The following is a 56,430-nucleotide window of genomic DNA, read 5'->3' as shown; positions in this document are numbered from 1 at the left end:
TTTACCATTCCCAGAGCTGGATTAGATGTCTGACGTGGATTTATGAGTCATTGAATCAATGATCGTACTATGACCGAGTCACCTCGTGGCTGGGGCGTCACACCATCGACTGGCATTCCCACGATCGCCTTCGGTAATCAGAAGGGTGGGACCGGGAAGACAACGGCGACAATAAACAGTGCAGCGGCACTAGCCTCGCGAGATCACGATGTTCTTGCAATCGATATGGACCCACAGGCGGACATGACGAAAGGCCTGGGACTCGGCCCGGGCGACGACAACGACCCCTCAAGCCCGAAGAACGACCTTCCAAATACGCTCGCTACGGATGATGCAAATCTTCTCGACGTCCTCGTCGACAATCCGCGCACGGACGACACAACTCTTTCAGAAATCATGATCCACAGCGATGATTACGAACACCTGAATTTCGATCTCGTACCGAGCCACAAGGACATGGGGCTTGCCCGGGATTGGATGGACGACGCAGGCGCTCGTCTCTCGTTGAAACTTGCTCTCGAAGAGTTGGTCGACGACGGCTACGACTACGATTTTATTTTGATCGACTGCCCCCCTGATCTATCGGTCCTGACAGATGCAGCGTTCATCGCGGCGCAAAACGTCTTCCTGGCTGCGCAAACCCAAGCGACATCCCGGGATGCTCTAGACGATCTCTGGGATCAGCTGGAATCCATCGAGGACAACCAACAGATCGAGATTGCGATCGTAGGGCTGCTGGCAAACATGTATCGAGATGATGGCCAGTCACAGAAATTCCTGGAGGCATTTGACGAGTCATATGCGTCACTAGCGCCGATCTTCAAGCTTCCAATGCGGGTAGCGATACAGCGCGCGTGGGACAACGGCTGCGATATTTTCGAATGGGAGGACACCAACGACCAGCAAGTCGAGCGCGACCTCTTCCTAGAGGTTGCTGAAACAATGGAACGGGCGTTCGACAAAACGCAGGTGGAGGTGTAACTATGCCCCGAGGAATGGATGAGCGATTTGATGACCCGTCAGAGGAAGCAGAAGACGAGGAAGCCGCGAGCGACGACGAGACAACGGAGGCGACGTCGGAAACAGAGAGACAAGACCAGGAACCTGCAACCGCCACCGAAGAACAACCAGATCAGCAGAGGGGTGCTGGCTCGGCGGATGCTAAACTTTCTACTGAGGAGGCAACGAAAGCGGATGAAGGACCGTTGAACATTCGGGAGGACTGGGATTCAGCCACGATATACGTTGAACCAGAGCAAAGCGAGGACATCGAGGTCGCATTCACGCGACTAAAAAAACAGTTGAAGCGGGAGAACGTCACGCTGGAGAAGAACAAGCACTTCTATCGTGGGATCTTTGAAGTGGCGTTCGGCGAGCACCAAGAAGAGACGAAAGAGAAGATTCGAGAATTGGCAAAGGAAGACGTCGATCAATGAATCAGTGATTCTTGGATTTTAGGATCGCGCGGCGGAATCAACGTCTTCGGCGGCAGGAGCCTCACAGGCATGACCAATACGTAGCGAAACGTCAACAGATGATAAATAAGGAGGATTGATGCTCACAAGGACCTATGCTCAATTAGCGGTCCGGGTAGGTAATGCGAAGGGATCCATCGACCTCGTAGAGCCAGCCGGAATCGAGTAATCGTTCGATTGCGTAGTCCGCATCAGCTGGTTCGCTTGTGAACGCGTCGTGATCAAGCAACAGGTCGTGAGCTTGGTCACGAGAGAGTTCAGCTTCCTTACCTCCCGCCGTGAACACAAGGATCTCATAGGCATCCTTGATCCAATTTGGAAGTGATCGCGATTCGTTTGTCCACATACGTCACACTCAACTGTCCGATGTAGAGCAATTCGTGCCAAAAGTAGTTAAATATCCGGCAGAGGGGAGACATATGACAGTCACCAATATACGGTCAAAATATGCCATCGGAGGTGGAATAGGAGTCACCTGTGCCAAATCAGGAATACGCGTCGTTGAACTCGCGTTCACGGCGCATCAGCTCCTCGACGCCGTGTTCGAGGATACCGCTCCCCATCGCGGTCGGCCGATAGTACGTGTAAAAGCCCTGGCTGTCGGCAGTCCGTCGCTGGCGCTTATCGACGAGTCCGACATCGACCAGTTCGTCTAGGTGGTAGTGGAAATTATGCGACTCCACATCGACTGTATCCTTCAGGTCGCCGGCGCTCAGTTCGTCGTTGGCGACAAGCGTTCGCAGAATGCGAAAGCGCGTCGGGTGACCGATCGCCTGTTGCATTGCGAGGTACTCCTCGAGCGTCAATCCGCTCTCTTCGGGGAGCGGCGGCTCGGGCTGGCGAACCTCCTCCGTGGGGTGGCGATCGGTTTCAGACATCTGGGTGCCTCAGTTCGCTAGTTGTAGTGCCACGTACTTAGTCATTCCCTACTAGAAGATTCCTGAAAACACCGGTATTTATATACTGCCGTTCCGAGTCGACGACTCGAATGCGGCAACGGATTATCGATAATCTCCCCCGTGCGGCCGGTGACTCGGATGCGCTCACCCCAGTCCGGCGGGAACAGTTTCTCGTCTATCTGATGGGCCCATACCGGACGTTCGACGTCGACGCGCTGTTGCCGGCAGACGCCAATGTCGAAACCGATGCCCCGTCGTTTGCGACGTGGGATGAGACCAGCGGCGAGTACGCCGAAGACGAGGTCCTGCGGCTCCTCCAGGAGACACGGGACTGCCTCCGCGACCGCGGCTTCAATGCCTTCCTCGCAATCGACGTGGGAATCCCGCTCGAGGAGATGGATGCCGCCACACAGAGTATCGCCTTTGCGCAGGCGAGTAATGCAACGGTTTTCATCGCCCCACAGGTCGGCGATAACCTCGGCGTCGGGATCGAGATCGGGAGCGTCCTCGAGGATCTCCTGCCGACGGATGAGATGCAGGGGTCGGCAGCCGACGCGACGTCACCAGAGCGCGCACGGCGGGTCATGGTCGCGACCGAACCATCGGTTCGAAGTGCGATGCTCGGGGCAGTCCACGCACGCTGGGATGCCAGCGTCCGGACGTTCACCGATGCCGTGGACTGCTGTCAGCTCTGCGCACAGTTCTGCACCCACATTCAGAACGGGGAGCTGTACGGCTCGCTTGATCGTCTCGACTGATCGGACTCGCGGTCAGCCCGGGACGTTCGATGGAGGAGCTGTCGCCACTAGATTTGCTACGAGAATTACCCGACAGCGATACTCGTCATTCCTTACTGCACCTCGGAGCCAGTGCGAAAGCTCGTGAGTTCATCGATCCGATCTTCCAAGTCCTCGATCTCGTCACGGAGCACATCTGCTTCTTCGTTTTCAGTGGCCGCGAGCCTGTCCTTCAATCCCTGCAATCGCGTCTCTTTCACGTCCTCGTCGACGTCGGCTTTCCTGACGTACGCCCGCTCGTCGATATCGTAGACATCCTGTTCGTGGAGGTCAGTCACATCAAGTGCATCATCGACCTTGTCCGGGTCAACACCGAGCACACGATCCCGATCAATACCAGCGTCCTCCAACGCAGCGAGGACCTCTGTATCGTCCTTCAGTGACTTCGAGCGGCGAGAAGTTCGCTGGACGGAGCCGTACTGGGCATGAACTGGCTGGTCGTGATGGACGCGATCAAGGAGGCTGTCGGCGATATCTTTTCGAAGGTCGTTCGCGCCACGTTGCACGTCCGAGAGCAGCGTGTAAAGGTCGATGAGGGTCTCCGTATCCAGGGTGTCCATACTGGTCGGATCGTGGCGTTCTAATGCGTCGATCAATAGGAGCGCATCAGCATAGACGCTGACATCCGGCTCAGTTCGGTCGTCAGTCTCGGCAGGAGCCTCATCAATCACCTGGGTGGCAGCTGGAGTGTCCGTTTCAACGAGTATCCCGGCGTCCTCGTCAATCTCGAATTGCGGATGAAGCGTCAACACGGCTGCATAGGGGTCGGCATCCGGCGGAAGTCGGTCAAGCTCAAAGCCGCCGCTCGCATCCTGGACACGACGATAGAGCGTTTCAAACTGGTCGCGCTGGAGCGGTTGAGAATCATCCGAGTCCAGAATTTCGATGATGACGCGGTGTTCCTGTGTGTCGGTGATACGAAACTGCGTGTGTGAAAGCGGCGTGATGAGAGTGGCATCCGGAGAAAGCTCCTCGGCCGCTTCGAGGAGCGTGTGCCAGTTCCCGCTGAACGACATATCTATACTCTCACTGCTGAGAGCTTAAAATCCCCAGTTCGTCTGGATTGCAGTGTTGACAGAGCCGTCAACAGAGGATCGACAAACTGGCGTACCCTCCGAAAGCGATCCACGCCCCCCAAACAGCTCATCAATACTGTCGGTGCGCGTGACCGCATCAACAGCGAAGCGGACGAACGGCTACCGAAATCTTGCCGTCCGCGCATACTTGTACGAACGGGTGGTAGCATCGGCCATGACGGACGAGGATGAGCCGGTCCACCATTGCACGGTGGACGAGCCGGTGGATATTCAAGCAGCACTCGAGGCGGCCGCAATCGAGTATCTCGATGTCGACGACCAGCGGACGATCGTGATCTATCAGCACGCGATTCTGATGGTTATCGCCAGTGAGGGACAGGCAACGGAAACACGGGAATTTACAGTCGAACTCTGGGAAGAGCCGCCGGACGGCCTTCCGCGCGACCCGGATGATCTCGTCACAACGTTCCTCGATGAACTACTGGCAACCACCGATTTAGTTCGCACTGTATCCTGAATTCCGCCTACTGTGGAAGGCTACCAACGAGCGCGATTCCTAGCCTTTTCTATCGAGCGACATCGTAGAAGCGAGACGGAAGAGGCATCGATGGCACAGACACCGACTATTACCGAGGCAGCGATCCGCACCCTCGCTCGACCGCAGTCATACGATCGAGGTGAGGACTACTACGAGCAGGGGGCTGTCCGTGACATCACGCGTCGGGGCGACCGGTTGCGAGCGTCGGTCGACGGCAGTCAGTACGAGCCCTATCAGGTCCAGATCAATCTGGATGAGACTGGCGTCGTGGACACGGCGTGCTCCTGCCCGTACGATCAGGGTGGAATCTGTAAGCATCGTGTGGCCGTCCTCCTGACGTACAGCCGCAACCCCGACGAGGTTAGCCAGCGCCCACCGATCTCCGAACTGGTCGCCGACACAGATCCAGCGGAACTCCGAGACCTCCTCGTTGATCTCGTCGAACGCCAACCCGACCTCGAAGAATGGATCGAATCGCGACTCAAGACGGCCCAGTCGGACGCTACTGTTGACGACTCCGGTAACCAGAGCCCAGACATAAATCGGGACTCTATTCGACAGCAAGTTCAGTATGTCCTCCAGCCCCCGAAGGGGCGTGGAGGCCGAACGCAGGACCCGTATACAGCAGTCGAAACCGATGTCAAGAAGCTTGGCGACCTACTCGATCAAGCGTGGGCGGCCATCGAAGCAGATGACGGCGGGACGGCCCTGGATGTTCTCGAACCACTCACAGATGAGCTGATGAACGAAGCGTGGCTTGCACTCTCATACGACGATTCCCAGGCCATTTTCGAGTTTTTTGATGAGGTCGACACGGCGCTGGCCGAAGCGCTACTCACGGCTGATCTCTCCGACGCCGAACGCGATGACTGGGAGGCGAGACTGCAAACGTGGCAGCGTGAGATGGGGAGCTATACGGACCGACCACCGTACAGCGTCGCCCTCGACGTCGTCCAGCGAGAGATGAGAGCAAACAGTAGGTACGCAGCCCTCTGGGACGGTAACTCGCCGTGGTACGCCGAGGACGTCATCAAAGCCAGACTCAACGTCCTCGAACGACAGAACCGCGTCGACGAATATCTGGATCTGGCGGCCGCCACCGACCAGATCGACGCGTACGCTACGATGCTCGTCGAGGAGAGCCGTATCGACGAGGCGATCGAGTATGGCCAGCAGAACCTGCACGCGCCCGACAACGCACTCACGCTGGCCAGAGCACTCCGAGAACACGACCGACCACAGGCAGCCCTGGAGATAGCCCAGTACGGATTGTCCCTGGACGGCAACGGGAAGGCAGATCTGGCCGAGTGGCTCCACGACAGAGCCGCCAGCTTGGACGAACCGGAGGTGGCGCTAGAGGCGGCCGTCGCCGCGTTCGAAGCCGCACCCACACTCGCGGCCTACCAGGCGACAGAAGAACTCGCTGGTGACGACTGGCCGGCTGTTCGCGAGGAGATACTGGAATCGCTTGCGAACCGAGACACGACCAAGCGGAATGCGCAACGACATGTCGAGATCTTCCTGTACGCCGAGCGGTACGACGAGGCCATCGCCATCGCGGACCGGTTTTCGAACGACATGGTGGTCGAACCGGTCGCCGACGCCGTCTTCGAGGAGCGCCCGGAGTGGACGATCGACGCCTGTAAAGCACAGGTCGAACCGATCATCGAGGAGGGGAAATCACAGCAGTATCGACACGCCGTAGACTGGCTAGCGACAGCCGGAAATGCGGCCGACGCTGCGGGCGAGCTCAACGAGTGGCGGGCCTACGTACAGGATCTCCGGGATGCACACTCTCAAAAGTACAAGCTCCGACCGATGTTGGAAGAGTTACTCGAGGAGTTCGAAGATCGATAGCACAACGGAGATCATGACTGACACGGACACCACAGATCGATTCGTCATCGAAGTCAGCCAAGTGGGCACTGTCGACCACATCGTCGATCTCGAAGCAGACTCAGCGGACGGGTCGCCGTACGCCCCTCGACAGGACTTGCCGGGCGAAAAGCTGTGTGACCGGAGTACACGCTCACCCGCAAGCGAGTACATCACACTTCGGGACTACGCCGACTGGAGAGGTTTCGACAAGACGGCTTTCGAAGGTGATGCGCCGGACGAGGTATGTTCGTATTGCTGGACAGCGGTAGTCGAACATGCTAAGCGAGGAGAACAGCACGAACGCGATGACGTCGACGACCGTATCGGGACAGTCGGGTACCGTCTCCGATGGAAGCAGAAGGGGCGTGCCCGCGAAGAGTGGTACGACATCGTCGTCCGGCCCGAAACAACCATAACGGAACTCGACAGGCTCGTCTGTCGGTTCACCACGCTCGATGACCTCCATCTTCGCATGTACGGTCTCGAAGACGAATACATGGATTCGACACTCAACGTCATCCCGGATCAGCAGTTTACCGAGGTTAGAGACCCCTCATACACGAACGCAAGCGAGGTAACGATTGCTGACGTCGCCGAACGTGCGACACTCTGGGACGGCGACAAACTCAGCATGGTCTACGATTTTGGAACCCCCTCGCGCTATTACTGCATCGTCAAGGAGGTGTACGATCCAGGGGAGATCGAGAAACTCCTCGAAGAACGTGACCCGATCGCAGCGACCGAGACAGCCGCGATCATCAACGAGAAACGACCCTAACAATAGCCACGAGCGGACAGTTGCCCCGCTCTTTTTCACCGCACTCCTCGAACGCGCAGTCAATGACCGACTGCCCGTACTGTGAGCGATCCTTCGCGGACGAATCCGAGATCCGCAAGCATCTCTATGAAGACCACGAGTCCGACGAACTCGGTCGGATCGACACCAAACGGGTTGAGCAGTACATCGACGACCACGACCTCGAGGAAAGCGACGACGATGCCACCCGTGCGCAGCAAGACACGGACGAAGCGGCACGCATGACCGCGGCGACCAACCGCCAGTCGGATGAGCGGTGGGAGTTACATGACGTACAAGCGCTATCGACGAGGGAGATCACGGACAAGCTTGCCGAGTACGGTATCGACACGACCGAAGCGTCGTTCTGTGACCGTGCGGCCGCGGTTGACTCGGCGATGGCACTCGCCGACCAGTGGGAGGACGACCACGACGTCGACACGTCGGGATACGATCAGGATTTTATCTGGATGGCAGCTGAAGTGCTCTGGAGCCGATGGGCACCCGATCTCCCCTATCGGGAACGGATTTACGACCTAGTACAGGACGGTCGAGAACTCCGTGAGCAGGGGGACGACACCGAAGCCTGCGAACAGTGGCTGAGTGCCTGGGAGATCATCGTCGCCGTCACGCCGGACGACATCACGACAATCGAGACGGCTGACGATCACCTCCCGAATGTGCTCTCCCTGGAAGCATTCCTGCGATCACTCGACAACGACCTTGCCACCCTGGCAGCGGACGACCCCATCTATCACGAGCAACGCCTCGAGTTCTGTCGGGAGGTCTGTACCCAATTTCCGGATGCACCCGACGAGCTACTCCTTGACTTCCGCCACTTCGTCGCTGACTCGCTGACAGCGCTGGAACGAGTAACTGAGAGCAGGAGCGAGTTCGAGACGCTCATTCGAGACTACCCCGAGGACCCGTGGGCGTACAAGAAACTCGCGGATAGCTACTGGCGGGAGGGAGCTGACGAGCCCACAGCCGAGGAGCTGGAACGCGCCGTAAAATTGTACGAGCAGGCGCTGAATGCCGAAGGCCCCCTCGAACAGCCAGCAACCGTCTCTGACCGGATCGACGACCTCGAACGCCGGTTAGCTGATGTGGACACGTCCGAGGGATAAGAGAAATAGTAGTCTCTATCGGCTGGTTTTCGCCGAGAGCGAACCGCACTCGTCAGCAGACAATCCCAACTATCATCTTAACCAACATCAAACAGCGTTGTCTCGCATTCGTTGGTTAATCTTGTCGGGCAACTCAGATCCGTTCTGCGGGCGGATTGAGCGCTTTCTGAATCGGTCGGCGAGTTGTTTCGGCCACCCCGAGCGTCTTGAGGTCTGGATAAGTACGGGTAAGCATGACACGGGCCGAGAAAGACGAAGAACGGGAAGAACGCATCAAGATGCGGATCATCGTCGATACCTACAGCCCTGAAGAGCAAGCATGGGGATGGTCCGCCTATCTGGGGGATACGATGGACTTCCCGTTCGAAGCGCGCTGTGTCACCGAGCAGGAGGAGTCACCTCTAGAGGAAGGCGAAACGATACGCGTGGTCGGAATGTCCCCGACAGATCCGACTCTCAGCCAGATGTTCGTGACGATAGAGTGGATGGGCAGGGAGCTTGGCGTGCCACTGGAGCAACTGGAGCCTGTCGAAGCCAGTGATGACACGGAACAAGCGATCGCAGACTGGCAGTACTGGCTCAACCGCTAACAACGCAAAGTCCCCGATAGAACCATCCTCATCCGCAGACGTGTACAGCGTCGCGCCGCAACGAAACTCCAAGAACCCACATATTGAATCCTCCTGGGAACATTCATCTCAATACTGAATGCGAATCGAATTCGACGACGGGACTCTCTTGCTCCAAAATGCCCCCGAGGACGTGCCCTTTGCGGAGTGGGACGACCGCGTCGACGAGTACCGATCCCAAGCGTATCGATATCGATCTCTCCTCGAATGGGCTGGCACGTGGACAGACGGAGACGAGCAGGCAACGTTACAAGACGGCTTCGCTCACGCCCTTGAAGACGCCGCCCGAACCTATCCTGATCTCGACCTCACGCCGGCGCTCCACATCGAACCGCGTGACTACCAGCAGGCCGCCCTCGACGCCTGGATCGACCACGACCGCCGAGGCAGTGTCGTCCTCCCCACGGGCAGCGGGAAAACGTTCCTCGGTCTCCAGGCCATTGCCGACGCCGGCGTGAGCACGCTCGTCGTGACTCCGACGATTGACCTGATGAACCAGTGGCACGCCACCCTCGCCAACGCCTTCGGCGACCAACTCACGGAACCGGTTGGCGTGCTTGGCGGCGGCAGCCACGACGTCACCGCAATCACGGTCACAACCTACGACAGTGCCTATCGCTACGTCAACGAGTACGGCGACCAGTTCGGCCTGCTCGTCGTCGACGAGGAACACCACCTGCCAGCTCCGACCTACCGGCAGATCCCCGAGATGATGATCGCCCCCCATCGCCTCGGCCTCACGGCGACCTACGAGCGGCCCGATGGCAAGCACGAACTTCTCGAGGACCTCCTCGGTCCCGTCGTCTATCGGGAGGACGTCGACGAACTCGCTGGCGAGTACCTCAGCGAGTACGAGACAATCCACATGTCGGTCGACCTCACGGCCGACGAACGGTCGGAATACGACGAGGAGTATCAGATCTATCGCGACTACGTCGACAGCCACGAGTTCGACCTCTGGAAAGAGGACGGCTATGCGGAGTTTCTCAAGCGCACGTCCTACGATCCACAGGGGCGACGGGCACTCATCGCCAAGCAACGCGCCGAGCGGATCGCCCGGACCGCCGAGAAGAAGCTCGACACGCTCGACAATCTCAGCAAGCGCCACCACGACGACCGCGCGATAATCTTTACCGCCAACAACGACTTCGCCTACGACATCTCCCAAGAGTTCATCGTTCCCTGTATCACCCACCAGACGAAAACCGACGAACGCACCGAGATTCTGGAACGATTCCGCAGCGGGGAGTACTCGATGCTCGTGACCTCGCAGGTCCTCGACGAGGGCATCGACGTCCCAGCGGCGAACGTCGGAATCATCCTCTCGGGGAGCGCCTCGAAACGCCAGTATGCGCAGCGACTCGGCCGCATCCTACGGCCCACGGACGACCGCGATCCGGCTCGTCTCTACGAGATCATTACCGAGGACACGATGGAGACGTACGTCTCCCAGCGACGCCGCGAGGGGGTGACCACCAGTGCTGACGGCTGATCTCGCACGATCACGAACGACCGACGAAACGGTGACGCCGCTATTCATCGATCCCGACGAAGAGCGCTACCGGAAGACTGCTCGGGAACTCATCCAGCTGTTTGAGGACCATCTCGACGAGTCGAAAGGTGAGCTCGAAGACGCGATTGACGAGCTGACCGTCGCGGATACCGACTACAAGATCGTCCAGGGCCTCGAGAAACTCCTCAAAGACGAGTGCGAATTCGAGATCGTTGCCACCGTCGAACCGCGTGAGATACGCCGGCGGCTCTTCGAGAAAGCCAACGATCGGTATCCCATCGTTCGCCAGCCCACGCTCGGTGAGGATACACAGAAACTGGAGGTGTACAGCGCGGTCGCCGACGACCTCGGGTTGTCACTCGAGGAGTGCTATCGGGGAATGTACGCCGATCTCGACGATAACAAGCGACTCGTCCGGGTCGGGACGCGAACGGCCGAGCAGTACGCCAGTGATGGTGATGGGTCGACGTCGACGACCACGCTGACCGGCAGCAGCGATGCGGAGTACGAACACACCGACCTCACCGTGGACTGGCTCCTGACCCGCTACAATCTCGCGCTCGCCCAAGCGGTGCTCTACGACGCGACGGAAATGCGGATTCGCGTGTGGGATCACTTCGGGACGGTCTTCAGCTACGTGAAGCTGTTCGGACTGATGCACCGGATCTATCCGATCGACGCTGACGGGGAGCGCGTCACGAGCACGGACCAAGCCGCCGGCTATGAGGCCGTACTGGACGGGCCGGCGTCGCTATTCTCGCAATCGCAGAAATACGGAATCCGGATGGCGAACTTCCTACCGGCGTTGCCGCTCTGTGATCGGTGGGAGATGACCGCCGAGATCCTCGTCGACGAGACGACCGGCGAGACCCGACGGTTCGCGCTCGACCAGACGGAGGACCTCGATTCACACTACAGCGCGGGCGACCAGTTCGATAGCGACGTCGAGCGGACGCTCACCCAGAAGTGGGAGCGAGCGAATACGGACTGGGAGTTGGTGCGAGAAGACGACGTCTTCGACCTTGGTGCTGAGGTGATGATTCCCGACTTCGCGATCAAACATCCTGATGGTAGGCGTGCGATTCTCGAGATCGTCGGCTTCTGGACGCCCGAGTACTTGGACGCGAAGCTAAAGAAGATCCGACAGGTGGAGGCCGACAATTTCGTGCTGGCTGTCTCGGAGCGGCTGGATTGCGCAAGTGAGGAGTTTGGGGGTGCCTCTGATCGGCTGTTGTGGTTCAAAACCGGGGGACATGTCTACGATGTGGTTGAATTGGCTGAACAGTTTGCGGTATCGCCACATCCTTCTGATTGAACAGCGAGCCCATCGAAGGCCACAGTCGGGTGATATTTTTAGCTATTACCAGAGTATTGGCAACTACTAGATGTACGAGGTGCTCGACGATACGGCGGCGCAGGTCATCCTCGCTATCGAGAGTGGTGACTCCATCCGCCGTGTCGCCCACCACCTCCACACGCCGTAGGAGACGGTGAAACAGGCCGTGAACCGTCTCGTAGACGTAGGCTACATTACCTATGACGACGGCCTCTCCGTCGTCTTCCTCGACGAAGTCGACCAGTTCGAAGAGCCCAGTGTCACAACAACTGTAGAATATCGGTGACACGAACTCTTGGACAGTCGCCTCTATCGATTTGTTGTGTGAGCGGCCACCACAGTGTGTAGACCCACCCCTATCGACTTGTTCCAGTCAGCGATGATGCTGAGTCATTGAGAACACCCTCACCCCTATCGATTTGTTCGAGATACAGCCTACTGGTTGAGCTGTGCGTTCACGACAGTACGGAGTTCGTCATCGTGGACATCGTCCAGCCGCGAATCTTCCCGAAGCGTCTCGATAATGGTTTCCGGGTTCTCACCAAACGTGAATTCGAGATAGCTGCCCGAGTGTGGTCCCTGACTCTTCCGCTCTGTCTCGACCAACGAATACGTCGTGAGTTCCTTCATCTTGTTCACGTACGTCTCTTGATGATACTGGTCCGAATCCAGGGTGCCCGTCAAGTACTGATACACTCGGTATCCGATTGGGCTTCTCGCTGCCCCAGTTCCAGCCTCACGGGCCACAGCTGCAGTCGCGAACAGACAGAGCTTTTTCTGCGTACTAATCCCACGCGTTACCTCTAATACGCGGTTCTTCTCGACCTTATCTTGGGCCTCTCGGACGTGCTCCTCACGGACTTTGTCCGCTCCTGTTTTTTCTGCAATCGACCCCGCTGTTCGCATCAGGTCGATCGCCTTCCGTGCATCACCGTTAGTTTGGGCGGCGAATGCCGCTGCGAGTGGAATGACGTCGTCACTGAGCGCATCCTCGTGGAAGGCGTCCTCCCGAGCCCAGAGGATCTCCCGGAGCTGGTTGGCGTCGTAGTCACTGAAGTGAACGTCCTCAGGGGTGAACGAACTGAGAGCGCGACTCCCCACGCTCTCCATCATCTTCGTATCGTTTGTGATGGCGGTCACGGAAACCTGGGCGGTGATCTCATCGGTGCTTCCGGCACGAGAGAGCTGATAGAGTAGGCGGGAGAAAGCTGGCTCGTCCATATCGCGACGACCGACGAGCATGTCGAGTTCATCGAGAATGAATACGACTGTATCGTAGTGTTCGTTGATGAGTCGGTAGAGTTCGCGCCATTTTTTCTTGTTTGGAACCCCATGCTCCGGGACATCGACAGTCGTTCCAATGTCGTTCGCTACCTTCCGTGCAAGTTCGTAGACGGCTGCGCCGAGGGTTCCCACGTTCTGGCAGTTCATCTGGATGACGCCGAACCGGATATCACGACTTTCGCAGAGTTCGACGATGTTCTGACAGACGGCGTTGATGATGAGGGATTTCCCGGTCCCAGACGGTCCATAGAGGAAGAGGTTCGGCGGTCGTTCGTTACTGATCGCGACGCGAAGATGTTGGGTGATATCGGTGAGCTGGGTGTCGCGACCAACGATACGTTCCTCGTCAACGATCTCATTCGGTTCAAGGAGTGACCGGTTCTTGATTAGACTCGCGGCTTCCTCCTGCTCGAGAATGAGATCTTTGATAGAACCCGTGGACTCAGGTGTTTCCTCGGGACCAGGATCCGTGGGCATACCGCATCTCTCTCTATCAGGACACTAAAAGATTCCCCTGTCGATTTCTTTTCTACCGGTATGGTAGCCAGAACCGGGTTTTCAGAGGGATACACAGTCATCTCCTATGACCTCCGACGATTTGTTAGGCTCTTCATCTCAACTGAATCCACGAGAGTTCCCACACACCCTCTCACCCCTATCGATTTGTTTCAACCATCAAGAAGGGGAGGGGGTGCCGAATTCCAAAATGGACTACCGTCTCGTCTACGTCACGGTTAGGGCGGAATCGAGAGTCACTTTCATCTTCTCTTTTTCTTCTTTCTAGTTCTAGTTACTAGCTAGCTAGAAGAACGCACGTCTATCGATTTGTTCTAACCACTCTCATTCACTCTATCCACCTCCTGATAGAGTATTTAAACACCGATGAAAAACCGAAGGACGAAGAGCAGAATTGGACTGCTTGTATATTACGGCAAGAGACGTCTTGTTGTTCTCTCTATTCCTTGACTTTACTACTCTATACCCTCCCCTATCGATTTGTCTAATACACTTTCCATACACCGATTATGATAGATATCAGGTTAATAAAGATGGGTATAGTCGAGAGACATCATTCTGAGGAATCATATCTACCTGGGTTTCTTCGGGATTGACTCCCCCTCCCCCCCCTTTCTCGCCAGAACAAATCGATAGGGGTGGGTGTGTGGTCCCCTTGACCCGCTCGCGATAGATCCAGCCGATCACGTGTCGGGGCAGTTCTATACTCAATCTCGTCATTTCTCTCCATTGCTTCGATACCGGTCTCCGATGGGTGACTTCTCGACGAACAAATCGATAGGGGCGACCCTCCGCATGCAGGTGGTTTTGTTGAACAAATCGATAGAGGTGCCTGTCTTCGAATCTACGACCGAGTGAAAAACCGAGGTCAAACGATGCGAGACTGCTCCGTGATCCGAGCACTGACAGCTTCCGTCTTTCACTTCGCAGACGCCTACCTCCGAACAACTGGCCATCCAACTGGGACGTTATATTGCCTATTCGTCAGGATTAACCGGTCCCTTGTACTTCGACGTCACTTTTTCTCCTTCTCTCCACTGCCAGTAGTAGTAGCGATTGTCGTTAATTTCCTTGATTGTGATCGTCGCTTTTGAGGGAACGTCGTCTGGGAGATCGTCGGGACGTTCCTCGATATTCTTCTCGGCCGATTCCTCCTCCAGACGGGCTTCCCGTTCCTTGTGTTCGGCTAGCCCCTCAGCGTAGTGCGCTACGTCCCGAAGCTGTTCCGGCGATGCCTCGTTGAGAGTATCGACTAATTCGGCTGGAAGTCCTGCAGGCGGGGTCGGTGGCTGGTAGGGCATTGGTTGTCGCCTCGTATTAACCAACAATAGGCATCAATCCATAGTTCTGTTGGTTAATTATGTCCGGTTCGATCCGGTCGGGAGTCGCCCGTCCGGTCGGGGAACTCGTCCCTGCTTGATTTCGTGATCTACCCGGCGGATGTGTTTGCAACCGCCCTCGGGCGCTCGTTGTTGCCAGTCCGGACAGGTGCAGGATTCGCTAATTACGTCGACTTCGTACCAGCTCCCCGAGGCTGACTGCACCTCGTAACGACCACCCTTTTCGAGCAGCGAGACTGCCATTGTTTCGTCGACGGCTCGTCGAGTTCGCGGTTCGAGGTCTACATACTGGCTCGAGTCCTCCATGACGACCATCCGGTCGCGAAGATCGCCAGTTCGTCCACCGTCCGGCGCGACGGCGCCGGTAGGACTCTGGAGCCGATCCTGCAGCAGGTCTTCAATCGGATGACCTTCCGGCCACAGATAGTGGACTTCCCGCCGCTCGCGATGATCGTAGGAGCCACAGGCGGCAGCGCTCCCACTCCAGACACGCCACGCCCCGAGTGCTGCCATCACGTCGACGATGACTCGCGGAACAGCCTCGTACTCGTCGGGGTAGAACATCCGGAAGCGAGTACATTCCGCCTGCGGCGGAACCGCCTCCCACCACTCGACGTCGTCGTCCCAGCTCTCGTACATCGCCTTATTCTCCCCGTATCCGACGGTTATGCCGTCGATCTGCGGTATCTCCACCGATGTCTCGTCAGCCTCGTCTTCGAGCAACCGAAGGACGGCGTACCGGAGATACTCGTGGTTCGGATTGTCTGAAGATCGGGCAACTTGGTTATGGTGCTCTGCGACTCGCTCTGCCTCGTCGAGAACGGTCGTTAGATATCGGTCGGTCATGGGTCGGTGGAGACGGGAGTGCGCCTCCGCCCCTTGGCGGGCGCTGAAAAACTTAACCAACAAATACCGATCAATCGTATCCTCTGTTGGTTAAACCTTCTCTGTTCGAATGCTGAGCCGGATCGGACTACCAGAGCTAAGAAGGGTATATCTGTATAGCGATAACTTCATAGGGAATACGGGGGACAAGACTAATACTGTTAGATGCGATACCGATAACTAGCGATGATGGAGTACGTCGACGAGACTGCGGCGAAAATTATGGTCGCGGCCCGGCCGGGCGACTCGATCCGTCGAATCGCCCAGAAGATCGACGGCTCCTACTCGTGGGTCTACGACTGGATCGAGCGGTTGGAGGATGCAGGCTTCATCCGCCGGGATGACGGCGTCTTCATCGAGAATTACGTTGTCAGGGATCGCTACTACGATCTCGTCTCGGCCATTTCTCGCGCTGTTCCCCCTTCGATCGACGACGGCTACGTTATTCCGCACTTCGCCGGGATGCCTTTTGCGTACACGAAAATCGACGGCGTCTACGTCTGGACCCACGGTGGTTATCAGATCGCCCGCGGCCACGACGACTATCCGATCTTCATCCAGGTCGCCGACCAGGACGTCGAGCAGTGGACGGCGTTCTTCGATGAATTCGGGATTCCGAGCCGGATCGAAGAGCGGCCGGATGCGACCAACTACGACGCGACCGTCTCGTACGTGTTGTTCCCGACGAGTGGGGAAATCACTCGCGAGTGGGTTGACGGCAATCCGGTTATTCCGTTGGACGAGACGATCAAGCACATGTTGGAGTACCGGGTGAACTACGAGCCGGCGTTGGAGATGATCGCCGATGAATATGACCGCGATATCGACGCGTCCCACGAGGATCCGCCTCATAACATCGACCGTCCGTGGGGTATATTTCGGGACTGATCGAAACACCCGGGGTCGAACGTTGAATGAATTAACCAACAAAATAGGAATAACAATTCGGACGTTGGTTAACGGTACAGGAATGCGTGTTCAGTCCTCGTCGACCGCACTGATGATCTCCTGCGCGGTCGAACTGATCCGGTTGAGACGATCTTGGATCACTTCTGGATCGTCGTCCTGCCACGCGGCAAGATAGAACGCTGAACCGCTCGTATCCAGGTCGAAATACCGCCCGACGATGTATGCAACGGCTTCGGCTTCGATCTCGCGTTTTGCACGCTCGGGTTCGAGGTCGACATCGAAATGAAGCAGCGCGTGGGCGTACTCGTGAATCAGCGTCACGGCGAGATCGGCCTGATTCGAGCGAGCTTTCGCTTCGACGACGGGTTGACACTCGTGGAGAGTCCGGTGTTTGCAGACGCCTTTCGCGTCGCCGTGCTCCCACTCAGCAGCGTCGACGACACGGACGTCGACATCGAGAGTAGCTGCCGCATCAAGGAGCGCTGGCACCAAGTCGTCGGCGTTACCTGTGGCCTCGGTTTCCAACTCGGGGAGCGGTTCGCCCTCGGTTTGAGACACATCGAAGACTGCCGTTGGTTTGAATCCAACCAGTCCTTTGGACCACTCCCCGGGTGGTGTCTCGTCATAGTCACAGCCGCTTTGCTCGTGGTAGCTCGGCGAGTTCTCGCACTCAGGGCACTGCTTCGTAATAATGGGTGCCCAGATCCAGATCGCCTGTTCGCCCTCTTGGACGTGCCGGTCGAACTCCGACCGCCACGTATTGTAGCCTGCCACGCGGGTTGCCCCGGGACACTGGAGCTTGATCAAGAGGGTGTTGCGATGGGAATAGTCGTGGAATCGGGACTGGACATCGAGCCACTCCTGGAACTGTTGGCTGGCTTTTGCCTCGTCGACGTCTGCGACGAGCTCGTCGATCCAGTCTTCGATCGTACTGTGCATCTCGTCGTGTCGGGTGTCGGTCTCCTCGAACGAGACCCCCGACTCACTGGCTGTCATCATGGATTGCATCACATCGAGTACGACGACGTCTCCGAGAAGTCAGGACGCGCCGCACCCCTCGGGGGCGCACAATAAACATCGGCGCGACTTCGGGGGGTTTTGATCGGGGTGCTATCGGAGGCTGGGATTAACAACCAGTGCGACACAAGCACAGGGAGGATGGGTCTCGTCGAAACGCTCCGCGGGATCATTGGGACTCGTATGTCCACGATCTCCACCCTGTATGAGTGCCGACACTGCGGAACGACCCTTTCCGAGGACGCCGAAACGTGTCCGACCTGTGGTGAAGAAGAGGTTGCCTGCTACCAGTTCTAAGCGAATTTCGTTTTGTCTGCACAGATCACGGTCAGCACTACTTCTGGCCGGTAGTGTCCAGCAGCCCCCCACAGTGTGAATGGGGGATCGGTTAGCGAAGCGCTGCCTTCTCGTCAGCGAAGCCGATCGTGACGAGATACTGGAGGAACGCGTCGAACTGGTCGACATCGCTCGGCGTGTCGGTCGCGAGATGTCGTGCCCACTCGATCGCCCACTGGAACGCGGGATCGGTTCCGCCCTTGCCATGTATATACCACCAGCGGGCTGCCTTCAGGACGACGAGCGGATTCGTCGGCGGTTGCTCGCTTGCGAGTCCACGAGTGATCGACCGGATTTCCTCGGGTACCTCAGCGGGGTCGACCTCGCCTGATTGGGTGTTCGATACGTCGACTGGAATGTCGTCGATCGAGACGTCGTTCGGACGCTGTTGTTGACTCACGGAAAATCACCTTCTCGGAGGACTTTCTGGATCGAGCCCTCGCCCCCTCTAGGGCGCGAAAAACCACTCGTGGCGTCACGCCGGCGGAATGTACACGCTCTGCTCGCCGGCGATCTCCTCGAGGTTGTTTCGATGGCGATGCGAGAAGTAGCACTCGTAGCTGCAGTAGCCACAGAGCACGCCGGTATCATACTCAGCGATGAAGGGACCGCGCCGAGTCGTCCAGACGTTCGCTTCGCATTCGGTACACGCAGCACTATCGAGATCGGTTGGTGACGGGCCCTCGTACTCGATTTCGAGGATGTCGCTATGTGGCGTTGAGTCGGGCCAGACGCCGTGGGACTGCCAGAACGCCTTGAGACGGCTGAGGCTATGCCGGACCGTCTTCCGAACTGTGACGTGGGAGGCGTCACGACCGCTATCATCCCAGCCGTCAGCCGTCCAGAACTCCCCGAACTGCGCGCCGCGATGCAGCCCGTTCCAATCGAGGCCGACGATGTCGGCCGGTGGGTCGTCTGTGAGTGTCGGTCGGGTCAACTGTTGGATGACGTCCCCCTGTTTCGGCGGGCTTCCACCGAGGATATGAACACGACGGCCCCGCCAGTCGGTCGGCTCGGAGAACTCGTGGGCCAATCGATCGGCATACCCCCGCGAGTAGCCGACCACGAGGTCATCGGGAATTGTGTCGATCACCTCGCGGCACTTGGGGACGATAACGAGTTCTGCGTTGGGATAACTTGCCTGAATCTCGCGGGCAGCGGCCACGTACTCGTCGACGTCGTCTCCCTCGTACACATCTCCGATCACGCCAACCTTGGGTTCGTATTCGAAAAATCGGGCGACGTACCGATCCAGATCGGGATTACGAAAGTCGTTATCCAACATTCCAACGGAGATGTTCAGGTCCTGATACTGGGTCTGCTGGTACCCACAGTCTTCTCGGAACCCGGGCAAGAATCCGAGCCGATACGCATCCAGAGCGAACGGCGCTCGATGAAGGAACGTCACGACGTCGGCTTGTCTGGCAGCGGCAATCTCGCGTTCAGTGCTGTTGCTGGGATTGATTTCGAGCGACATGAGTAACGACCGTGCGAGGGCGAATCCAGCCGCCCTGCACCCTTTCGGAGGGGCAATAAACGGAGCCGCAGCCCGGCGTTAACCAACACTAGCCTCCAGAATCCGCATACCGTTGGTTAATTACATGAATACCCCCGATACCTGGCTTCGACTCTCAGGTTCACTCGTCGGCGTGGCGTCGACGGCGCACCTGTTCAGGATTAGGCACCCACGGATGTGCGTTCCAGCAGTGGAGGGCGTGCTCTCGTGCCGTACCGAACAGCGCCTCACACGACCCACACTTGTAGGCGGTCTCGCGCCAGCGTTCCGTGACGAACATCGCCGTTACCGTCGACCTGACTGGATCTGGTGCGGCCGACCGCTGAACGTAATCATAGCCGATCACTGTCCGTCGACGAAGCGCCGACTGCGCCAGCCGTTCGGGCCGGTCTGCTGGGAGATACACCCACCGGACGAACGCGTCCTCTGAGTCCTTCGCCGAGGGTTGAAGAATGAACCATCGGTCATGGTCGTCGCGGAAGAGATACCGTTCTGTTCCCCGATTTTGGAGATAGAACGGATCGCCCCGACCGGCAATCACCCGCAGACCGATGGACGGGGAAATTGGGGCGAGGAGTCGCTCTTCCAGCGTGAGCGAGCGGGACTCACCGGCTGAATTCTCGATCTTGAAGTCGTCAAGCGTCGCTTCGCCAGTCATGATTCGCCGGGATTCGTCTCGTCTGTGTCTTTCCCAGCTGTTCGTTCGTGCCGGTCGTTGTATCGCTCGAGTTCTCGGCCGATGCGCTCCAGCACCGTGACGGCACGTTCGATGAGCTGGTACGTTGCTCGCGAGAGTCGGCTGTTCTCCATCAGGTGTCCACCTCTGGCTCGACGAGGTCGTTACTCTCAGCGACGAGTTCCTGAACGGCTGAAGCAGGGTCATTTTCGACCGGAAGCGTTCGATGGTCGAGCGGGGCGGGATACGCCCGGTCGCCCTGCGCGCAAAGTATGATCAACCACTCTTCGCTCCCTTCGGCGAGGACGACGTAGTGGTCGATATCCCGACGTTGGAAGACTGTCCGATCTGTCCGGCTCACCGCACTCCAGTTTGCCGGCAGTGACGATGACGGCGTCCCACCATCTGGCGTGAGTGCTCGGTACTCTTCGAATTCGGCGAGTGCCACCTCGATATCCTTCCCGGTGAGGTGCCAGCAGTCGGCCGGGCCATCACACACCAACTGACTGACCACGTCGTTGCGGAACTGGATGTAGTGTTGCTGGGCGACGGTTTCGTCGTCGGTGTAATCGAGGAGGAGCGCACAAGCGAGCTGTGCCGGTCCGCTTCCCGTATAGCCCCAGTCGAATCCCGCCGGGTTATGGCGCACGAGATCGAGACTTCGATTAGGGGAGAGGCGTTCGTGTGCGGTGAGGTTCAGGACCACTGGCGTTCCGTCGACACGCATCCCGACGTACTCAACGCGGTCTGTACTCGCCTGCCAGCGCTCATCCGTATCCTGTACGACTGTTCGTGGGTAGGTAGTCGAATTCGTCTCCATCGGTTGAATGCGGGCATTCGGATTCCCCGCACCCCTGCTGGGGGCCAAAAAACTACCACCGGTTCTGTTCCTCAGTATCGCTCTAAAGTTGGAACACAGGCTATCATAGTTCAGACTATAGCAATTCGGCCTTGTTGGAAGGCCTCAATTAGTAATAGATCTCACGACGGTGCTGACTCGATGGAAACGCTGCTACGCCATGCGAGCGTGAATTAAGACATGGGGCGCAAGAGACCGACCTGTATTCCGTGCCACAGAGCACGTCGTGCTGACTGGTCCGTGTGCGAAAGAAGCCGAGTCATGGGCGTTACAGCCCGGATGCCGCGGGGCGCGGCATCCGGGAAAGCCCGAATAGGTGAATCTCTGCTTCACGCACTGGCGTCCCGGGTGAACAGACCATGTACCTCGGAATTGATGTCCACAAACGGTACGCACAGGTGGCAGTAATGGATGAGGCCGGTGAGATCGTCGAAGAGGTTCGCGTCGAGAACGCGAACCTCGATGACCTCGCCCAGCGGTACGCTGGTTCCCAAGCCGCAATCGAAGCGACCGGCAATTACTACCACATCCACGATACGCTGTCGGAACATTTGGATGTGACTGTCGCTCACCCGAAGGAGCTGAATCAGATCGCCGACACTGACAAGAAAACTGACCGCGTCGACGCTAAAGAGCTAGCGCGGATGGTACGGTTGAACTCCGTTCCCGAAAGCTACGTTCCAACCGACGAAGTCAGGGAAGCCCGCGCACTCGTGCGCGGGCGACAGACGTTGGTTGAAAACCGTACCAAGTACGCCAACAAGATTCACGGACTCCTCTCCAATCACGGCATCACTGAGGACGTGAAGCCGCTGACTAAGGAGGGACGAGAGTTCCTGCGGGAACTCTCGCTCCCGACGCCATGGGACTCGTTGCTAGAGTCGTACATTGAGCTGATTGAGACGCTCAACGAAGAGATTCGTAATCTGGAGGAGACGATCGAAGAACGCGCTGGGTCTCTGAAGGAGACCCAGCTGCTGATGACCATTCCCGGCGTGAGTTACTATACGGCGTTGACGATTTACGCCGAGTTAGGCGAGATCAGTCGGTTTGACGGTGATAAATCGGTCGTCAGTTATGTCGGATTGAACCCGGTGATCCGCGAGTCAGGCGACTCGCGGATCGAGGGGAGTATTTCGAAACGTGGATCGGGTCGTGTCCGGTGGCTGCTCGTCCAGGCTGCAAACACAGCGGTTCACACCTGTAACGATGAGTACCTAAGCCGCTTCTATGAGCGGCTAGCGAGCCGGAAGAACTCACAGAAGGCGATCGTCGCCTGCGCTCGGAAAATGCTGGTGTCAATCTACCACATGCTAGACCGAGGCGAGGTATACGATCCACCTGATGTGCGTGCGTAGACGAGGGAACTGAGGGCCGCCCGCCCGGCGGCCCTCAGTGGCCGGTCGGGGCCAGCGTTAGCGACAGCTATCGCCGTACCGCGGCCGCACCGCCTGAAGATATCGGCCGCCTGCCGGCTAGGAGAACAGCAGACTACAGGACGGCGTAACCATTTTGTCGAAAACGGTGGTTTGTGTAGATAGCAGCGTTTCCATAGGTGAATAGAGAGCATGAGTGCATCACGATGGTGTTCGGGGAGGAAAGCTAAATTCGGGATCTACTCCAACTCTGAAAGAATTGGCGTGCAGCATACATGGCGAAATACAGCATCGTGGATGTCCCTCATCGGTTATCGAGCTGGATTAGCATCACAGAAGGTACCCGGAATGGTTATAGAAATCGCTCAACCTCACGAATTTTCTGGGATATCCATCGGCGAACGTTTTGGTCCGAAGATTTCGAACGCAATCGCTGTAGTTTATCTCGACGATTTCGGAATATGTCATTCCCCCACCTTCCACCTTGTTCTATGGCGTTCAAATCCTCAACAACGTCATCGATATCCCCATAACGAATGAGTATTTCGTGAGCTAAATTCCACCATCCGTCGTGTTCCATTGGTGGTATACAACGTGCTAGTTGTGGACCACGTTCTTCCGGGTTCACATCAACCCAATCCCATAAGACAGATTCAGGAACTAACAGAATAGCAGGATCATCTGAATCTATTCCAGTTCCCGCTAACCAAGCTTCTATTCTAACTCGGCTGGAGTCGGTGTCGAATCCATCCACAACCAGCTCCCAGGCCTTCTCCGGATCTTCTTCCAATAATGGTCGTAAGACGACGTCGAGGATCTCTCGGATTCCGGCGATGCTTCCCTTCGTTCCCAATGAACCAATGATTGGACCAGCGATGTCATATCCGTTAGTTATATTTTGTTTAATTGTCATTTCTGCTAATTGTTCCCACTCGATCCAGTGCCCGCCCACGGCCACCTCAGATTCCTTATTGACGAGACTGGGGTGAGTGAGTGCCTGTATAATTAAATCTTCATTGATACTCGGAGCATCATCCCGCCTATAGAAGTCTTCCGCCAAATTGACCAATATCGCAACTGCTTCACCTGAATCTTTATCGATCAAGTAAGACCCGATCTTTAAGAACATTTCCTCAGATAATTCTCCACTTCGCGCAATAGTCTCGATCTGGCTGATCTTACGGAGTGGAATATCACCATTTTGGACAGTATCTAAAATCAGTTCAGCTGCTTCGTCCGATGGGTCTGCTCTGCGAACTAAGAAGGGGAAGAAGTTGATGAGATGTTGATCATCTATCATTCGATCAAAAATGTTCTTGGGGGCTTCCTCACAGGAATCTACCACTTCGTATAGGTAGCTTCCAAATAGCCTACACGAGGCATCTGGCTTGACCGAATGTAAACCGGATAGGAGAATGTCAATAAGTTCGAGATCGTTGTCTCGCTTTGCCATTTCCCGACCAAGATCTCCAGCATTTTCAGAAGAGGCTTCGTGCATCCATTCTAACTCATCGGTGATGAGGGCCGGATTTTCCGTGATCTCCTCGGCAAGAGAGGCAATCCTCCTCTCGGTTATTTCTTCACGCTCTTCAGAACGATCTACCAAGTTATAGCCTGCTACGTATCGTTTAAGCTTCGTGTGGAAATCGCGGTTTGTGATCTCCTTTTCGAACTCCTCCCAAGATTCGCGGAGCTCCATCGGATATTCATCTGCGTCATAATGGACAATCCCACTTGTGGCGGAGATCACGTCGTTCGCGTCCACGTCCTTGTGGTCCAGCAAATTACGAAACGTATCCTGAATAATGGGGGTGAGGTCCTCGCCCTCAGCCAGCTTCCGGCAATTGTTCAAGAGAATATCTAGTGCCTTCTCAAAGTGCTTTTCTTGGAACCGTCCGAGGTTCTTTTCTACTAGCTTCCATACTTCTCTAAAATATTCGATTCTCTGTTCATTATTTTCGGGCACCCACAAGTCTGGTGCTGGCTTGGCACCTTGTCGGTGGGGTATTCCACCACCCCTACTACCTCTAATCGACAATATTTGCTCGGCTGCCTCTAATCCCACCCTGTGTTTTTCGGAGTCCCTCGAAGTTAGCAAATCCTCCAAAAGTGGGTATCGATCCATTGGAGCAACCTCGGTTGGAGCGTATGGGCCATAGTGTGGCGAAAATAAATCCGCGAACAATCCTGTGGAGTTGTTTACAAATTTGTCATCATTTTCAGCCTCGGCCAACTTCTTGAGGAGTAGAGCTGCACCAAAGAAGTGCGTCTCCCAAACCGCAATCCGACGCAGGCTTTCTAGGATAGGTCTCCGTCCCCCAATATCCTCCAATTCTTCACGCTCCATCGGTCCCAAGAACCTCTCTAGTATCTCTAAAGCTTCTCCCGGAGTTACTTCGGCAAGACCTCGGAAGACTGGTCCAATGTTCGCTTTGAACCCAGAGCTCCCAAACCACTCTGTTCTGAGGAGTGTTATTGTGGACCACTCCACCGCTTGGTCTATGGTGTTGGCATAGGGAATTCTCTCAGCAAAGCTCCACAACAGCCTCGGCGGACAACTCTCATGGAATATTGAATCAAGGATCGAAGCATCCCTTTCAAGCGCAGATCTCATCAGGTAGGTTGCCAATGGAATCGTTCGCAGCGAGAGTACGTCGTCACCGCTTAGCACACCCCGGTTCTTCTCATACTGAACAACTTCAGAAATGACCTCATCGGAGTAATCAGATTTCAGATTAAACGCTCGGACAATCCACTCTCGATGGCTCTCGTTATCTGACCAATTAATCCGGTCAAAGAATGCAAAGGGCGTCAAGATCCGCTTTACAGCTCTGAGCTCAGGCGCATCTTGCTCGTCCCCCACCAGTAGACGGTCAAAGATCGTCGAATCAGAGACTTCAACGACGCTCTCTTCCGTATCATCTCTGGTGTACCGCTCCGCTAAAAGCAATGCCATCTCAGGGTACCCGTCCGCAATTGTTGCGAAGCGGTCTACGGTGTGGCTTGGTACCTCTGGATACTCATTTCCTAAAATCTCCCTCAAATCATCCTTTTGCAACCGATCAATCGTCAAAGTAAGATCAGAAGCGACCTTGCTTCGGTCAGTCGAGATTGTGATCAACGCCAATCGATCGTAGGAACCGTACCTATTGTTGAAGGCCCGGTGCTGTTCTCTTGAACAGTTATCGAGGATAATGATTGCTTGCCGACTCTCATCTATCTCCAAGGTCGTCGCTAACTCGCATCCTTCAAAATCATCTGCGTCTTCGTAGATAACTCGATTCGAAAATTGTTCGTGATTTACAGACTCGTATACTAAGCGGGTTTTCCCCAACCCAGAGGTTCCTCGGACTCTACAAACTGGGCACTTGTCAATGTCTTCAAACTTATCCGTTCTTTTGAGAAGGGATCTTAGCTTCTCCTTGGCTTCTCTTCGATCATCGGTTTCGACAAAGGTTTCTGGAACTCGATTAGATTTCCGTTCAGACCAAGTCCCAATATCAATACCGCCCCCCTCAATAGAAGTGTATTTGAAAATGAGGCCGGGGAACTGATTGGCAAATTCGACCAATTGGTTGGTGGCGAAAAGCTGTACATTCCCCTTGTCATAGCCCTTCTCACTGAGCTGGTTTTCAATCGCCGAGATGCGTTCATCCCTCTCTTCAGAGGTCAGTTGAGAGAACGTGACGAATACATAATTCCCACCAGAAGACACGACATCCTTCACATATGATTTAATGTGACCATCACTATTCAATAATTCATTTTGACAATCTGACGTTGATGGCTTGCTGCCAGTTTTTATTTGGTATCCGGTTCTTCCCTCCGGAATTAGATTTGTTTTGTCAGCAGTGGTCACTTCTACCTCAAATTCATTTTCTGCCTCAGCGTCAATTCCACCATCTGATGTGTAGATATTTAGATTCACGTGGGTCTCCGATTGAATTCCCGCATCGGGCGCAGAAGCCCAGATTAGATCACGAAAGAATTTGACTGCCTGCTTCGGTTCAAATGATGAAATATCTTCATCCACCAGCTCGACCCCTTGTCTCATTGTAGATAGAAAAACGGATTTTAAGATATAACATTACCGCCGCGTCACTCTTCCTTTAGACCGATTCTTGTTAGATAGCGTAGAACTCGGGTTTGGTTTCTACATATTCAGCTCGGTAATCGGTTTACTGAGTGTCGAAATCACCGTAGACCTGATTGTTGGTAGCCAAGCGGCTCGACCATCTACGAGTCATCGTTATCTGGGTTATTTACCGCGTGGAAATCTGATACGCTATCATATCCCCTCCGGGATATGGGCGATCTCGGGCATATCGCTCATTTGACCCCGCGGTCAACTATTGCAATCGTCCTGTGCGCGGATTTCGCTGGCCCGATCTTTGAGCTGGCGAAGAATCTGGACGCGCTGCTGGTTCGCGTTCTCGTAGGCGACGCAGGCTCGGAGCGTCTCCATGTCGTGAATCGTCGCGATACCAGCATTGATGAGTCGGGTGTTTGGCGGTTCAAGACGCTGTTCCGGTGTGAGACCGTCTGATTCGACGGATGAATTCAACGAATCGCTCATTTTTGTTCGCCTTCGCTCTCTCAAGGCGACAACAAACAGCGGCCAGGCCACTCCCAGTCGAAGAAATTCCTTGTCAGAACCCCAAGTCAGTTTGGACGGTAGTTCGCGTCAGTGTCGACGCTGTCGTACATGCGGCCGAGCATGTCGAGCGCTGACTGGAAGTGCGCGTAGTGCTCGTTTGCGAACGCCACAGTTTCTTCGAGTGGGATGACGGGCCGTCCGTCGACCATCTCGGCCTCGATCTGTGGCCGCGGCTTGAGTACCACCTGTATCGAACCATCGAGGTCGGCAGCGGGCAGGCGTTCTTCCGCAGTCGGGATTTCGAACCGATCGAAGAACGCCGTCCAGACATCGAGGTCAGACTCGTGGACGGCGATGAACAGCGGATAGTCCTCTGGGTCGCGAGCGACCTGGTAGCCACCGCGGGTCCAGACGTAGACCGCATCGATGCCAGTGTATGCATACTCCATCCCCGCGAACTGCGGGAGGACATAGGCTTCTGAGATCGACGGTGGCGAGAAGTCTGCTGACGCCGTCAGGAACTCGAGACCGGCGTCTCGGAGCGTTTGATCGATGAGATGAAGCCCATCGTCGCCCGCGACGTATCCCGCCTCCTCGAGGCGATTCACGACGCGACGGATCGTCTCCCGGTTCTCGTCGATCTTCCGCGCGACGCCTGAGATGGAATCGCCCGGGTCAAGCGCGAGGATGATCTTGAGTTCCTTCTCACCGCACACTTCGTACATCCTTTGGTTACACAATTCTGTGCAATAGTCAAAAGAAGTACTATTCGTGTGGGTCGGCTGGCTGGATCTGGCGAGTGTCCTCAGCGAGGTCGTGGATATACTCGCGGAGGGTTTCCATATCCTCGCGGGCGTCTTCGAGCGTCTTGGCCTTCACTTTGGCCGTGATCTTGTCTTGATCGCGGGTGCCGGTACCACGAGTGAGTTTGACGGTGAGTGAGACGCCGACATCGCTTCGCTCGACGTACTCGGTTGGTGCCTGACGCTCACGGTTCTGCGGCGATTCTGCGGCCGCACGAGGCTGCTGGGTGTGTTCTGACATTGATTGCGCTCTGTGATCGTTAGTTGACGGACGGTGCGACTGGGTCGTCGACTATCTCATGAAGGTTAGCATCTATCTCGCGTCCGGTGAGTCGCCAGAAGCCGTCGGGTCCTGTACACTCTAGCTGGCTCACTACTTCGGTCTTGAACGCCTTGTACTCCGCAAGCGCTACCTCCTCATCGTCGGTGTAATCGAGCAGGAGGGCGAGTGCGAGTTGGGCCGGCCCGCTGCCACCATATCCCCATTCGAAGCCCGAAGGACTGTGATTCGCCAGCTCGAGACTCCGCTCTGGCGTGAGCTGTTGTTGGTCTGATTGCTTCTCGACGATGGCGCGGCCTTGACTACGGTAACCGACGTAGATGACGTCGGGATCAGCCGTCGTCCGTGACTGTACGTGTGAGCGTGGGTCGCTGATTCCACTCATAGGTTGGTTCGCGGGAGGCTCGTTTGATCCCCCCCGCACCCCTCTCGGGGGTTCAAAAACAGGACGTAGCTGCGTTCGGCAACGTATTTGACAGTTGCAACGTACTGTCCAGGTATATCGGGATGGCTGTACTGGACGATCTCTCAGGGTTCGAGTTCGAGGACGTGATAGAGGACGTCTTCCGCAATCTCGGCTACGAGAACGTCCGTCAGGCCGACCGAACCGCCGACGAGGGTCGCGACGTCATCATGGAGGAGGTCGTCGACGGCACGCGGCGCGCGATCATCGTTGAGTGCAAGCACACGGGGACGGTCGGGCGACCGGTCGTCCAGAAGCTCCACTCAGCAATCGCGACGTTCGACTTCGACGGCCCGAAACGCGGAATGGTCGTCACGACCGGCCGGTTCACGAATCCCGCCCAGGAGTACGCGCATCGACTCCAGCAAAACGACGACCCACATCCAATCGAGCTGCTCGACGGCGAGGACCTCCGGGAGATTGCCGACGAGATCGGCCTCGACCTCTACAACGGACGCATCGAGATTCTCTGTGACGAGACGCTACGCCCGTACGACCCAGCGGCCGACGTCGACGCGCCCGTCGAGGAGGCATTTCGCGACATCGAGAACATCGAGAGCGCCGACCTCCCGGAACCACATTCGGCGGTGACGTTCCGCCCGGTGGTTGCGGTCACCGCCGACACGAACGCCGTCTTCGAGACGTCGGTGGGCGTCATCCACCGCGTCAATGAGCGGACGCGGTTCGTCGTCCACGCCGAGCGCGGGCAGCCGCAGGTCGTCGACGAGGACGTCGCGACCCTGGTCACCGAGAACCTCCACGCGACGGTCGACCTCGACGCGGAGAAGTTCGCGGAGGTGTTCGACGACGTCGAGGAGAACCGGTTCGGCCAGACGCAGACCGAGTACAAGGAGTGGGCCGTCGAGCGGCTCCAACAGCACCACACGACGACGGTCACCTACACCGGCGACAACAACGTCACGTACAACAAGACCTGCGAGCCGAACCGCTCGGACATCTCCGTCCAGTCGATCGAACCAGTGTACCTCCCCGAGGTTCGGCACACCACTGACCTTCAGGAGTATACCTATCCTTACGAGTACTACGCAGCGGGTCCGTCCAGAGTGACCGCCGAGGACGGGATCCATCGGTGCGTCCACTGTGACACGAGCGGCGTCGACGAGCCGTACACGTATTGTCCGAACTGCGGGGCAATCGCCTGCGACAGTCACAGCAAGACCGAACGGCTTGAGCAGGAGCCGGTGTGTACGGGGTGTGCGGTCACCGAGCGATTTGCGTTGAAGACGAAGTACTTCTACGACGAACAGAACCTCAAGGCGTTCCGCGAGGAGTACGCGGCGATGCCCCTCCACGAGAAAGCGATGGAGAACAAGCTACTGGCCGGAGGGAGTGTGGTCGCGGCGCTTCTGGCGGTTATTGTCCTGCTCGTGGGTGGCGGCATCATCTAAGTCCGTACTCCGATTCGCTAGTCCTGCGACGGGGAGGCGAGTCAATCCGTACTCAAACACGTAGTACCTGCTCACCGGTGTCGAACTGTATCTCCGTCGCACTCGAGAATCTGCTTTGCGACTAGTCGATCAATCGCTTCATCGACGGTGTCTTCCTGGTCGTCCGAAAGTGCTCGCACATTCGCGAGAACTCTATCTCGAAGTACTTTGACGTTGTCGATCCCATCGTCAACAGCACCCAGAACGGTATATTCGACCTCGAACTCCGTCGCGAACTCTGCGATACGAGCGGTGAACTTGTTTGGGAGCCCCGACAGTGAGTTTACTGCCATTTCGATAGTGAATAGGGGATGCGAACGATCACGGATCTGCCGTGCTTCAGTCGTGCCGGTATTGAACGGTCGCTGTTCGTCGATCTCAGTAAGGATTGACTCGTAGTCCAGGCCACGCTGGGCGTATTTCCGCATATCTTCAATGTCGCGTCGACGGCCACTCGCTAGATCACCGCCGGAAACCGCTTTCAGCAGGAACATATCCTCATCCGAGAGGATGAACGCTGTTACGAAACTCCCGGTCCAGAACTCTTCGGCCCGGTCGCGCATCCGGTCTGTGATCCAGACTTTCCCGACGATTTGCTGTTCGAAGATATCGATTCGAAACCCGCGCTTGTCGTGATGCAGTTCGACGGTTTTTCCGACGCCCTCGAACGACTCTGTTGGTTCGTCGACAACCGTGAATCCCTGTGACGTGAGCGTCTGGTAGACGTGTTCAAACTCAGAAACAACACCCACCGCAAGATCGATATCTTCGGTTTGGTCTTTCAATCCCCGGACCGTCATCGCTGATCCGCCGAGGAGATAGACCGTCACGGACTCCGACAGCCAACTGTCGAACTCTTCGAGGAAATCTTTGATCGCTTCCCCACCCTTGAATACAGTCATGCGACTCCGTACTGCTCTTTGAGCGCCATAAATTCTGATTCACTTGGAAGGACGACAGGGAACTCGTCCGAGTCCTCAACCCCTTCCTGCAGTGCCTGGTACATCGCAGCGATCATGGATTCCAGATCGTACCACGTTGCAGTGTCTGTGAGCGTCTCTTGGTCGATGTCCAACTTTTCGATCAACAGCATTGCATAGCTAACGCGACGGGATTCACTATTGCGGACGAGGGTGTGACACACTACGTCGGCGGGCGTGAGTTCCTCGTCGGGTGCATACCAGAACGCGGGTTCGCCCGCGAGGAAGAACTGTAGCCCGTACTCCTCGAATCGACCGAGTCCAGTGACCTGCCAATCAGGTCTGTCTAGGAGCGTGTCCGTATCCTCGGTGGTCTGCACACGGACGAGTGCGCGTTTCGGATCGCACCACTCGACAGTCGCACTCGGCGCGATCTCCCGTGCTCGTGATCGGTGTTCGTGGGTCACGACGGCCTGCGCGAATGCCAGCAGTGGCACGAGGTCCTCACTCACCGCATACTCGGGGCCGGACGGGGACAGCATCGCCCGATGTTTGAGCGGCGACAGCGCCTTATGAACGCCTTGTCGAGTAATCTCGAGTCGCTCTGCAATCTCGGATACTCGGCGGGGCTCATCAAGAAACCAGCACACCTGGAGGGTAGCAGGCGAGAGGAGGTCGGCCCATTCAATGTGGCTGAGTTCCGACTGCAACGTCCGGTATGCTTCAATGACCGGGTGGTCCGCGACACGGACTTGCCGCTGGTTGTTGGGCCCACGGCGTTCGACCAAGAGCCCCGCGTCCAGCAAGTCATCGAGCACCTCGTAAATGTGTGCCTGTGAATACCCGGTTTCCGTTGCGAGGTCTACTGGCGTCGCCTCGCGACCGGTACTCAGCGCGTCAATCACGGCAAGTCCGGCCTTTGAAATCATCCGTGTATACCTTAACACTCACTCGTATAAATACGCTTTTGGATTTAGGTTGACAAATCTCCTATTCGGTGACGACGTCTCTGAGTGCGTCCTCGAGAGGTCCGCGGAATTGCCAGTTTGCCCGTTCGAAAGCCTCGTCGGTCGGGCCGTCCCAGCGGGGGAATGCAGAGCGACCGCTCACTTTGACTGTCCACTCTGTCGGCTCGTCGAACGGGTTCTCCGTCGGGAGTTCCACGACGTAGAGATACTCCTCGTCGCCGTGAATGCCGTCAGCTGGATCCTCGACGCCGTGGCCAAGCAGGAACAGTGGCTGGTCGAGGTGGTCCATATTGGCCGGCTTGAGGAGATCCTCTGGCTGAGCCGTGTCGATCGTTCGCTCTGGGTCGCCATCCAGATAGAGGTCGACCGTCGAGAGCTTGTCGAGGAACATGAACGTCGCCGCTGTGTACCCCGGTCCGCGCTCCGCACGGGTCGCATCGAGAAGCTCTTTCAGCTGTGTGAGATCCCGGAGGACGCTCCCCGGGTAGCCATCCGAATGCCGGTACACCTGCGCGACGCGGTCGGCACTGCCATCTGTCTCACCAATCTGTTCGACTCGTTGGACGAATCGGAGTTGACTCCGTGTCGACATCGATACTCGCCGGCGCGTGTGCGCCGGCACCCATCGCCGGCGCAGGAACAACACCACGCAGTCGTTGCGGGATTGCAATCCGCTACGCGAGATGTGATACCTCGTCTGGTTCCTCCACGTCGTCGAATTCACCACGTTCGACCGGTTCCCAGTCCTCCCCAGGTGCTGGACTCCACCAGTCGACCTCGTAGGAGCCCGGTGCGCCGAAGACCTTCACGCGCGCCGACCCATCAGGTAGGTCGCGGCGCAGTTTCTCGTCGACGTGAAGGTTCCAGGTCGAGTCGGTGTTGAAGCAGGCGAGCACGGCCTCCTCGTAGCCGCGTGTCTCTCGAGACTCTTGGAGTTCGACCTGCGTGTTGCAGTTCTTGCAGAACACTCCTTCGAAGGGAATGTGACTGAATACCTGGTGCCCGCAGACGGGACACCAGAGGAACTCGAACAGTGCTTCGCTGTGGCGGTCGATGACTTCCAGACTCATCTATGGATCTGGCCCGATTGAGACGGGCCACCCATTCCGGCCCAAAATAAACGTCACCGCAGATACGCTCACATCAATCAGCGCTCAGCGCCGTACACGATTTGCGAGGATGCTTCGTACCCACAGCTCCGACACTCGAACCAGCGCTGAATCTTCGCGCCGTCAGCCGTTTTCCCACCGATTGCCACGTCGCTGTTCAGACACTCGGGACAACTCAGTTCGGGCGCTGGCCGGTCACGGAGCTCGTCACGGAACGATTTGGCGTCTTTCGTCTCGTACCCCCGTGACCACACTGGGTAGCCGTCGACGAGGATTGCGCCACGCCATTTGTAGCGGTACGAGCCCGGTGCTCGGTGTAAGACAGCTTGAGCTCCGGTCTCGGTATTCCGGTATGCGAGTGTGGGTGTGCGACTCTCGCGCTTCCAATTTGTGATCCGGGACATCTGTTAGAAGTGGACGTCGGCGGGCACGATCCAGAGTTCCTCGCTCTCCTCCAGCACTCGATCCAGCTGCTCACGGTGACGGATACCGTTCGCGTATTCGTTATACAGGAAGATCGTTGGCCCGTCGTAGGCGCCGACTTGGTGGAACGCGTGCCGAGCGAGATCTTCGTCGCGCATGATCTCCTCGTCGGAGAGTTCGTCAAGTGCTTCCCTCACCCGGTCGAGATTCCGCTCGAACTCCTCTTTCGTCGCCTCCCAGCCACGCTCAAGCAGGTCTTGGCCGTCATCGGAGTCGACGGGGGCTGCAGTCGGCAACTCACCCCATCGCGCCGTCCCCGCAACGGACGTGTCCTCCTCATCGAAAGTCACGTGGTAGTCGAAGACGGCGCCGGCGTGTGGGTCCGTCCCGACCAAGCGGTTGAACACCGCCTTTCCGGTGGCCAGGGCGTCGTCGTGGGTCGATTCTTCTACCAGAGCGTAAATCACCATGTGCATCTTGAACACCTCGAAACGCCGACGCACCGGGGGTCGTTGCTCGCTCCAGCTGCGCCGGCACCCATCGCCGGCGCTCGAAAAACTCTCGTCGTGACGGCGGATTCTCAGGCTTCGTCCGCTCGTTCGACAGTGATGGTCAGATCGCCCGATTCGTAGTCGGCCTCGAAATCGACGGCGAACGCGTCCGAGTTGTGGGCTGCGTGGTAGGCGCGGTGCCGTTCGAGCGAGCCAGTCGCCTTGAAGTGGAAGAATGCGGCCGCCGTGTAGGGCTTGTTCTGTGTTTCGACCTGCGACTCGACAGAAGCTGGAAGGGCGATCTGGGGCATCCCCGTATCGATACTCGCAGCGAACTCCTTCGCTTCCTCGACGGTTGCTTGCGAATGTGCCGGTGTCTCACCGGTGAGCACGTTCACCGGAGTTTCCGTGTCGTCGGTGAACAGGACGTCTTCGAAGGTGTGTGTCCCGAGGATCGCCTCGGGATCCAACTCGCAGTCGTGAAACGGGTCGTCCTCTGTGGTCATCGAATCACGAGCCTATGGCGGGGCTCACCCATTGCTACCCTGAAAAACAGCTCCTCTGAATGGTTCCTGAAAGCGGTTCTTCTGCAATCTGTACCCAAATGCTGACCTTGATTGCCGGTTCGCTAGTGCCTCAACGTTATGCGTGTGACGTGTTTGAATGGGGATAATGGCGGAACAACGGGCTATCAATAATCTGCAGGATATTCGAGAAACGAAGCTGGGAACGTATGCGAATGAGCCGCCGTTGGTGAGTAAGGACTTCAAACTGGAGGCGGCGGATAGTGCAGACTATAGTCGACGGTTTGTGTTCGAACTCTTGCAGAATGCGGATGACGAGATGCCGGAAGATAGCGACAAGCCACGAAAGGTTCGATTCGAACTGCGCGGAGATTGTCTGCTTGTTGCCAACAATGGGCGGCCATTCGATGCTGCGGATCTGGATGCAATTACGACGCTCACACAGACAACGAAAGGTGACGAAGGTGATGAAGCCACTATCGGGCACAAGGGGAGGGGCTTTACCTCGATTCTAGATATCACATCGAACCCGGCGATTTTTTCGCAAAATGGTGGCGGGCTGCTTGCTGCCGAGTTCGATCGGGAAAAGACACGTGACGAGATCGAGAAAAAACTGCGTAAGGAGGGCGTCGAGACCGACGAAGAGATCCACAACGTCCCGCTGATGTCGATTCCGTTCCCAAGTGAACCCGGTACTCGCGTTTCGGAACTGCTCAAAACAGGATATTCGACGGTGTTTCGACTGCCGCTCAAAGACGAGAGTCAAGAACGGATCTTCGAGACGATTGAGTCGACGTTCAAGGAGCAGGTCACGCGGGAGACTGTTGCGTTGCTTCCGAAAACGGATCGTGTCGAGTTCGTCGTCGATGACCGTCAACGCGTCTGGGAGAAGACCCGGCGGGACTGGCGAGGAAATACCGCAGCATCCGTTATCGGGATCGAACGACGTGGTGATCTTGATCCGGACACTCCTGAAGAGACCTCGGAAGAACTCATCTCCTTCGCCCGCGAGTACGATGTTCCGGATCGGTCGTTTGCAGGAATCGACTCGGCTATTCTCGACGATATCGGTAAATTGCGGTTGAGTGTCGCGTTTAGACTCGAGGATGACAACAATACATCTCTCAGACCGTTATTTGCCGGCGATGACGCGAATGAGCGCCCGTTTGTCCACGTTTTCTTGCCGACTGAGGAGCGAAGCCCTATTCCCGCACTGCTGAACGGGACATTCCAGGTGAGCACCTCTCGAAGAAGTCTAAATATGCCAACTAACCCGGAAACTGGTGCCGTCATGGGGTTGAATGGCTGGCTGTTTCAGCGGGTGGCCGACCTCCTCGCCGCCGACGTCCTATCCTTCGTTAAAGAGACCGATACGGCGCTCGACGAGTTCCTCCGGACGATTGACTTTACGGCAGTAAACGCCGACGAGACGACGCGGACAAACCCGGTGAACCGTTGCTTTGTGGAGGCACTTCAGGATGCCTTCGAAGGAGTGGCCTTTGTTCCTCGGTTAGAACAAGTGGCGTCTGGCGATTCGACGTCCGACGCGGATCGGCGGTCGCTTTCTGAAGTTGTTCTTCCATACACGCATCCGGACGCAGCGCGAGTCGGTCCTCTTACGGCGATGGTGTACGGGCAAGACCGTTTTGAGCTGGTGAACGATGACGCTGAAATAGGGGGCTGGTTCCCCGCAACACCACTACTCGAACACGATGTTGCTGCGATCCTTGAAGAGCTGGGGGCAACTCGACTCAGGCCCCATCACCCCCCCGCTGTTCTCGGTGCCGCACCGGACGAAAATGCCATCCTTCAGTATCGAGATGCGCCTGAGCGACTTACAGTCGACCCTATCGTGTTCGCTCTGGCGGAAACGTGGCTAACGCTTACTGACAGTGCGGATAAGCGACGGCTCGCTGAGGCTGCTCGGGCGGAAGCGGGGTTCCCGGTCGGCGATCCTTTGGTTGGAACTCACGGCGAGTACTACAAACACGAGCCGACGCCGGAGTCGGTCGAATGCTTCTTCCCACCACAACAGAGTGTCCCGACGGATGCACTCGCGGGGATTCGTCTGTTCCCGAATGAACTCTATTACACAGAGGGCTCTCAAAAGGCCGATTCGGATGCTCGGACTGAGCTCCTCGATGGCGGGGAGTACGAGAGCGTTCTGGATGCACTCTGGGACATCAACGACTTCGGGTTCCAGGATATTGCCGAAAAGGGTGTCTTCCCGCTCCTCCCAGGGCCATCATCCGGCGACGTCGACGACAGCCCGCTACGTGATCCAGAGGTACTCGAGTTCGTCCAGCGATTGGCGACGAGTAGCACGACAGGGAAACCGCCAGCCTCCCCGAAGGAGCCGCTACCGTACACGTACCGCAGCAACGATCCTTACTACGACTTATGTATGCTTCCGGTCCCAACGGCGGATGGGGGGTGGGCGCGTGCCTATGAGGTATACTTCGGTGCGAGCTGGCAGCGTAACAAGCCCACTGCGGGCCGAGTAGAGCAACTCCTCCAGACGGCAGGGGTATCGCCACCGGTGCTGGCACCGCCGAGGGAGTTCGGGCTAGACGACTCTGACGACTGGTCGAAGTGGCGTGAGTTCTTCCAGTGGGTCGGGGTCTGCGAGCATATTCGTATCACACCGTTCTTCCATCCTACCCAGTCACACCGCTACAGCGCCACGGAACACATCGATCCTGGGTCTAATTCCACGCTTGATCCGGAGAGCCAGTTCAGTCCGAGTACGCTCTCCGAAGGCGACCTCGATACGTACCTGACGAAGCTGGAGTCTGCTGCATACGATGCGGTGAGCGAAGATGACGGGGAGCGACCGTACATCTGGCAAGTCAATGGACTAGAGTACGATCACGCACTACTCGAGGCAGGGAAGGATCCGGAGTTCGGCAAACTGCTGATGGGGCACCTGTACACGTGGTGGGGGAAGATCTCGGAGCACGCGGACGCAACCGTCGCGCTCTATTCCAACAACCGACTCCGGTATCAGACGACCTACCTGTTCGATCAGGACGAGATTGAAGGCGTCCTACCGAATCTCTGGCTCTGGCAGCTCCGGCGTGCCCCCTGGTTGCCGAGTACGCTCGGGCAAGTCCCCCCTGAGGACGCGTGGTTACTCAACTACAGGGATTTACAGCGATACTCGGTTGACATCGGCGACAGTCGACATCCGCTCTTACCGACGCTCCGCCGAGAAGCGTATGGGGAACTGGCTGAAAATGCTCCTGATCTACTCGATGCACTATCGATTCGGCGGCGTGTTGAGACACGGACTCTCTCGCCACAGGACGCCCGAACGGTTGCAGAACGAATCAGATCGGTCGTAAGGGAAATGGGGAACGAGACTGGTCCAAGCGCATATTATCTCTCTGAAATCGAGGCGGCGTACAGCAATCTGAGCGAGGACTTGCCGCCTCTCGACAATCAAGGTCAGATCCAGTCTTCAAGATGGAATCCGAATGAAACCGGGCTCAATTCGGTACCGGTCCCCTCTATGGCCGGTGATGAGATACAGTTCCACGAGGCTTCAGAGACGTACTTTACGCGGAGTCACGAGGAAGCATTACGGTTTGAGGAACTGGCGGTTCCTATCTTCGTATTAACTCGCGAGGATACGCCGGCGATCGGTAAGCACTTTGGGATGATCGACTTGGTCGAGGCCGTTGAGGAGACGCCCCAGATCGACGAGGAACGTATTGCGGTGACAGAGCGATTTCGAGAGGAATGGCTGGACGTAGCAGCACCATACGTACTTTGTCGGTTGAAAGCGACGCGGAGCAGCCAGCAAGAGGACGCAACTGGGTTGTCCCGGTTCGCCGATCAAATAGTCCTCGTTGGCTCTCTGAAGGTCAATTATGAGCTTCGGAATAGCCGGAAAACGGATCCTTTGACGCGGCCGGCGGAGTACTTCATCGAGCGGGACGAGCACGGGAATCGGATGCGAGTGTATGTCGTTGCGGACAGCTCCGATCCGATTCGGGATGCTCCGATGGAAACGATCTCAAAAGCGTTTGCAGAGTATCACGGCTTAGGAAGCTGGGAGTCGCTATACGTACTCTTACAAAATTCGCCCGACGTGACGGCGATGCAATCGCAACTGGAGGCAGCTGGTGCGCCAGCTAGCCAGAGAGAGCTTGAGGCCAGACGGGCAGCGTACGAGGGACGAGCGGAACAACCTCAAATTGAAACTGTCGCCAGCACCGGATTTGACGGCGAGCAGATCACGACGAATGACAACGAGTCGACCGCTACTGGATCTGCGAACTCGGGTGAACCTTCATCTGAATCCTCTGATTCTGGTACAACGGTTCGGGACGGGTCACGAGTACCGTCAGCTGAACAGTTGAATGGAATTGGCGACAGTTCCACGCTCTCAGTCGGGAACACGGCTACGGGTGGCAGTTCACACTCGGAAGCATCCGGGAACACTAGTAGTGGAAGTTCCGGGGAGTCGTCGTCACGACAGACCAAGGTGACAGCGAACTATATCGACAAAGTCGATGAGTTTGGGATGGAAGCAACGTACCACGCTGAACTCCAGCGTCTTCGCGAGGAGGGCTGTACGGAACCGGAGAAGTACATCCATGACGTCCACACCCGTGATCTGTATCTTGAAGCGAGGAATGACGACATCGCCGGCCCAGTTCTCGAATCATTGGAGGAGCGGGGCGTGATATCCAAGCCATATCCAGGGTTTGACTTCCTTGTGGTGGCTCGGGACACGAGCGAGCCAGAACGGTGTATCGAGCTAAAATCGTCCGGTTCGAACACGCGGCGGCCGTCGGTCAGCTGGAATGAGTGGAAGTCGGCGCGAAACGAAAACCTCCGAGAAGCGTACTATCTTTACGTCGCCGTGGAGCTCGAATCCGGAAAGAGCGGCGATGCAAGACTAATTCAGGTCCCGAATCCGTTCTCAACGCTCGATTCGCGTGAGCGAACCGTTCGGTCACAGAGTCGGGAAGTTCAGGTGAAGCTCTCGGAGTTCCATCCGGAAGATCAAGAGGTTGTTGAGCGCGCAATTCACTGGGAGGAGTGAAGACTCAGGTGCCTTATTCGAGGTAAAAATGCACCATCTCGCCCCCGATTTGTATAGAGTAAGTCAACCACCGACTGAGTAACGGTCGAGAGCAATTATTTTCTGTGAACCGGTGAGGAGAGCCGTTCTGCTACGTAGAAAATCTTCTACAGCTTGTCGAGACTCGCCTTTTCGAAGGGTGATTCTCCGGTCGGAATGAGCAGCTCCTGTCGGTCTCCGACTCGCTCGGCCAGTTTCCGTTTCAGGTACTGCCTCGCCGTCGACGGCGTGAAGACGCCTTTGTCGAGCATATCGCCGACGACGTCTTTGAGGGTCGCGAACTGTCCCTGCAGGTGGCCATCGCCGACCGGCTCGCCGTCGTACCAACGCACCGTCGCGAGCGCGCCATTCCCGACCGTCTCCCCCTGTTCGACTGTCTCCGAGTCGTACTGGAGACCGAACCACAGCGTCCGATAGGCGGTCACTTCGAACGTCGTCGACACCACGAAGAACGCCTCGTGGTGGAGGTAGTCGAGATGGTCAGCGACAATCTCGTCGAGGGGGAGCCCGGTGGCGCGAGGCTTCGGCTCGACGACCGTCGACGGTCGATCCTCGCCGGCGAGGTAGCCGTCGACCGAATCTGCCTCGAGGCCATCGGCCAGTTCCGCCACCCACTGTTTCGCCCACTTTGAGTCGGTGTCGTCGCCACCGAACGGCGACTCAGCCGAGATTCGGTGCTTGAGCTTCAGGTTCGCTGCGCCCCAGTGGCTGTAGTGGAGCGTGTACTGTCCGTCTGTGCGTTCGTACGCAACAAGTGCGCGGTGTCCCATCGAGCAATCACCTCACGGAGCGACCGCGACTGGATCGCCCCGCACCCCTCCCGGGGGACGAACAACGCTACTCGTCGATCGGGCTGAGGGAACCGAGGTCCGCGTGGAGAACTTCGCCGTCGCGAACGACGTACCGCTTGGCCAGGACTGGGAAGCGGCACTTGGTGAACCCCGCTGTCTGGATATCGAGTTCTTCGTCGGCTTCGAGGTGGTCGGCGAGTTCTCGCAAGAACTCGTGGGTCACGATACCGCCCTCGTAGTCCGGGAGGCCGTTCTCCCGCGCCTCGTACACCTCGAAGTCATCGTACCCCCAGATGGTGAGCTCTCCCTCTTCGGTAACCTCCCAATCGAGCGTCCCGAAGCAGTAGCTCTCACAGAGCTCGCGGACTGCCTGCGGATCCGATACGATCGCGCCGGTTGACGTCGTCGCAGCTTGTAGTGTCGCCATATCTGGACTTCACGGGGTCGCCCCCGCACCCCTGTCGGGGGCGAAAAACAGACGCGAGAGGTGCCTCCCGAGGCGCGGCCGGCGACTCCAGTTAGGAGTCTGCGTGGGCATCCGCCCCGGCTTCGTCGCCCGGCCTCGTGAGAAGGCTCACCTCTTCCAGGAGGTCTCTCGCCGACTCGACTCGCTCTCGATCCGCGTCGTCCAACCGGTCGACGTCGAGTCGGTTGAGATTGCTGAGTATACGATGCATCCGGTACCCTTGTTTGAACTCTTGCTCCATCGGAAGCGCCTCACCGCTCGCCGGCGCGGAACGACTCCCCATCGAGACTGGCGTCGGGCTTGCAGGAGCTCGCGGCCTTAACCAACGAACCTCGACACTACTCGCAGGGTGTTGGTTAATCGATGCCCAGCACTGGCCCTACTCGAGACTGGGTCCGTAGCGAGCCGAGCCACACACCCGGCACTCCCACATCGGTTGCCCCGTCCACACCCCATTCGGGACCGACTCGTGGGTCTTGAACTGGTGGTCGGTCGCCCGTCCACAGTTTTGACAGTCGAGTTCCTGCGTCGTCGGTACCGACGACACCTGGCGATCAGCCGCAGCCGCGCCAGTGGATTCGGTCAGCGCCATCGCTGGAACCAGCCACACCGCGTCGTCGGCGTCGTCGAGGACCGCACCGAGACGCGACGCGTCGCGGATGCCGTCCCCACGCTGGTCGTAGAGCCGCGTCGGGGCCTGCTCCTGACGCTCCGACGCTCCCTGCTCGTGCCACCCAGCCCGGTCACGGGCGGCACTGAGAAGCCGCTCTCCCTCCTCTGAGGCCACCTGTACCGCGTCGGGGAGTGAGGGCCATTGCTCGACCAGCTGGCGCGCCGGTGGTTCGTCGAGATCGTAGATGAGGGTGTAGTCGTCGACGGCCGGCTCCGCCTCGTTGGCGGAGAGGAGGTTCGCCGCGGCGCCGCCCTTCGCCACGGCGCCGTAGAACGTGGTCGACTCGACGATCAGGTGGACGATACCGAGGAACGTCGTCGACGCTGTCTCGTTCGTTCTAGTGGCGTCACTTCCGAGATGGTTGGTGAGACAGAACCGGCATTTCGTCTGCCCGTCTGGGACTGACGCCCCACAGGACCGGCACTCGCCGTCGGTTACCGTCGGCGCATCGGGGTAACCCCCCGTGCTCTTCGCGACGCGTTGCCGTCGGGGGTCACCTTCACACCCGTCGTCCAGCCGCGTATCCGGAATGTGGGACGCCTCGCCGGTCGGCCGCAGTTCCTCAAAGTCGGAGTAACGACCGTTCATAGATACCACCCTGCGGAAACCGGACCTCGCAGCTGAGGGAAGGATTGTTTTCGCTTGCCTACGCTACCGCCGTTGCCGGTGGAAGACTCCATTCTCCACCTGACTATATTAATACATTTAAGCATAGATCGAGTTGTGAGTTGCATGGAGGTCCGTCGGACTGTCCCAGTCAAACTCGACGTGACTGACGAGCAGGCGGACCTGCTTCACGAGACGATTGGCGAGTTCCTGTGGGCAGCCAATTACGTCGTGGACGCTGCGTGGGACGGCGAATGGGCTGAAACCCGTTCGTCCGCCCTGCATGAGATGACCTATGACGAAGTTCGCGAGCAGACGCGACTCCACAGCAACCACGTCCAATCGGCTCGTAACCGTGCTGTTGACGCGCTCAAGAGCGTCGTCGCCGAGTGGAAGAACGGCGAGTACGCTTCGATTCCGACGTTCTCCTCGCCGTTCTGCGAATACAACCAGCGCAACGCCACGTTCCACGACGACCACGCCGTGTTGTCTACTGTCGATGGACGTGTCACCGTCGAGTACGCCTTGCCCGACAGGGCCCGTGACACGCCCCACTCGAAGTACCTGCATTCTGAACGGTGGGAGACGACAGGCGCGACACTCCACTACCGTCGTGGCGATTTCTACCTCCACGTCCGAACAAAGGCGGATGTGGACGATCCCAAACCCGCCGAGAACGGAACGGTCCTCGGTGTGGACCTCGGGATTGAGAACATAGCCGTCACCTCGACTGGTGTGTTCTGGTCTGCCGACGAACTCAACCACTGGCGGCAGGAGTACGTCGAGCGCCGCAAGTCGCTGCAGGAGTGTGGCTCGCGGTGGGCCCACGAGAATGTCCAAGCGGTCGGACGCAAGGAGACGGGCCGCTTCGAGCAGTACCTTCACCATATCGCGAACGACCTCGTCGCTGAAGCGAGCGAGAGCGGTTGTACGGTAATCGCCTTCGAGGACCTGACGGATATCCGAGATCGGATGCCCGACGTCCGCAAGTTCCACGAGTGGGCATTCAACCGCCTGTATGACTTTGTCTCGTACAAGGCCGAGGAACGCGGAATTCAAGTTGAGCAGGTAAACCCGAAGAACACGTCCCGGCGGTGTTCGTCGTGTGGATTCACCCACGAGGACAACCGCCCGTCGCAGGACACTTTTCGCTGTCAGTCCTGTGGGTATGAGAATCACGCGGACTACAACGCATCGAAGAACATCGGCTATCGACTCCTTCGCAACCAAACTGGCGGCGAAGGAGGCGCACCCGTAGGCGTGCGCTTGAACACCGGGATGCTGAACGCGAACGGAGTCAAACCCATACCGGATTCGGTTAGAGCGGGAGTCCATGGTGAAGGTCCGTCTCTTTAGACGGGTTAGCTTACAGAGTAGTCTACAGAGAATTTCGTTCGTCTTCGTGTTTAAGTCGTAGCGTGGATAGACCGATGTGCAGTACAGACGGAGAGACAGTGGACTGCCTCAGGCGACCTGTTCCTCCAACGTATCTCGGTGTGCCCGGACAGTCGCCTTCGAGGCGTTCGCCACGTCCGCGGCCTCGGATTGCGTCAGCCATCGGCCCTTGTCGCGACCGGCCTTGTAGAGGCAGGCCGCGGCGAACCCGGCTGGATGGACACCCGTCGTGACGCCGCGCTCTTCGGCCTGCTCTGCGAGGGTTCGGGCCCGTTGTCGGATTTCGTCCGGACACTCGAGGTCCGAGGCGAGCCGCGGCACGAACATGCTGGGGGAGACGGGCTTAGCAGGGAGGCCCAGCTCTTCGTTCAGCGTTTTGTACGCGTTCGTGACCCGTGACTCCGCGACGCGGGCCATCTCGCTGACGTCGTCCACTAACCGCGAGAGGCCGTTACACCGGCAGGCTCCGTAGACGCTGGCCGCGGCGATGGCTTCGATGGATCTGCCACGAAGCAGATCCTCGTTCTGAGCGCTCCGAAAGAGCTGACACGCCTGGTCGCGGACCGAATTGGAGAGTTCGAGGGCGCTCGCCAGCCGGCGCACTTCACCCAGCCCGTGGGCGAGATTCCGTTCTGCTTTCGACCGCCAGCGACCACGGGTCTGCTCACGGCGCATCCGCGCGAGTCGCCGTCGCTTCTGCCCAGAGATCTCGTTCCCCTTCGCGTCGGTGCCACGACCGATTTCCGTCGACAGGCCGCGATCATGGCGAGCAGCAGTGAGTGGGGCGCCCGTTCGTTCGCGCTCCTCGTCGTCGTACGCCCGCCACTCCGGCCCGTGGTCGATTCGCTGTTCATCGATGACCAGCCCACAGTCCTCGCAGACCGTTTCGACCGCGTTCGTGGTGACTCGTCCGTCGCACTCGGGACACTGGTTTGTGGTCGGTTCGGCTTGGACGTCTTCGTCAAATCCGCTCTCGTAGATGTCTCTGGTTGCCATCGGTCTCACCGTGTTCAGGAACCCGCCAGAACGGCGCGCCCCTCACCCTCTGAAGGGAAAATAAACGCTATCGTTTGGATATGACTCAGGTGTCAAAGGCAGTAATAGACTCATTCATTTACTGACAATAATATTAGCTATTTGGAAAAAAGATCTTGAAATTTTAATTTTATATTTACTGTGGATGGGCTCTGGCGGACCTAAAATACAGTTGGATTAAACAACTTTCTTAACAATATCTCTGGTAGAGAAGATATGCCAAGTGTACCCATAATCGAAAATATTGGGATATCGCCATTCTACATAGGGGTTATTTCAACCACTTTGGTTTTTCTTATAATCGTACCCGTATGGAAGAAATTCAAGCCAGTAATTGATGACTTGGGGGAAAAACAACCGGTAAATGCCCTCAACCATATCCGGCGTGCCTTGCGAAAAGGGTGGTTACGCAAGGGAGTTCTGTTGGCTTATGGAGCGATCCTCTTGGCCTCTGTTACAGCTGTGTTAGAATTAAACCAGACCATTGATCTCGTCCCCTCGCAGGGAGATAATCAATTAACCATAATGGCTCCTGTCTTTGGGGCCTTTGGCTCAATTGCTCTCTCATTTGGTTTGGTTATCTTATATGATCGCCAGGCGCGAGTATTAGCACAACAGTACCAACCATATCTAACGGGTGATTTAGAAAACCGGAGTGCCGTCACTACCCAATTTGTGATTAGAAATACCGGGGAAGACTATGCGCATAATATTACAGCAGAGTGGGAAGTAGCTGGTGAAACACGAAAGTGGGAGACACCAGACCTCGCACCGGGCGACACCGCTGCGTTTCCAGTAGTCGTGGATGATGATGATGGATGGATTATGAACACAGATCAAATACGAGACTATTTAGAGGACAATGGTAATTCGCTTGATATTGACTTCACAATTAAATGTGAGGATCAGATGGATATGGCCCATACCTTCTCCGGCACAGTTGATTTCGGCGTCATGAGTCAGAGACAAGAGGCGAGTGAGATATGGGAGGTGGACCCCATTGATTCCTTGGCTTCTAGTGCCGCGAACATTGAGGCATCAGTCGATAAAATTGCCTCAGATTTTGATGATCGAAGGGATGAACAAAAGTGGCAAAATAGGTGGACAAAACAACAAGCAATCAAAACTATTGTCTCAGAGACAGGTACGATTTCTATCTCAGTTTTAAAAAGGTTGGTTAGAGAAAAAGAGTCATCATTGGAGTACCGCCTCTCAGAATTGGAAGAAGCTGGGTACTTGGTGTACAACGAGAGATCGGGGGAGATTCGGAGCAAACCAAGCTCCCGAACGAACCACACTTTATCAGAGTTCCCGTGAAAACAAATCCACTTGCTGAGGTCTTCAAAGACCGTGCTTGCGCTAACTGCGGCTCTGGGTCTGTACAGAATCAGGTATATAGATTTATAGGAACAGATGACCGCAACATTCAGCTTTGTAACAGCTGTCTGATCGAGCTTAGGAGACGTGCGGGAGGTCAAAGATTGTGCGCGTTTTGTGGCTCACTAGCGAAATATGCAACCTGGGAGCTTGAGACTACAAAATCACTGGGCACAATGACGTTTGATGACGGAAATAATATTCATGAATTCTGGCTACTTTGTGACAAGCATTTTACATACCTCTACAGAGCCTCAAAAATGAGAGTTAAGCAGAGACAACTAACTGATTATACAGCTGACAATTGAGCATTTCCAAAAAAGGTATATTTTCTTATATATTCTAATCCTATCTCAATATCAACTCCACCCCTCCAAGGGACAAATAACTGGTCCTGTCTCGATAGCGGCCAATTCTCTCAGCACACACGCCCAAAGACGAGATCTCGGCTGCGCGCGCAGCGAAGCGAGCACGGAGCGGTGGGTGGGGAGGTGGGGCTTGGGTCGGGTCCGGCACTCAATAAAAAAGAGGCTGCTCCGATTGTCTATTCGTCCCACCAGCGGCCGCGCTCTGGGAAATGAAGGGTCGACCAGCCAGTGACCGCTAGTGAGACGCGTCCTTCGTACCAATTTCTCGCTGCTCCGTGGATGCGCACCCGTTCACCCTCTTCAACCCAGGGAGCATTCGATTTCTCCCAGATCGTTACCTTCGTTTGCCCGCTCTCATCCGCGATGAGGCCAACTTGAGCGATGGCTGGCGAGTCACTATCCCAAAGCACCTCGATTTGACCTTCAACACTCACTTCTTTGCGATCGACATCCTCGAGGGCGTCGATGGGCACGGTGCCCCCCGGGGCTGTCTGCAACTCCTCGAACACCCGCACGACCGCACTCGTCATGTCCGAGCCGTCGACGACTGCGTCGGCCAGGCGTCGACTGATCGCCGCCCGCGACCAGCCATCCAACCGTGTCGCGAGTCGGTCTGCCTCCGTGTTCACCGTCGCCAGTTCGTCTTGGGTGAGCTCCGCTCGGGGATCATCTCGTTCGGGGTCGGCCATCGGATCCAGGCTCGCGGCACGCTTCTGGAATTTTTGCCGACGCTGCTTGCTCCCTTGGGCGGCGACCTCCCGCGTGCGCTGCTCCCGGCCCTCCTGCGTTCCCAGCTCGGCCTGGGCACTGATGCGCTCCAGTTCTGCTTCCCGCGCCTGAATGCGCTCTTCCTGTTCGAGGGTGACACCGTGAATCCGTTCCTCGCTCGTGTCCGCGATCCCGTTCGGGTGGTTCGCATCCACCTTTGCCTGCGTCTCCTGCTTGACTGCCGCCTCGAACTCCGGCGTCTCGTCGACGACCGGGAAGCCGTCTTCATCGACCGTCTGACCGCCCGCTTTCTCGAATGCCTGTTCATCCACCGTAACGACCTTGCTACTAGAGCTGTTACTTGACATTGGTCTCACCAAAGACCGAAGGCGCGCACGCGCCGACACCGCGATGCTCCAACATCGCGGTTTTCCGACGACAACGACCGACAGAACCATCTGCGCGCTCTCGCTCGCGCCTTCGCGAGCGCCCTACTGGGCGCGAGCGAGAGCGCGCCCGAGTGCGGCGATCCCAACCAGCACCGCGCGCCGACCCGCCCGGAGCGAGCGACCAGCGGAGAAAGCGTGGGGGGTGAGCAGCCACGCCGCGCAGCCCCCCGCGCTTTCCCGCTGGCGTCGAGGGCACATTCATTTTAGCCCGGCAGTCCGCCCGCTACTGCAGGCAGACCGTCCGGAATGGTCGGTCGCGAGCGACGCGGAGGGCGGAAAGCGGCGAGCGGTGCGAGCCGATGAGTATCACACCAGCCAGCCGAGGAACCTACTGCTGGCTGAATACGCTGCCGCTGAATCGTTCGATCAGCTGCGAATATAGGCGGCTACACAACGCCCAAGAAGAGCAGTACTGAAAGTACAACCAGCTTGAAAAGCGAGCGACCAGCGGATCGACATCCACTCCGGAACCCCGGAGCGTCCGCTCGCTGGTGTCACAGCGACACCACGGCGGCACCTTACGGGTCTGTACGCTATTCGTTGGGAGCCACCGCGTCCTCCTCGACGGGGAACCACTGGTGGTCGTCCCACTGGAACCGCACGGGCCGTGCCGTCGGCCTGACCGCAGTGTTCGTCGCCTGTTCGAGCAGCGTCCGCGAGGCGACGAGGTCGGCGTGCCCCTCGAAGCCACACGGACAGGTCAACGTCTCGCGATGCCGGCGCGTCTGCTCGCGTTCGCCGCACTCCGGACACGTCTGGGAGGTCCACGCTTCGGAGGTTGCTGCCACGTCGATCCCGTACTCTTCGCAGACGTTCGCTAGCTGATCGAGACACTGCCGGTGTGCCCAGAAGGTGCGGGCTTTCAGGTTCGCCTCGACCGACCAGTACTCGCCGAGGACGCCGGTGAGATCGCCGTGATAGATGGTTGCGACGCCATCGTCGTGCAAACGCTCAACCAGATCACGGAGGAGCGCGTTTACGGCGTGGTCTCGTCGGCGAGAGCGCTTCCGATAGAGCCGCTGGATTCGCTTGCTGGTCTGCTGTCCATCCGGCAGCTTTGCCTTGGCGTCGGCGATGCGCTCGGTGGTTTCACGGAACTGTCGGAACGGCTCCTGGCCGCTGTAGCAGTACTGGTCGCCGGCCGTCGTCGTACACGCCACGAGGACGTTCGCGCCGATATCGAGCGCGGCGACGTCCGAACCAGTCGGCGTCGCCTGCCCTTGGTCGGAGACCGTCACCGGCTGGTGGGCACGATACGTCTCGTTGATGTCGTCGTAAGTGAGGTGAAGACGGCCCTGCTCGCCCTGCCAATGCGGGTCGCCTTGGACCGCAACCCGGAGCCGCTCGAACCGACTGAAGCCGTACTCGTCTTTGAGCTGGCTGCCGATGGGCACTTCAAGCCGAGAGCGCTCGCCCCAGCTGATCGTGTAGGCGTCCTTGCGGATGTAGGTCCGCAAGTCGCGGCCATCGGCTTGGTTCCCCCAGTAGCCGGGTGGACTGACCTCCTGGGCGGCCTCCTCGACCGTCTCGAAGAACGACCGCCAAGCGGCGTCGTTGACGCGCGTGACTTGCTGCGTCGTCGCCGACCCTAAGACGTCCACGTACTCGTCGTAGTAGTCTTCGCAGTCCCAGACGCTCTCGCCGGCGAAGAACTGCTGCCGGCGCTCGTAGGTGAGTTGGTTCCAGAGGCTCGCTGACGCATCGAGGAGTCGTCGGAGGATTGTGTCGGCCTGTTCCGACTGGGGTACAACCTCGAAGGAGTTGGTTCGTCTCATCGGTCGGACTCGCCCCACATTCGCGGTACGTAGCCCAGCTGTTCGATATCGTCCGCGTAGTCTCGGAGAAGCCCTACAAGAACGATTTCGGGGATGCCGTCCTCGGCTTGTTCGACCAACCACTCTTCTAGGTCGACTTCAGCCTCCTCGATTTCGGTGAGGTCAACCGACATCGGTTATCGAGCCTCCGACTGTCGATTCACCTGTTGCTGTTGGTAGTGTCGCATCTCGAATCACCTGTGCTGTGCAGGTTCGATTGACCGCGCCTGCACCCTTTGCAGGCGCTCAAAAAACAGAATATTTGCATACGATGGACCGAAGTAAGGTACGAGACGACTATCTTCGTTGAATCAAGCCGCTGGAACTGAAGACCCTGATTTTACGATCTTGTGAGTTCAGAGTAACGCTGTTGTAACCGTTCCACCATCTGATCTTCTGGTATTCCTAGATTCGACAGAAGTACAGTTTCGAGGATAGCTCTCAATCGTAGAATTAGAGGATGAAGTTCATCTGTGTCAGCCCGGGGAGTAATGCTCTCGTCATAATGAGTCAGATAATTCCGAGTATTCACAATCTCATTCACGGTTGCCTCGATATCCATAGGTAGCTCCTCAAAGATATTCTCATGTTCTGAAACCATTTGAGATAATCTCTTTCTGAGAGAATACTCATTCGCATATTTGAATGTCCCCTGCTCCAGATGATCTCGGAAACTCTCATCAAATCTATCAGGGATACTCTCACAAAGATTATCATAAAACTCCTCAAACTCGTCATCGGTGAGATATTGACCACCAATTTCTCTTCGATGATATGTCTCTATCGCCTGTGTGAGAGAGAGGAGTTGATTTTGAAGATACATTTCTGAGTTATACTGTACGCTGAAATAGAGATTATAAACAGGTTCTAATTCCTCGTAGTGCTCAAACCAATTGTTCATAACCTCAGAAAAGTCATCAACGATATCGGCAAGGACAAAATTCGCTTTCAGCGGATGGAGACTATCCGGCAACTTGAGATCGCCACTTGTAGAAAACATTATTTCTACATCATTATATCCTGGCTGCTCATTTCGTTCTAAACGTCCGAGCATCATAGACGCTTGAACTTCTTTGCCGGTTGCTAAGGTGATGAAATCTTGTAGTGTTCCAGAGTAGTTAATTGAATCGTCATATGAAATCTGGTCTGAATCAGGGATAATATCAAAGTAGACCTCTTCATCAATTGATACACCGCCCACTCGACCCATATTAAAATCAGCGTTAAAAATTAGCTTGAGTTCCGCATTATCCAGTTCTGCAATAATTGATTCCGGAAATTCATAGGTGATCTCAAACGTATCTCCCGCAGATACTTCTCCTCCTTCAAGAACAGACCCCGAATAGTTGACGCCGGTGACTCCCGACCACTTTGTGAGAAGGGGGAATTGGACACGGAATCTATCGAAATTGATTTGCTCTGAAAAATGTGCTCCTGAAAGGAGAGAGATTGCTTGGTAACTGGAGCTGGTCACTCCTACCCCCTGTGAAGAGGACATAGAATAGCTCCCTCGAATACAGTTTTTTAGGGTGACTCTCTCCCCTTCCGTTGTAATCCCGTGAATAAATTCCGGGCGAAAAACAGTATCGCTGCCCAGATATTCGGGATCCTCATTTAGAGAGGAAAACAATTCTAAGGATACNCTTCCGTTGTAATCCCGTGAATAAATTCCGGGCGAAAAACAGTATCGCTGCCCAGATATTCGGGATCCTCATTTAGAGAGGAAAACAATTCTAAGGATACACCTTCAGAGGGCGAGAACGAGGCTATTCCGCCGACTTTTTCATCAGGACTCTCAGGGAGCCACCAATAGCCTCGGTACTCTCTTTCCTCAATCATGATTCTGGATTGTGTCTTGTATCATATTTCACTCTCGGTCGAACTGTAGTTGGTATCTTCCCTCAGTTTCATTCACATCTACTTCTTCCAAGTCACTTGCGTCACTATCGCTTAATAGGTCCTGCACTTCTTTCGCAGTACGGCTTTCTTGTGAATTACTGACCTCCATTCCAACGAACTTCATAACTGTGAATTTTATATCCTCATAACCTCCACTGATAAGTAACCCACATAACAAAACTAGCATAAAAAACAGCATTGAGTGCCACCACACTCCGGTTGTGACTGCATTATACAAAGAAAATAGAGCAACCAATAGGAAGAGAAGTTTGGCTATCAAGGTGTCTAATTCAGACTCATTAAACACCTTCCGCAGAGAGTCTATCATCAATCTCTATACAGCGGGCTATGATGTGGGGTGACTTGAAAGTATGATGTTCGCTTATATACTCAGACAGTCGTTCTCCGCGTTAAACTGAATGTCTGTTATTGTTGGGAAAATAACACGGTTTGTGTGGATATGTTCCCAACTGTCGGCTTTGGCACATACAACGTTTGTCATCAGTCAAATAGCCGGCGAGCGACGCGGAGGGCGGCAGCGGCGAGCGGGGCGGGCCGGTACGTACACACCTGTCCAGCCGGTCACGTCGCTCGGCCAGTCAGCCACGGTCCTGGCGGACTCAGAAAGGGCGAGGCCGCCTCGGTCGTCCCCCGACCCCGCAAGCACCGCAGGGACGAGGCGCGCAGCGGCGGTCGCGGGACGTCGAGCGGCCGAGGGCTTTCAAATGTCCTCTCCCACCGAATCAGACTAGCAATCAGTCAGCTGTCGCCGACGACCAGGTCCTCGATGAACCGGAAGCCGTTGACGAACGTCACTGAATCCCCGTAGCCCTCGCTCGCGAGCACGGTTTCGGCCCCCTCGCCGGCCGCGATATCCGTCGTGTAGATGTAGACCTCAGTCGCGGTTCCCGCACTGAGATGCTGGGCAGCCAGGGCGGCGAGGGCGGCGTCGGCACGCTCTACTTCGTCGGCGGGCCGGTCGTCGGCGTTCGCGATGTACCGCTGGATCCCGTCCATCACCCGTGAGACGACAGGCTCGGCGAACTCGAGTGGCGCCGCAACCGTCGCCCAGCCCTCGTCGATCGCGGTGTCAACTGGCACGTCCTCGACGTCCGGATCGTCGACGGTCAGCTCCTCGTACACCCGTTCGGGAAGGACCAAGGTGATGTCGTTCCGGCGGGCGAACCGCCGAACGGCTTGGTACCGACTGTTCGAGGGCTGCCCCATCGCGACGAACAGGCCGGTGTCGGCGATGTGGACCCGGCTCACGCGTCGTCAGTGTCGTCGATGTCCAGCTCGTCGAGTCCCGCCCCTGCTTCCTCGATGTCGTAGTGCTCGTGGACGACAGGGCGGAGCGCCTGCAGAATCATCTCCGCGGCCAGCGGCGAAATATCGAGGTCCTCGGCCATCAGGCGGTGGGTCACCTCGCCGCGCCCCCGAGCGACGGCATAGGTGAGCGCGGTCGCGAGGCCGGCGACGCCGTGGCGGTCGATGTAGGTGTCGATGTCGGCGTCCGTCTCGCGGCGCCCGACGGCGTCGATGAGCGCCGGCGTAATCGTGTACTCGCGGTCACCGGCGGCCGTCGTCACGGTCAGGTCGATCTGGCGGGCGGCGTACCGACGGGGTTGCTCGTCGTTGGTAACGTCGACGACGCCGGCGTCGACGAGCCGGTTCACGTAGCTGTAGGCCGTCCCCTGGGCGAGATCCAAGTCGTCCATCACGTCTTGGACGGTCGCCTCGCCCTCCCGAGTAAGGTACGCATACAGCTGAGCCAGCTGTGGCTCCTCGAGGAGGTCCGCGACCGAGAGGAAGTCCTGGACGATGTCGCCGTCGGCGCGATTTGAGGTGCGTGACACGGATCGTTCTTGATTACAGTTTACAGCGAATCAGTAAAGAGTGTTTGGGTCACTCCGCCGGCCTCGTGACGAGGTGTTCCTCAAGGTCACGCGTCCAGTAGGTAGCGAGCCCGCCTGGACTACAGTGCTCGCACAGTTGCAACGGGCCTTCGAGGTGCCCGAGTTCCACGCGGAACCGCGTGAGCGCAGCTAGCGTGTCGACGACCAGCCCACAGCCGTCACAGGCGACGTGATCGCGCTCGTCGGGATCCGGCTCCGTCTGAATCGCACAGTCGACACAGATCGGGTGGGTAACCCGGTCGTCCTGCCCCCAGGTGTGGGCCTCGCCAGTCTCGGTTCCGGGCGGCGCGTCGCAGAACGCGCAGCCGACGAGTGTCTGCTGCATCACTCGACCTCCGCGTCGGCGTCGCGGCCGGCCGTCCAGCCACGGTGGAAGACGGCTAGCTGCGTCGATGAGTCGAATGCGGTGCCGCTCGGCTCGTGGATCAATACTTGGTCCTCAGGAACCGGAGTGACGACGTCCGCGTAGCCGAGGTCGTTGACTAGGTTCTGGGCAGTCGTGTCGTCGACGTCCGCGGTGTCGACGCTGGCGGCGTCGCGGTCCTGGGCGAGCTGTTCTTTCTCGAACTGTTCGTAGTCGGCACTCGTGTCGTCGTGAGGATCGGGACCAGGCATGGTGAGTCACGTCGCGCACGCTGTCGCGCGCTGCACGCCTCCCGGCGCCGACAAACAACTCATGGCGTACAGATTCGGTACCCCTCGGATCGCCCGTCCGCCAGGATACACTCATTCGAGGAGTCGGGCGGAGGGTGGGGGCAAGGAAAGGAGTCCAACCTCAGCGTTAACCAACACTGTGTCGGTTTCAGCTGAGAATGTTGGTTAAGGCTAGCCGCTACGGGGTTCGAAGATCTCGAACTGGCTTCACGACGAAGGTGTCTGGCTCGCTGGCTGCTCCCTCACCTGATTGTTCCGCCGTCGTCGAGGGCGACCCTGTGAGCTGGGCGATGAGCTCGTCGCGAACGATCCGTCGAGGGACGGTGGTCTCGTGCCAGCCCAGCCGGTCGTCGAAGTGCCGTTTCTGGAACTGCTCGTCGACGTCGTCGCTGGCGACGTACTGCGTCCGCGTCGACCGCCCGACCTGCCGGGAGACGAAGACGGCGCCCACGGCCTCGTGCGTGAGTTCGACGAGAGCACACTCCACGAGGGCAACGACCGACGTTTGATCTCGGTCAGTCGGGACCACTACCTCAAGGTCTGCCCACGGCGCCTGGTCGTCCGGGGTACTTGCCGCTTGATGCGCAGATCGTGTCTCGCTGCGTCGTTCCGAAGCCATCGTCTATCGGGGGCACGGGATGCGCCCCGCCACCCCCTCGCGGGGGCAATAGACTCCACCTGAACACACCCGCTCAATCTATGCGATAAATCTGATACGTTTCTGAATCCAAGATCCCAATGACGGCCCCTCGGCCTGAGAGAGCCGGCGGCCTTCGCACATTGCATATCGCCTCTTCCTTTGGACGAAATCCGCGATATGCAAGAGGATATGACGGTTTCAAATCGCAGAAGAACCCCGTCGGGCCGATTTGAGGCCGTAGAAAATACCTCGACGAGTTCAGGAATAATCCCGTGATCTCTAAAATTGCTCGACGACAGGGTAACGATGGCAATATCGGGCGTATCTGGATTTCTCCGGTTCGATAGGTCACCTGTTCTGAGATCCTCGAGGTCTCCCAGCGAGGCACTTCGAATCGAGAAAACCCCGATTCTCTCGATACTGGTCGTGTTAGCCGCTAAAATTGCTCGACGAGGATTCTAAACAATCTGGTTCTGTTCTACAATCTAAGCCTCGAAAAACTGAGGTGTGACTCTTTGAATATTCGTGATTAGCTGTTAGTCGTCGGGATTGAACTCGTCGAACAGGTCTACAACGCGCTGTTCGATATCGTCCCGAATCTCCCGAACCTGTTCCATCTCTTGACCATCGGGATCGTCAAGCGCCCAGTCACGGACATCGACCGTTTCTGCATCGAGTTCGAGCGTCGAGCACCCCATAGTCGCGACGATGTCGCACGATTCCAGTTCATCAGTTGAGACTTCTCGCGGCGTTCGCTCGGAGAGGTCGAATCCCTCCTCACCCATTACTTCGACGACTTCCTCGTGAACGTGGTCGGCCGGATGGGTCCCTCCAGTAAGAATTTCGACGCTATCTTCGAGATCACGTCGTTCTCGCTCTCGTTCCGCAAACGCTGTCGACATCTGGCTGCGCCCAGCGTTCTGTACGCACACGAATCCGAATTTCGTCGTCGAATCAGCAGACATACTTATTCGATTCTTTGTCGCGGTCTTTAGGCCTCGTATGAGTACTATATATACCACCAAATTCCTCAATAGACTTGCCAAGTGTCCTCGTGCGGCGTTGTCTCATCTGCGGGATCCATTAAGTGCGACAAGGAGCGCGTCGCCCCGCATGGTAGTCTGGTACTTTCGCCATTTCCCGTCTTTCCGGCGAGTCACGAGTCCAGCCTCAGTGAGTTGAGAGAGTGAATGACTAATCGCGCTGTCACTGACATCAAGAAGCGGTGAAAACTCACAGACACAGAGCTCTTCACCGGCTATGTGGAGGATGCGGATAATCTTGTATCGCGTCTCGTTGGCAAGGGCTGATAATACACCTACGTCCGCCTCAAGCGCAGGCCCACCAGCTGCGGCGTCAAGCTCTTCAAGTTCATCCAGTCGTTGTGCCACCTCTTCATCACCACAGCCACCGCGTTCGTCTGTAAGATATCGTTGTAACCGCTCGGTCGATGACATGGCTCTGATTTTAGCATATAATAAAGTAAGTGTTGTGTACGGAGCCACGGGTTTCTAATTGATATTGTACATTTGGCTGCTTAGTACACCGTCGACCATCTTAACGAATGGACAACCGTTTGTTCGAGGGAAGCAGAAGCTTAGTACGGTGTCTTGACGCCTTTGGTCTTACCACACTGTCACAAAAGCCGTTTCTCCTGATCCTCCGTCTCGAAGATACTGACCAAAGCGCTTATACACATATGAACAAACAGTAAAATGAGCCAAATCGAATCTCCTCAGTGCTGGAGATGATTCGGTGTATCGCCTACTCAATTGAACAACC

General features: G+C 57.0%; 57 protein-coding genes and 1 pseudogene. 17 read left to right on the top strand and 41 right to left on the bottom strand.

Annotation, left to right across the window (positions count from 1 at the left end; all coding sequences use genetic code 11):
• The first annotated feature begins 69 nt into the window (after positions 1-69).
• Positions 70-981, top strand: a complete 912-nt coding sequence (locus C463_RS14180; RefSeq protein WP_049905963.1) for a ParA family protein — start codon at positions 70-72, stop codon at positions 979-981.
• Positions 982-995: 14 nt separating this feature from the next.
• On the top strand, positions 996-1,436 hold the full coding sequence (locus tag C463_RS14175) for a hypothetical protein (RefSeq protein ID WP_008445011.1): 441 nt from the start codon (positions 996-998) through the stop codon (positions 1,434-1,436).
• Between the two features lie 142 nt (positions 1,437-1,578).
• Here C463_RS14175 and C463_RS14170 read toward each other — a convergent pair whose 3' ends face one another.
• Complete coding sequence (locus C463_RS14170; RefSeq protein ID WP_008445009.1) at positions 1,579-1,821, bottom strand: hypothetical protein; 243 nt, start codon at positions 1,819-1,821, stop codon at positions 1,579-1,581.
• Positions 1,822-1,960: 139 nt separating this feature from the next.
• The gene (locus tag C463_RS14165) at positions 1,961-2,353 is read right to left on the bottom strand and encodes a winged helix-turn-helix domain-containing protein (protein WP_008445007.1); all 393 of its coding nucleotides are present in this window, start codon (positions 2,351-2,353) and stop codon (positions 1,961-1,963) included.
• A 110-nt stretch (positions 2,354-2,463) separates the two neighbouring features.
• Between C463_RS14165 and C463_RS14160 the strand changes: the two genes are divergently transcribed.
• Positions 2,464-3,132: a DUF7509 family protein gene (locus C463_RS14160; RefSeq protein ID WP_008445004.1), complete on the top strand. Its 669-nt coding sequence runs from the start codon at positions 2,464-2,466 to the stop codon at positions 3,130-3,132.
• 92 nt (positions 3,133-3,224) lie between these two features.
• On the opposite strand, the gene C463_RS14155 is transcribed toward C463_RS14160, so the two are convergent.
• Entirely contained in the window at positions 3,225-4,187 is a 963-nt protein-coding gene (locus C463_RS14155) for a hypothetical protein (protein WP_008445002.1), read from the bottom strand.
• Between the two features lie 235 nt (positions 4,188-4,422).
• Between C463_RS14155 and C463_RS14150 the strand changes: the two genes are divergently transcribed.
• The 8 genes and pseudogenes from C463_RS14150 to C463_RS20225 form a co-directional block, all read left to right on the top strand.
• A complete protein-coding gene (locus C463_RS14150; protein WP_008445000.1) occupies positions 4,423-4,725 on the top strand; it encodes a hypothetical protein in 303 nt (100 codons plus the stop codon).
• Positions 4,726-4,815: 90 nt separating this feature from the next.
• Positions 4,816-6,603: an SWIM zinc finger family protein gene (locus C463_RS14145; protein WP_008444997.1), complete on the top strand. Its 1,788-nt coding sequence runs from the start codon at positions 4,816-4,818 to the stop codon at positions 6,601-6,603.
• Positions 6,604-6,616: 13 nt separating this feature from the next.
• On the top strand, positions 6,617-7,402 hold the full coding sequence (locus tag C463_RS19790) for a hypothetical protein (protein ID WP_008444995.1): 786 nt from the start codon (positions 6,617-6,619) through the stop codon (positions 7,400-7,402).
• Between the two features lie 62 nt (positions 7,403-7,464).
• Complete coding sequence (locus tag C463_RS14135) at positions 7,465-8,547, top strand: tetratricopeptide repeat protein (RefSeq protein WP_008444994.1); 1,083 nt, start codon at positions 7,465-7,467, stop codon at positions 8,545-8,547.
• A 233-nt stretch (positions 8,548-8,780) separates the two neighbouring features.
• Positions 8,781-9,137: a calcium-binding protein gene (locus C463_RS14130; RefSeq protein ID WP_008444991.1), complete on the top strand. Its 357-nt coding sequence runs from the start codon at positions 8,781-8,783 to the stop codon at positions 9,135-9,137.
• 118 nt (positions 9,138-9,255) lie between these two features.
• The gene (locus C463_RS14125; protein WP_008444989.1) at positions 9,256-10,668 is read left to right on the top strand and encodes a DEAD/DEAH box helicase; all 1,413 of its coding nucleotides are present in this window, start codon (positions 9,256-9,258) and stop codon (positions 10,666-10,668) included.
• Positions 10,655-12,004: a DUF790 family protein gene (locus C463_RS14120; protein ID WP_008444987.1), complete on the top strand. Its 1,350-nt coding sequence runs from the start codon at positions 10,655-10,657 to the stop codon at positions 12,002-12,004. Before C463_RS14125 ends, C463_RS14120 begins: the two co-directional genes overlap by 14 nt.
• A gap of 70 nt (positions 12,005-12,074) precedes the next feature.
• Positions 12,075-12,248, top strand: a pseudogene (locus C463_RS20225) (RNA polymerase subunit sigma-70); the annotation flags it as partial.
• A gap of 212 nt (positions 12,249-12,460) precedes the next feature.
• Here the strand turns inward: C463_RS20225 and C463_RS14115 are convergent.
• The 3 genes from C463_RS14115 to C463_RS14105 all read right to left on the bottom strand — a co-directional run bounded on the left by C463_RS14115 (position 12,461) and on the right by C463_RS14105 (position 16,011).
• Positions 12,461-13,786 (bottom strand): orc1/cdc6 family replication initiation protein, encoded by a 1,326-nt coding sequence (locus tag C463_RS14115; protein WP_008444984.1) that lies wholly within the window; start codon positions 13,784-13,786, stop codon positions 12,461-12,463.
• A gap of 1,016 nt (positions 13,787-14,802) precedes the next feature.
• Complete coding sequence (locus C463_RS14110; protein ID WP_049905959.1) at positions 14,803-15,126, bottom strand: DNA-binding protein; 324 nt, start codon at positions 15,124-15,126, stop codon at positions 14,803-14,805.
• 57 nt (positions 15,127-15,183) lie between these two features.
• Positions 15,184-16,011, bottom strand: coding sequence for a hypothetical protein (locus tag C463_RS14105; RefSeq protein WP_008444981.1), 828 nt, complete (start codon positions 16,009-16,011; stop codon positions 15,184-15,186).
• A 228-nt stretch (positions 16,012-16,239) separates the two neighbouring features.
• On the opposite strand from C463_RS14105, the gene C463_RS14100 reads away from it, so the two are divergent.
• Positions 16,240-16,938, top strand: coding sequence for a helix-turn-helix domain-containing protein (locus C463_RS14100; RefSeq protein ID WP_049905969.1), 699 nt, complete (start codon positions 16,240-16,242; stop codon positions 16,936-16,938).
• Between the two features lie 90 nt (positions 16,939-17,028).
• Here C463_RS14100 and C463_RS14095 read toward each other — a convergent pair whose 3' ends face one another.
• From C463_RS14095 to C463_RS14075, 6 genes are all read right to left on the bottom strand, one after another.
• Positions 17,029-17,958: an ArdC-like ssDNA-binding domain-containing protein gene (locus C463_RS14095; protein ID WP_008444978.1), complete on the bottom strand. Its 930-nt coding sequence runs from the start codon at positions 17,956-17,958 to the stop codon at positions 17,029-17,031.
• Positions 17,959-18,364: 406 nt separating this feature from the next.
• Entirely contained in the window at positions 18,365-18,712 is a 348-nt protein-coding gene (locus C463_RS14090) for a hypothetical protein (RefSeq protein WP_008444974.1), read from the bottom strand.
• Positions 18,713-18,787: 75 nt separating this feature from the next.
• Positions 18,788-19,789 carry a DUF6610 family protein gene (locus C463_RS14085; protein WP_008444972.1) on the bottom strand — a complete coding sequence of 334 codons (1,002 nt, stop codon included), beginning with the start codon at positions 19,787-19,789 and terminating at the stop codon, positions 18,788-18,790.
• 160 nt (positions 19,790-19,949) lie between these two features.
• Positions 19,950-20,486: a hypothetical protein gene (locus tag C463_RS14080; RefSeq protein WP_008444970.1), complete on the bottom strand. Its 537-nt coding sequence runs from the start codon at positions 20,484-20,486 to the stop codon at positions 19,950-19,952.
• Positions 20,483-20,638 (bottom strand): hypothetical protein, encoded by a 156-nt coding sequence (locus C463_RS19295; RefSeq protein WP_008444969.1) that lies wholly within the window; start codon positions 20,636-20,638, stop codon positions 20,483-20,485. The genes C463_RS14080 and C463_RS19295 overlap by 4 nt, the downstream gene beginning before the upstream one ends.
• Positions 20,638-21,324 carry a DUF6166 domain-containing protein gene (locus tag C463_RS14075; protein WP_008444967.1) on the bottom strand — a complete coding sequence of 229 codons (687 nt, stop codon included), beginning with the start codon at positions 21,322-21,324 and terminating at the stop codon, positions 20,638-20,640. The genes C463_RS19295 and C463_RS14075 overlap by 1 nt, the downstream gene beginning before the upstream one ends.
• A 398-nt stretch (positions 21,325-21,722) precedes the next feature.
• On the opposite strand from C463_RS14075, the gene C463_RS14070 reads away from it, so the two are divergent.
• Positions 21,723-22,721: an IS110 family transposase gene (locus C463_RS14070; RefSeq protein WP_008444965.1), complete on the top strand. Its 999-nt coding sequence runs from the start codon at positions 21,723-21,725 to the stop codon at positions 22,719-22,721.
• Between the two features lie 370 nt (positions 22,722-23,091).
• Here the strand turns inward: C463_RS14070 and C463_RS18845 are convergent, their stop codons facing one another.
• The 5 genes from C463_RS18845 to C463_RS14045 all read right to left on the bottom strand — a co-directional run bounded on the left by C463_RS18845 (position 23,092) and on the right by C463_RS14045 (position 28,804).
• Entirely contained in the window at positions 23,092-26,793 is a 3,702-nt protein-coding gene (locus tag C463_RS18845) for a hypothetical protein (protein WP_137695262.1), read from the bottom strand.
• A 291-nt stretch (positions 26,794-27,084) separates the two neighbouring features.
• Positions 27,085-27,315 (bottom strand): hypothetical protein, encoded by a 231-nt coding sequence (locus C463_RS19785; protein WP_080510856.1) that lies wholly within the window; start codon positions 27,313-27,315, stop codon positions 27,085-27,087.
• A gap of 86 nt (positions 27,316-27,401) precedes the next feature.
• A complete protein-coding gene (locus C463_RS14055; protein ID WP_008444958.1) occupies positions 27,402-28,061 on the bottom strand; it encodes a helix-turn-helix domain-containing protein in 660 nt (219 codons plus the stop codon).
• A 40-nt stretch (positions 28,062-28,101) separates the two neighbouring features.
• Positions 28,102-28,380 carry a DUF7389 domain-containing protein gene (locus C463_RS14050; protein ID WP_008444957.1) on the bottom strand — a complete coding sequence of 93 codons (279 nt, stop codon included), beginning with the start codon at positions 28,378-28,380 and terminating at the stop codon, positions 28,102-28,104.
• 19 nt (positions 28,381-28,399) lie between these two features.
• Entirely contained in the window at positions 28,400-28,804 is a 405-nt protein-coding gene (locus C463_RS14045) for a DUF6166 domain-containing protein (protein ID WP_008444956.1), read from the bottom strand.
• A 122-nt stretch (positions 28,805-28,926) separates the two neighbouring features.
• On the opposite strand from C463_RS14045, the gene C463_RS14040 reads away from it, so the two are divergent.
• Positions 28,927-30,291, top strand: coding sequence for a restriction endonuclease (locus tag C463_RS14040; protein ID WP_008444955.1), 1,365 nt, complete (start codon positions 28,927-28,929; stop codon positions 30,289-30,291).
• Positions 30,292-30,362: 71 nt separating this feature from the next.
• On the opposite strand, the gene C463_RS14035 is transcribed toward C463_RS14040, so the two are convergent.
• The 7 genes from C463_RS14035 to C463_RS14010 all read right to left on the bottom strand — a co-directional run bounded on the left by C463_RS14035 (position 30,363) and on the right by C463_RS14010 (position 34,747).
• Complete coding sequence (locus tag C463_RS14035) at positions 30,363-31,232, bottom strand: hypothetical protein (RefSeq protein ID WP_008444954.1); 870 nt, start codon at positions 31,230-31,232, stop codon at positions 30,363-30,365.
• Positions 31,229-32,179 carry a winged helix DNA-binding protein gene (locus C463_RS14030; protein WP_008444953.1) on the bottom strand — a complete coding sequence of 317 codons (951 nt, stop codon included), beginning with the start codon at positions 32,177-32,179 and terminating at the stop codon, positions 31,229-31,231. The genes C463_RS14035 and C463_RS14030 overlap by 4 nt, the downstream gene beginning before the upstream one ends.
• Positions 32,180-32,240: 61 nt before the next feature.
• Positions 32,241-32,810 (bottom strand): hypothetical protein, encoded by a 570-nt coding sequence (locus C463_RS14025; RefSeq protein WP_049905956.1) that lies wholly within the window; start codon positions 32,808-32,810, stop codon positions 32,241-32,243.
• Between the two features lie 82 nt (positions 32,811-32,892).
• Positions 32,893-33,288, bottom strand: coding sequence for a DUF7567 family protein (locus tag C463_RS14020; RefSeq protein ID WP_008444951.1), 396 nt, complete (start codon positions 33,286-33,288; stop codon positions 32,893-32,895).
• Positions 33,289-33,365: 77 nt separating this feature from the next.
• On the bottom strand, positions 33,366-33,731 hold the full coding sequence (locus tag C463_RS18070) for a DUF7568 family protein (protein WP_080510855.1): 366 nt from the start codon (positions 33,729-33,731) through the stop codon (positions 33,366-33,368).
• Positions 33,732-33,734: 3 nt separating this feature from the next.
• Positions 33,735-34,226 (bottom strand): hypothetical protein, encoded by a 492-nt coding sequence (locus C463_RS14015; protein WP_008444949.1) that lies wholly within the window; start codon positions 34,224-34,226, stop codon positions 33,735-33,737.
• A 104-nt stretch (positions 34,227-34,330) separates the two neighbouring features.
• Complete coding sequence (locus tag C463_RS14010) at positions 34,331-34,747, bottom strand: hypothetical protein (RefSeq protein ID WP_008444947.1); 417 nt, start codon at positions 34,745-34,747, stop codon at positions 34,331-34,333.
• Between the two features lie 166 nt (positions 34,748-34,913).
• Here C463_RS14010 and C463_RS14005 point away from each other — a divergent pair, with 166 nt between their 5' ends.
• Positions 34,914-39,818, top strand: coding sequence for a sacsin N-terminal ATP-binding-like domain-containing protein (locus C463_RS14005; protein WP_239638918.1), 4,905 nt, complete (start codon positions 34,914-34,916; stop codon positions 39,816-39,818).
• 146 nt (positions 39,819-39,964) lie between these two features.
• On the opposite strand, the gene C463_RS14000 is transcribed toward C463_RS14005, so the two are convergent.
• The 4 genes from C463_RS14000 to C463_RS13985 all read right to left on the bottom strand — a co-directional run bounded on the left by C463_RS14000 (position 39,965) and on the right by C463_RS13985 (position 42,375).
• Positions 39,965-40,627 carry a DUF6735 family protein gene (locus C463_RS14000; RefSeq protein WP_008444945.1) on the bottom strand — a complete coding sequence of 221 codons (663 nt, stop codon included), beginning with the start codon at positions 40,625-40,627 and terminating at the stop codon, positions 39,965-39,967.
• 67 nt (positions 40,628-40,694) lie between these two features.
• The gene (locus tag C463_RS13995) at positions 40,695-41,075 is read right to left on the bottom strand and encodes a hypothetical protein (protein ID WP_008444944.1); all 381 of its coding nucleotides are present in this window, start codon (positions 41,073-41,075) and stop codon (positions 40,695-40,697) included.
• A gap of 91 nt (positions 41,076-41,166) precedes the next feature.
• Entirely contained in the window at positions 41,167-41,355 is a 189-nt protein-coding gene (locus C463_RS13990) for a hypothetical protein (protein ID WP_008444943.1), read from the bottom strand.
• A 138-nt stretch (positions 41,356-41,493) separates the two neighbouring features.
• Entirely contained in the window at positions 41,494-42,375 is an 882-nt protein-coding gene (locus C463_RS13985; protein ID WP_008444942.1) for a biosurfactant protein 1, read from the bottom strand.
• 144 nt (positions 42,376-42,519) lie between these two features.
• On the opposite strand from C463_RS13985, the gene C463_RS13980 reads away from it, so the two are divergent.
• Positions 42,520-43,749: an RNA-guided endonuclease InsQ/TnpB family protein gene (locus tag C463_RS13980; RefSeq protein WP_008444941.1), complete on the top strand. Its 1,230-nt coding sequence runs from the start codon at positions 42,520-42,522 to the stop codon at positions 43,747-43,749.
• A 108-nt stretch (positions 43,750-43,857) separates the two neighbouring features.
• On the opposite strand, the gene C463_RS13975 is transcribed toward C463_RS13980, so the two are convergent.
• Positions 43,858-44,784 carry a transcription initiation factor IIB gene (locus tag C463_RS13975; RefSeq protein WP_008444940.1) on the bottom strand — a complete coding sequence of 309 codons (927 nt, stop codon included), beginning with the start codon at positions 44,782-44,784 and terminating at the stop codon, positions 43,858-43,860.
• Positions 44,785-45,039: 255 nt separating this feature from the next.
• Here C463_RS13975 and C463_RS18840 point away from each other — a divergent pair, with 255 nt between their 5' ends.
• A complete protein-coding gene (locus C463_RS18840) occupies positions 45,040-46,140 on the top strand; it encodes a hypothetical protein (protein WP_137695260.1) in 1,101 nt (366 codons plus the stop codon).
• A gap of 604 nt (positions 46,141-46,744) precedes the next feature.
• On the opposite strand, the gene C463_RS13970 is transcribed toward C463_RS18840, so the two are convergent.
• The 12 genes from C463_RS13970 to C463_RS18055 form a co-directional block, all read right to left on the bottom strand.
• Entirely contained in the window at positions 46,745-47,644 is a 900-nt protein-coding gene (locus C463_RS13970; protein ID WP_008444937.1) for a hypothetical protein, read from the bottom strand.
• Between the two features lie 614 nt (positions 47,645-48,258).
• Positions 48,259-49,500: an IS200/IS605 family transposase gene (locus C463_RS13965; protein ID WP_008444936.1), complete on the bottom strand. Its 1,242-nt coding sequence runs from the start codon at positions 49,498-49,500 to the stop codon at positions 48,259-48,261.
• The gene (locus C463_RS19290) at positions 49,497-49,673 is read right to left on the bottom strand and encodes a hypothetical protein (protein WP_008444934.1); all 177 of its coding nucleotides are present in this window, start codon (positions 49,671-49,673) and stop codon (positions 49,497-49,499) included. The genes C463_RS13965 and C463_RS19290 overlap by 4 nt, the downstream gene beginning before the upstream one ends.
• A gap of 206 nt (positions 49,674-49,879) precedes the next feature.
• Positions 49,880-51,169: a HEPN domain-containing protein gene (locus C463_RS18835; RefSeq protein WP_239638917.1), complete on the bottom strand. Its 1,290-nt coding sequence runs from the start codon at positions 51,167-51,169 to the stop codon at positions 49,880-49,882.
• A gap of 2 nt (positions 51,170-51,171) precedes the next feature.
• A complete protein-coding gene (locus tag C463_RS18830; RefSeq protein ID WP_152422423.1) occupies positions 51,172-51,378 on the bottom strand; it encodes an ApeA N-terminal domain 1-containing protein in 207 nt (68 codons plus the stop codon).
• A gap of 819 nt (positions 51,379-52,197) precedes the next feature.
• The gene (locus C463_RS13960; RefSeq protein WP_008444931.1) at positions 52,198-52,707 is read right to left on the bottom strand and encodes a hypothetical protein; all 510 of its coding nucleotides are present in this window, start codon (positions 52,705-52,707) and stop codon (positions 52,198-52,200) included.
• The gene (locus tag C463_RS13955) at positions 52,704-53,294 is read right to left on the bottom strand and encodes a DUF7437 domain-containing protein (protein WP_008444929.1); all 591 of its coding nucleotides are present in this window, start codon (positions 53,292-53,294) and stop codon (positions 52,704-52,706) included. Before C463_RS13955 ends, C463_RS13960 begins: the two co-directional genes overlap by 4 nt.
• Before the next feature lie 49 nt (positions 53,295-53,343).
• On the bottom strand, positions 53,344-53,679 hold the full coding sequence (locus tag C463_RS13950) for a DUF7558 family protein (RefSeq protein ID WP_008444927.1): 336 nt from the start codon (positions 53,677-53,679) through the stop codon (positions 53,344-53,346).
• The gene (locus C463_RS13945) at positions 53,679-53,969 is read right to left on the bottom strand and encodes a hypothetical protein (RefSeq protein WP_008444926.1); all 291 of its coding nucleotides are present in this window, start codon (positions 53,967-53,969) and stop codon (positions 53,679-53,681) included. The genes C463_RS13950 and C463_RS13945 overlap by 1 nt, the downstream gene beginning before the upstream one ends.
• 217 nt (positions 53,970-54,186) lie before the next feature.
• A complete protein-coding gene (locus C463_RS13940; protein ID WP_008444924.1) occupies positions 54,187-54,627 on the bottom strand; it encodes a hypothetical protein in 441 nt (146 codons plus the stop codon).
• A 557-nt stretch (positions 54,628-55,184) separates the two neighbouring features.
• Positions 55,185-55,613 carry a low molecular weight phosphatase family protein gene (locus tag C463_RS13935; protein ID WP_010890456.1) on the bottom strand — a complete coding sequence of 143 codons (429 nt, stop codon included), beginning with the start codon at positions 55,611-55,613 and terminating at the stop codon, positions 55,185-55,187.
• A gap of 102 nt (positions 55,614-55,715) precedes the next feature.
• The gene (locus C463_RS18055) at positions 55,716-56,105 is read right to left on the bottom strand and encodes an ArsR/SmtB family transcription factor (protein WP_008444919.1); all 390 of its coding nucleotides are present in this window, start codon (positions 56,103-56,105) and stop codon (positions 55,716-55,718) included.
• Positions 56,106-56,430 lie beyond the last annotated feature (325 nt).

It is taken from the genome of Halorubrum californiense DSM 19288 (assembly GCF_000336875.1).
Classification (GTDB): Archaea; Halobacteriota; Halobacteria; order Halobacteriales; family Haloferacaceae; genus Halorubrum; species Halorubrum californiense.
The sequence above is the reverse complement of the archived record's forward strand: the minus strand, read 5'-3'. Positions and strand labels throughout refer to the sequence as shown.

What these genes read in the sequence shown, in the direction of transcription:
- C463_RS14075 (WP_008444967.1), bottom strand. Translation starts at nt 21,324, where the DNA reads ATGGAGACGAATTCGACTACCTACCCACGAACAGTCGTACAGGATACG.
- C463_RS14050 (WP_008444957.1), bottom strand. Translation starts at nt 28,380, where the DNA reads ATGTCAGAACACACCCAGCAGCCTCGTGCGGCCGCAGAATCGCCGCAG.
- C463_RS14080 (WP_008444970.1), bottom strand. Translation starts at nt 20,486, where the DNA reads ATGACTGGCGAAGCGACGCTTGACGACTTCAAGATCGAGAATTCAGCC.
- C463_RS18845 (WP_137695262.1), bottom strand. Translation starts at nt 26,793, where the DNA reads ATGAGACAAGGGGTCGAGCTGGTGGATGAAGATATTTCATCATTTGAA.
- C463_RS14160 (WP_008445004.1), top strand. Translation starts at nt 2,464, where the DNA reads ATGCGGCAACGGATTATCGATAATCTCCCCCGTGCGGCCGGTGACTCG.
- C463_RS19295 (WP_008444969.1), bottom strand. Translation starts at nt 20,638, where the DNA reads ATGGAGAACAGCCGACTCTCGCGAGCAACGTACCAGCTCATCGAACGT.
- C463_RS14155 (WP_008445002.1), bottom strand. Translation starts at nt 4,187, where the DNA reads ATGTCGTTCAGCGGGAACTGGCACACGCTCCTCGAAGCGGCCGAGGAG.
- C463_RS14100 (WP_049905969.1), top strand. Translation starts at nt 16,240, where the DNA reads ATGGAGTACGTCGACGAGACTGCGGCGAAAATTATGGTCGCGGCCCGG.
- C463_RS13990 (WP_008444943.1), bottom strand. Translation starts at nt 41,355, where the DNA reads ATGGAGCAAGAGTTCAAACAAGGGTACCGGATGCATCGTATACTCAGC.
- C463_RS13985 (WP_008444942.1), bottom strand. Translation starts at nt 42,375, where the DNA reads ATGAACGGTCGTTACTCCGACTTTGAGGAACTGCGGCCGACCGGCGAG.
- C463_RS14130 (WP_008444991.1), top strand. Translation starts at nt 8,781, where the DNA reads ATGACACGGGCCGAGAAAGACGAAGAACGGGAAGAACGCATCAAGATG.
- C463_RS14020 (WP_008444951.1), bottom strand. Translation starts at nt 33,288, where the DNA reads ATGAGTCTGGAAGTCATCGACCGCCACAGCGAAGCACTGTTCGAGTTC.
- C463_RS13975 (WP_008444940.1), bottom strand. Translation starts at nt 44,784, where the DNA reads ATGGCAACCAGAGACATCTACGAGAGCGGATTTGACGAAGACGTCCAA.
- C463_RS14170 (WP_008445009.1), bottom strand. Translation starts at nt 1,821, where the DNA reads ATGTGGACAAACGAATCGCGATCACTTCCAAATTGGATCAAGGATGCC.
- C463_RS14030 (WP_008444953.1), bottom strand. Translation starts at nt 32,179, where the DNA reads ATGATTTCAAAGGCCGGACTTGCCGTGATTGACGCGCTGAGTACCGGT.
- C463_RS14135 (WP_008444994.1), top strand. Translation starts at nt 7,465, where the DNA reads ATGACCGACTGCCCGTACTGTGAGCGATCCTTCGCGGACGAATCCGAG.
- C463_RS14110 (WP_049905959.1), bottom strand. Translation starts at nt 15,126, where the DNA reads ATGCCCTACCAGCCACCGACCCCGCCTGCAGGACTTCCAGCCGAATTA.
- C463_RS14125 (WP_008444989.1), top strand. Translation starts at nt 9,256, where the DNA reads ATGCGAATCGAATTCGACGACGGGACTCTCTTGCTCCAAAATGCCCCC.
- C463_RS13945 (WP_008444926.1), bottom strand. Translation starts at nt 53,969, where the DNA reads ATGCCTGGTCCCGATCCTCACGACGACACGAGTGCCGACTACGAACAG.
- C463_RS14145 (WP_008444997.1), top strand. Translation starts at nt 4,816, where the DNA reads ATGGCACAGACACCGACTATTACCGAGGCAGCGATCCGCACCCTCGCT.
- C463_RS18840 (WP_137695260.1), top strand. Translation starts at nt 45,040, where the DNA reads ATGCCAAGTGTACCCATAATCGAAAATATTGGGATATCGCCATTCTAC.
- C463_RS14105 (WP_008444981.1), bottom strand. Translation starts at nt 16,011, where the DNA reads ATGACCGACCGATATCTAACGACCGTTCTCGACGAGGCAGAGCGAGTC.
- C463_RS19290 (WP_008444934.1), bottom strand. Translation starts at nt 49,673, where the DNA reads ATGTCGGTTGACCTCACCGAAATCGAGGAGGCTGAAGTCGACCTAGAA.
- C463_RS13980 (WP_008444941.1), top strand. Translation starts at nt 42,520, where the DNA reads ATGGAGGTCCGTCGGACTGTCCCAGTCAAACTCGACGTGACTGACGAG.
- C463_RS14010 (WP_008444947.1), bottom strand. Translation starts at nt 34,747, where the DNA reads ATGACCACAGAGGACGACCCGTTTCACGACTGCGAGTTGGATCCCGAG.
- C463_RS14055 (WP_008444958.1), bottom strand. Translation starts at nt 28,061, where the DNA reads ATGTACGAAGTGTGCGGTGAGAAGGAACTCAAGATCATCCTCGCGCTT.
- C463_RS13995 (WP_008444944.1), bottom strand. Translation starts at nt 41,075, where the DNA reads ATGGCGACACTACAAGCTGCGACGACGTCAACCGGCGCGATCGTATCG.
- C463_RS13935 (WP_010890456.1), bottom strand. Translation starts at nt 55,613, where the DNA reads ATGTCTGCTGATTCGACGACGAAATTCGGATTCGTGTGCGTACAGAAC.
- C463_RS19790 (WP_008444995.1), top strand. Translation starts at nt 6,617, where the DNA reads ATGACTGACACGGACACCACAGATCGATTCGTCATCGAAGTCAGCCAA.
- C463_RS14000 (WP_008444945.1), bottom strand. Translation starts at nt 40,627, where the DNA reads ATGGGACACCGCGCACTTGTTGCGTACGAACGCACAGACGGACAGTAC.
- C463_RS14175 (WP_008445011.1), top strand. Translation starts at nt 996, where the DNA reads ATGGATGAGCGATTTGATGACCCGTCAGAGGAAGCAGAAGACGAGGAA.
- C463_RS18055 (WP_008444919.1), bottom strand. Translation starts at nt 56,105, where the DNA reads ATGTCATCGACCGAGCGGTTACAACGATATCTTACAGACGAACGCGGT.
- C463_RS14070 (WP_008444965.1), top strand. Translation starts at nt 21,723, where the DNA reads ATGTACCTCGGAATTGATGTCCACAAACGGTACGCACAGGTGGCAGTA.
- C463_RS14015 (WP_008444949.1), bottom strand. Translation starts at nt 34,226, where the DNA reads ATGCACATGGTGATTTACGCTCTGGTAGAAGAATCGACCCACGACGAC.
- C463_RS14005 (WP_239638918.1), top strand. Translation starts at nt 34,914, where the DNA reads ATGGCGGAACAACGGGCTATCAATAATCTGCAGGATATTCGAGAAACG.
- C463_RS14040 (WP_008444955.1), top strand. Translation starts at nt 28,927, where the DNA reads ATGGCTGTACTGGACGATCTCTCAGGGTTCGAGTTCGAGGACGTGATA.
- C463_RS14115 (WP_008444984.1), bottom strand. Translation starts at nt 13,786, where the DNA reads ATGCCCACGGATCCTGGTCCCGAGGAAACACCTGAGTCCACGGGTTCT.
- C463_RS13950 (WP_008444927.1), bottom strand. Translation starts at nt 53,679, where the DNA reads ATGCAGCAGACACTCGTCGGCTGCGCGTTCTGCGACGCGCCGCCCGGA.
- C463_RS13965 (WP_008444936.1), bottom strand. Translation starts at nt 49,500, where the DNA reads ATGAGACGAACCAACTCCTTCGAGGTTGTACCCCAGTCGGAACAGGCC.
- C463_RS18070 (WP_080510855.1), bottom strand. Translation starts at nt 33,731, where the DNA reads ATGTCCCGGATCACAAATTGGAAGCGCGAGAGTCGCACACCCACACTC.
- C463_RS14085 (WP_008444972.1), bottom strand. Translation starts at nt 19,789, where the DNA reads ATGTCGCTCGAAATCAATCCCAGCAACAGCACTGAACGCGAGATTGCC.
- C463_RS14025 (WP_049905956.1), bottom strand. Translation starts at nt 32,810, where the DNA reads ATGTCGACACGGAGTCAACTCCGATTCGTCCAACGAGTCGAACAGATT.
- C463_RS14035 (WP_008444954.1), bottom strand. Translation starts at nt 31,232, where the DNA reads ATGACTGTATTCAAGGGTGGGGAAGCGATCAAAGATTTCCTCGAAGAG.
- C463_RS13970 (WP_008444937.1), bottom strand. Translation starts at nt 47,644, where the DNA reads ATGTCAAGTAACAGCTCTAGTAGCAAGGTCGTTACGGTGGATGAACAG.
- C463_RS14165 (WP_008445007.1), bottom strand. Translation starts at nt 2,353, where the DNA reads ATGTCTGAAACCGATCGCCACCCCACGGAGGAGGTTCGCCAGCCCGAG.
- C463_RS14180 (WP_049905963.1), top strand. Translation starts at nt 70, where the DNA reads ATGACCGAGTCACCTCGTGGCTGGGGCGTCACACCATCGACTGGCATT.
- C463_RS14150 (WP_008445000.1), top strand. Translation starts at nt 4,423, where the DNA reads ATGACGGACGAGGATGAGCCGGTCCACCATTGCACGGTGGACGAGCCG.
- C463_RS19785 (WP_080510856.1), bottom strand. Translation starts at nt 27,315, where the DNA reads ATGAGCGATTCGTTGAATTCATCCGTCGAATCAGACGGTCTCACACCG.
- C463_RS13940 (WP_008444924.1), bottom strand. Translation starts at nt 54,627, where the DNA reads ATGGCTTCGGAACGACGCAGCGAGACACGATCTGCGCATCAAGCGGCA.
- C463_RS14095 (WP_008444978.1), bottom strand. Translation starts at nt 17,958, where the DNA reads ATGATGACAGCCAGTGAGTCGGGGGTCTCGTTCGAGGAGACCGACACC.
- C463_RS14045 (WP_008444956.1), bottom strand. Translation starts at nt 28,804, where the DNA reads ATGAGTGGAATCAGCGACCCACGCTCACACGTACAGTCACGGACGACG.